This is a genomic window from Nocardioides sp. (genome assembly GCF_036267815.1).
Classification (GTDB): Bacteria; Actinomycetota; Actinomycetes; order Propionibacteriales; family Nocardioidaceae; genus Nocardioides.
The window spans coordinates 1-56,245 of sequence record NZ_DATAVI010000067.1 but is presented as its reverse complement, the minus strand read 5'-3'; the positions used below and the strand labels follow the sequence as shown (position 1 = coordinate 56,245).

51 protein-coding genes and 2 tRNA genes are annotated in these 56,245 nt (G+C 71.6%); 32 read left to right on the top strand and 21 right to left on the bottom strand.

Going from position 1 to position 56,245, the window contains the following annotated elements; translation table 11 throughout:
• The 4 genes from VHW64_RS15820 to VHW64_RS15805 form a co-directional block, all read left to right on the top strand.
• Nucleotides 1-395, top strand: a 395-nt coding sequence (locus tag VHW64_RS15820; RefSeq protein ID WP_329651539.1) for a hypothetical protein, incomplete at its 5' end; no start/stop codon positions are given.
• Nucleotides 396-397: 2 nt separating this feature from the next.
• Entirely contained in the window at nt 398-2,131 is a 1,734-nt protein-coding gene (locus tag VHW64_RS15815) for an ABC transporter ATP-binding protein (RefSeq protein ID WP_329651538.1), read from the top strand.
• The gene (locus tag VHW64_RS15810) at nt 2,128-4,173 is read left to right on the top strand and encodes an ABC transporter ATP-binding protein (RefSeq protein ID WP_329651537.1); all 2,046 of its coding nucleotides are present in this window, start codon (nt 2,128-2,130) and stop codon (nt 4,171-4,173) included. The genes VHW64_RS15815 and VHW64_RS15810 overlap by 4 nt, the downstream gene beginning before the upstream one ends.
• 361 nt (nt 4,174-4,534) lie before the next feature.
• Nucleotides 4,535-4,978 (top strand): MarR family winged helix-turn-helix transcriptional regulator, encoded by a 444-nt coding sequence (locus VHW64_RS15805; protein ID WP_329651536.1) that lies wholly within the window; start codon nt 4,535-4,537, stop codon nt 4,976-4,978.
• A 1-nt stretch (nt 4,979) separates the two neighbouring features.
• On the opposite strand, the gene VHW64_RS15800 is transcribed toward VHW64_RS15805, so the two are convergent.
• Together VHW64_RS15800 and VHW64_RS15795 are read right to left on the bottom strand one after the other, a co-directional pair.
• A complete protein-coding gene (locus VHW64_RS15800; protein ID WP_329651535.1) occupies nt 4,980-6,590 on the bottom strand; it encodes a glycoside hydrolase family 13 protein in 1,611 nt (536 codons plus the stop codon).
• Nucleotides 6,590-7,396 carry a hypothetical protein gene (locus VHW64_RS15795; RefSeq protein WP_329651534.1) on the bottom strand — a complete coding sequence of 269 codons (807 nt, stop codon included), beginning with the start codon at nt 7,394-7,396 and terminating at the stop codon, nt 6,590-6,592. Before VHW64_RS15795 ends, VHW64_RS15800 begins: the two co-directional genes overlap by 1 nt.
• A gap of 90 nt (nt 7,397-7,486) precedes the next feature.
• Between VHW64_RS15795 and VHW64_RS15790 the strand changes: the two genes are divergently transcribed.
• A complete protein-coding gene (locus tag VHW64_RS15790) occupies nt 7,487-8,173 on the top strand; it encodes a metal-dependent transcriptional regulator (protein ID WP_329651533.1) in 687 nt (228 codons plus the stop codon).
• Nucleotides 8,174-8,182: 9 nt separating this feature from the next.
• On the opposite strand, the gene VHW64_RS15785 is transcribed toward VHW64_RS15790, so the two are convergent.
• Nucleotides 8,183-9,043, bottom strand: coding sequence for an NAD-dependent protein deacetylase (locus VHW64_RS15785; protein ID WP_329651532.1), 861 nt, complete (start codon nt 9,041-9,043; stop codon nt 8,183-8,185).
• 23 nt (nt 9,044-9,066) lie between these two features.
• Nucleotides 9,067-9,336, bottom strand: a complete 270-nt coding sequence (locus VHW64_RS15780) for a DUF2277 domain-containing protein (RefSeq protein ID WP_329651531.1) — start codon at nt 9,334-9,336, stop codon at nt 9,067-9,069.
• Nucleotides 9,337-9,396: 60 nt separating this feature from the next.
• Between VHW64_RS15780 and VHW64_RS15775 the strand changes: the two genes are divergently transcribed.
• The gene (locus VHW64_RS15775) at nt 9,397-10,611 is read left to right on the top strand and encodes a saccharopine dehydrogenase family protein (protein WP_329651530.1); all 1,215 of its coding nucleotides are present in this window, start codon (nt 9,397-9,399) and stop codon (nt 10,609-10,611) included.
• Nucleotides 10,612-10,804: 193 nt separating this feature from the next.
• Here VHW64_RS15775 and VHW64_RS15770 read toward each other — a convergent pair whose 3' ends face one another.
• From VHW64_RS15770 to VHW64_RS15760, 3 genes are all read right to left on the bottom strand, one after another.
• Nucleotides 10,805-13,204 carry a CHAP domain-containing protein gene (locus tag VHW64_RS15770; RefSeq protein ID WP_329651529.1) on the bottom strand — a complete coding sequence of 800 codons (2,400 nt, stop codon included), beginning with the start codon at nt 13,202-13,204 and terminating at the stop codon, nt 10,805-10,807.
• 237 nt (nt 13,205-13,441) lie between these two features.
• Nucleotides 13,442-13,514 (bottom strand) — tRNA-Arg (locus VHW64_RS15765).
• A gap of 574 nt (nt 13,515-14,088) precedes the next feature.
• Complete coding sequence (locus VHW64_RS15760; RefSeq protein WP_329651528.1) at nt 14,089-15,486, bottom strand: PQQ-binding-like beta-propeller repeat protein; 1,398 nt, start codon at nt 15,484-15,486, stop codon at nt 14,089-14,091.
• A gap of 164 nt (nt 15,487-15,650) precedes the next feature.
• Here VHW64_RS15760 and VHW64_RS15755 point away from each other — a divergent pair, with 164 nt between their 5' ends.
• Together VHW64_RS15755 and VHW64_RS15750 are read left to right on the top strand one after the other, a co-directional pair.
• On the top strand, nt 15,651-16,841 hold the full coding sequence (locus tag VHW64_RS15755) for an LCP family protein (RefSeq protein WP_329651527.1): 1,191 nt from the start codon (nt 15,651-15,653) through the stop codon (nt 16,839-16,841).
• Between the two features lie 10 nt (nt 16,842-16,851).
• Nucleotides 16,852-17,055, top strand: a complete 204-nt coding sequence (locus VHW64_RS15750) for a hypothetical protein (RefSeq protein ID WP_329651526.1) — start codon at nt 16,852-16,854, stop codon at nt 17,053-17,055.
• A gap of 53 nt (nt 17,056-17,108) precedes the next feature.
• Here VHW64_RS15750 and VHW64_RS15745 read toward each other — a convergent pair whose 3' ends face one another.
• From VHW64_RS15745 to VHW64_RS15730, 4 genes are all read right to left on the bottom strand, one after another.
• The gene (locus tag VHW64_RS15745) at nt 17,109-17,456 is read right to left on the bottom strand and encodes an MscL family protein (RefSeq protein ID WP_329651525.1); all 348 of its coding nucleotides are present in this window, start codon (nt 17,454-17,456) and stop codon (nt 17,109-17,111) included.
• Nucleotides 17,457-17,506: 50 nt separating this feature from the next.
• Nucleotides 17,507-18,157 (bottom strand): SAF domain-containing protein, encoded by a 651-nt coding sequence (locus VHW64_RS15740; protein WP_329651524.1) that lies wholly within the window; start codon nt 18,155-18,157, stop codon nt 17,507-17,509.
• 69 nt (nt 18,158-18,226) lie between these two features.
• A complete protein-coding gene (locus VHW64_RS15735; protein WP_329651523.1) occupies nt 18,227-18,655 on the bottom strand; it encodes an FmdB family zinc ribbon protein in 429 nt (142 codons plus the stop codon).
• Nucleotides 18,656-18,770: 115 nt separating this feature from the next.
• The gene (locus VHW64_RS15730; protein ID WP_329651522.1) at nt 18,771-19,385 is read right to left on the bottom strand and encodes a 5-formyltetrahydrofolate cyclo-ligase; all 615 of its coding nucleotides are present in this window, start codon (nt 19,383-19,385) and stop codon (nt 18,771-18,773) included.
• A 22-nt stretch (nt 19,386-19,407) separates the two neighbouring features.
• Between VHW64_RS15730 and VHW64_RS15725 the strand changes: the two genes are divergently transcribed.
• From VHW64_RS15725 to VHW64_RS15695, 7 genes are all read left to right on the top strand, one after another.
• Complete coding sequence (locus VHW64_RS15725; RefSeq protein ID WP_329651521.1) at nt 19,408-20,793, top strand: UTP--glucose-1-phosphate uridylyltransferase; 1,386 nt, start codon at nt 19,408-19,410, stop codon at nt 20,791-20,793.
• Nucleotides 20,777-22,015 carry a gephyrin-like molybdotransferase Glp gene (gene glp / locus VHW64_RS15720; RefSeq protein ID WP_329651520.1) on the top strand — a complete coding sequence of 413 codons (1,239 nt, stop codon included), beginning with the start codon at nt 20,777-20,779 and terminating at the stop codon, nt 22,013-22,015. The genes VHW64_RS15725 and glp overlap by 17 nt, the downstream gene beginning before the upstream one ends.
• Before the next feature lie 57 nt (nt 22,016-22,072).
• Complete coding sequence (gene moaC, locus VHW64_RS15715) at nt 22,073-22,543, top strand: cyclic pyranopterin monophosphate synthase MoaC (protein ID WP_329651519.1); 471 nt, start codon at nt 22,073-22,075, stop codon at nt 22,541-22,543.
• Complete coding sequence (locus VHW64_RS15710) at nt 22,540-23,019, top strand: MogA/MoaB family molybdenum cofactor biosynthesis protein (RefSeq protein ID WP_329651518.1); 480 nt, start codon at nt 22,540-22,542, stop codon at nt 23,017-23,019. Before moaC ends, VHW64_RS15710 begins: the two co-directional genes overlap by 4 nt.
• Before the next feature lie 67 nt (nt 23,020-23,086).
• Nucleotides 23,087-23,686: a GNAT family protein gene (locus VHW64_RS15705; RefSeq protein ID WP_329651517.1), complete on the top strand. Its 600-nt coding sequence runs from the start codon at nt 23,087-23,089 to the stop codon at nt 23,684-23,686.
• 82 nt (nt 23,687-23,768) lie between these two features.
• Nucleotides 23,769-24,530: a hypothetical protein gene (locus VHW64_RS15700; RefSeq protein ID WP_329651516.1), complete on the top strand. Its 762-nt coding sequence runs from the start codon at nt 23,769-23,771 to the stop codon at nt 24,528-24,530.
• A gap of 115 nt (nt 24,531-24,645) precedes the next feature.
• Nucleotides 24,646-24,718, top strand: a tRNA-Ala gene (locus tag VHW64_RS15695).
• Nucleotides 24,719-24,729: 11 nt separating this feature from the next.
• Here the strand turns inward: VHW64_RS15695 and VHW64_RS15690 are convergent.
• The gene (locus VHW64_RS15690) at nt 24,730-24,972 is read right to left on the bottom strand and encodes a DUF3263 domain-containing protein (RefSeq protein WP_329651515.1); all 243 of its coding nucleotides are present in this window, start codon (nt 24,970-24,972) and stop codon (nt 24,730-24,732) included.
• Between the two features lie 747 nt (nt 24,973-25,719).
• On the opposite strand from VHW64_RS15690, the gene VHW64_RS15685 reads away from it, so the two are divergent.
• Nucleotides 25,720-25,863 (top strand): hypothetical protein, encoded by a 144-nt coding sequence (locus VHW64_RS15685; RefSeq protein WP_329651514.1) that lies wholly within the window; start codon nt 25,720-25,722, stop codon nt 25,861-25,863.
• 42 nt (nt 25,864-25,905) lie between these two features.
• On the opposite strand, the gene VHW64_RS15680 is transcribed toward VHW64_RS15685, so the two are convergent.
• Nucleotides 25,906-27,288 (bottom strand): helix-turn-helix domain-containing protein, encoded by a 1,383-nt coding sequence (locus VHW64_RS15680; RefSeq protein WP_329651513.1) that lies wholly within the window; start codon nt 27,286-27,288, stop codon nt 25,906-25,908.
• Between the two features lie 411 nt (nt 27,289-27,699).
• On the opposite strand from VHW64_RS15680, the gene VHW64_RS15675 reads away from it, so the two are divergent.
• Nucleotides 27,700-28,668, top strand: a complete 969-nt coding sequence (locus VHW64_RS15675) for an aldo/keto reductase (protein WP_329651512.1) — start codon at nt 27,700-27,702, stop codon at nt 28,666-28,668.
• Between the two features lie 43 nt (nt 28,669-28,711).
• Here VHW64_RS15675 and VHW64_RS15670 read toward each other — a convergent pair whose 3' ends face one another.
• Nucleotides 28,712-30,439, bottom strand: coding sequence for a dolichyl-phosphate-mannose--protein mannosyltransferase (locus VHW64_RS15670; RefSeq protein WP_329651511.1), 1,728 nt, complete (start codon nt 30,437-30,439; stop codon nt 28,712-28,714).
• 106 nt (nt 30,440-30,545) lie between these two features.
• Here VHW64_RS15670 and rsmI point away from each other — a divergent pair, with 106 nt between their 5' ends.
• From rsmI to VHW64_RS15640, 6 genes are all read left to right on the top strand, one after another.
• Complete coding sequence (gene rsmI / locus VHW64_RS15665) at nt 30,546-31,415, top strand: 16S rRNA (cytidine(1402)-2'-O)-methyltransferase (RefSeq protein WP_329651510.1); 870 nt, start codon at nt 30,546-30,548, stop codon at nt 31,413-31,415.
• Nucleotides 31,412-32,308 carry a TatD family hydrolase gene (locus VHW64_RS15660; protein ID WP_329651509.1) on the top strand — a complete coding sequence of 299 codons (897 nt, stop codon included), beginning with the start codon at nt 31,412-31,414 and terminating at the stop codon, nt 32,306-32,308. The genes rsmI and VHW64_RS15660 overlap by 4 nt, the downstream gene beginning before the upstream one ends.
• Before the next feature lie 262 nt (nt 32,309-32,570).
• Entirely contained in the window at nt 32,571-33,707 is a 1,137-nt protein-coding gene (locus VHW64_RS15655) for a ubiquitin-like domain-containing protein (protein WP_329651508.1), read from the top strand.
• A gap of 118 nt (nt 33,708-33,825) precedes the next feature.
• Complete coding sequence (gene rsmA / locus VHW64_RS15650) at nt 33,826-34,680, top strand: 16S rRNA (adenine(1518)-N(6)/adenine(1519)-N(6))-dimethyltransferase RsmA (RefSeq protein ID WP_329651507.1); 855 nt, start codon at nt 33,826-33,828, stop codon at nt 34,678-34,680.
• A complete protein-coding gene (locus tag VHW64_RS15645) occupies nt 34,677-35,588 on the top strand; it encodes a 4-(cytidine 5'-diphospho)-2-C-methyl-D-erythritol kinase (RefSeq protein WP_329651506.1) in 912 nt (303 codons plus the stop codon). Before rsmA ends, VHW64_RS15645 begins: the two co-directional genes overlap by 4 nt.
• Entirely contained in the window at nt 35,581-37,404 is a 1,824-nt protein-coding gene (locus VHW64_RS15640; protein WP_329651505.1) for an ABC-F family ATP-binding cassette domain-containing protein, read from the top strand. The genes VHW64_RS15645 and VHW64_RS15640 overlap by 8 nt, the downstream gene beginning before the upstream one ends.
• 55 nt (nt 37,405-37,459) lie before the next feature.
• Here the strand turns inward: VHW64_RS15640 and VHW64_RS15635 are convergent, their stop codons facing one another.
• Together VHW64_RS15635 and VHW64_RS15630 are read right to left on the bottom strand one after the other, a co-directional pair.
• Nucleotides 37,460-38,263: a methyltransferase domain-containing protein gene (locus tag VHW64_RS15635; RefSeq protein WP_329651504.1), complete on the bottom strand. Its 804-nt coding sequence runs from the start codon at nt 38,261-38,263 to the stop codon at nt 37,460-37,462.
• A 30-nt stretch (nt 38,264-38,293) separates the two neighbouring features.
• Nucleotides 38,294-38,785, bottom strand: coding sequence for a MarR family winged helix-turn-helix transcriptional regulator (locus tag VHW64_RS15630; RefSeq protein ID WP_329651503.1), 492 nt, complete (start codon nt 38,783-38,785; stop codon nt 38,294-38,296).
• Nucleotides 38,786-38,887: 102 nt separating this feature from the next.
• On the opposite strand from VHW64_RS15630, the gene VHW64_RS15625 reads away from it, so the two are divergent.
• Together VHW64_RS15625 and VHW64_RS15620 are read left to right on the top strand one after the other, a co-directional pair.
• Complete coding sequence (locus tag VHW64_RS15625) at nt 38,888-39,661, top strand: methyltransferase domain-containing protein (protein ID WP_329651502.1); 774 nt, start codon at nt 38,888-38,890, stop codon at nt 39,659-39,661.
• A gap of 20 nt (nt 39,662-39,681) precedes the next feature.
• The gene (locus VHW64_RS15620) at nt 39,682-40,107 is read left to right on the top strand and encodes a VOC family protein (protein WP_329651501.1); all 426 of its coding nucleotides are present in this window, start codon (nt 39,682-39,684) and stop codon (nt 40,105-40,107) included.
• On the opposite strand, the gene VHW64_RS15615 is transcribed toward VHW64_RS15620, so the two are convergent.
• Nucleotides 40,086-40,520, bottom strand: a complete 435-nt coding sequence (locus VHW64_RS15615; RefSeq protein ID WP_329651500.1) for a VOC family protein — start codon at nt 40,518-40,520, stop codon at nt 40,086-40,088. The two genes, VHW64_RS15620 and VHW64_RS15615, sit on opposite strands and share 22 nt — an antisense overlap.
• A 111-nt stretch (nt 40,521-40,631) precedes the next feature.
• On the opposite strand from VHW64_RS15615, the gene trxA reads away from it, so the two are divergent.
• Together trxA and VHW64_RS15605 are read left to right on the top strand one after the other, a co-directional pair.
• Nucleotides 40,632-41,003 (top strand): thioredoxin, encoded by a 372-nt coding sequence (trxA, locus tag VHW64_RS15610; protein WP_329651499.1) that lies wholly within the window; start codon nt 40,632-40,634, stop codon nt 41,001-41,003.
• A 57-nt stretch (nt 41,004-41,060) separates the two neighbouring features.
• Entirely contained in the window at nt 41,061-42,851 is a 1,791-nt protein-coding gene (locus tag VHW64_RS15605) for a S9 family peptidase (protein ID WP_329651498.1), read from the top strand.
• 70 nt (nt 42,852-42,921) lie between these two features.
• On the opposite strand, the gene VHW64_RS15600 is transcribed toward VHW64_RS15605, so the two are convergent.
• The 3 genes from VHW64_RS15600 to VHW64_RS15590 form a co-directional block, all read right to left on the bottom strand.
• Entirely contained in the window at nt 42,922-45,588 is a 2,667-nt protein-coding gene (locus VHW64_RS15600; protein ID WP_329651497.1) for a choice-of-anchor Q domain-containing protein, read from the bottom strand.
• A gap of 183 nt (nt 45,589-45,771) precedes the next feature.
• The gene (locus tag VHW64_RS15595; protein WP_329651496.1) at nt 45,772-48,414 is read right to left on the bottom strand and encodes a choice-of-anchor Q domain-containing protein; all 2,643 of its coding nucleotides are present in this window, start codon (nt 48,412-48,414) and stop codon (nt 45,772-45,774) included.
• Nucleotides 48,415-48,619: 205 nt separating this feature from the next.
• On the bottom strand, nt 48,620-51,244 hold the full coding sequence (locus VHW64_RS15590; protein WP_329651495.1) for a choice-of-anchor Q domain-containing protein: 2,625 nt from the start codon (nt 51,242-51,244) through the stop codon (nt 48,620-48,622).
• A gap of 257 nt (nt 51,245-51,501) precedes the next feature.
• Here VHW64_RS15590 and VHW64_RS15585 point away from each other — a divergent pair, with 257 nt between their 5' ends.
• From VHW64_RS15585 to VHW64_RS15565, 5 genes are all read left to right on the top strand, one after another.
• On the top strand, nt 51,502-51,993 hold the full coding sequence (locus VHW64_RS15585; RefSeq protein WP_329651494.1) for a PTS sugar transporter subunit IIB: 492 nt from the start codon (nt 51,502-51,504) through the stop codon (nt 51,991-51,993).
• A 3-nt stretch (nt 51,994-51,996) separates the two neighbouring features.
• Nucleotides 51,997-53,199, top strand: a complete 1,203-nt coding sequence (gene nagA / locus VHW64_RS15580; protein WP_329651493.1) for an N-acetylglucosamine-6-phosphate deacetylase — start codon at nt 51,997-51,999, stop codon at nt 53,197-53,199.
• Nucleotides 53,200-53,289: 90 nt separating this feature from the next.
• Nucleotides 53,290-54,066 carry a PTS sugar transporter subunit IIC gene (locus VHW64_RS15575; protein WP_329651492.1) on the top strand — a complete coding sequence of 259 codons (777 nt, stop codon included), beginning with the start codon at nt 53,290-53,292 and terminating at the stop codon, nt 54,064-54,066.
• Complete coding sequence (locus tag VHW64_RS15570) at nt 54,059-54,952, top strand: PTS system mannose/fructose/sorbose family transporter subunit IID (RefSeq protein ID WP_329651491.1); 894 nt, start codon at nt 54,059-54,061, stop codon at nt 54,950-54,952. The genes VHW64_RS15575 and VHW64_RS15570 overlap by 8 nt, the downstream gene beginning before the upstream one ends.
• Before the next feature lie 3 nt (nt 54,953-54,955).
• Nucleotides 54,956-55,378 carry a PTS sugar transporter subunit IIA gene (locus VHW64_RS15565; RefSeq protein WP_329651490.1) on the top strand — a complete coding sequence of 141 codons (423 nt, stop codon included), beginning with the start codon at nt 54,956-54,958 and terminating at the stop codon, nt 55,376-55,378.
• 8 nt (nt 55,379-55,386) lie between these two features.
• Here the strand turns inward: VHW64_RS15565 and VHW64_RS15560 are convergent, their stop codons facing one another.
• The gene (locus VHW64_RS15560; protein ID WP_329651489.1) at nt 55,387-56,166 is read right to left on the bottom strand and encodes a GntR family transcriptional regulator; all 780 of its coding nucleotides are present in this window, start codon (nt 56,164-56,166) and stop codon (nt 55,387-55,389) included.
• Between the last annotated feature and the right edge of the window lie 79 nt (nt 56,167-56,245).

Here is a 56,245-nt window from a genome sequence, read left to right as displayed (position 1 = left end):
CCTTCGACGAGACGATGCAGGGCCTCGACACGTTGCGCGAGATGGTCGTGGCCGCCGCCCAGCGGGTGCTCGACCGGATGCGGATGACGATGTCGGTGATGTTCGCCGTACGCCGGCACCTCGGGGGGCACGAAGCGCTCCATCACCACGACAAGAAGCACTTCGGCCCGCCGCAGTTCGTCCTCGACGCCCAGGCCGAGCTGCACCGCAGGCTGACCAGCATCTTCGAGGCCCACCGCGACGAGCTCGCCGTGGAGCCCGAGGTCGCGGCCGTCGCACTGCGCAGTCTCATCTTCGGGGCGAGCCGCCCCGAGCTCGGCATGGCTCCCGCACTCAGCGCGGAGCAGATCGCAGACCTCCTCCTCTCGGGGGTCGCCATACGGGGAGAGAAGTAGAGATGTTGCTCAAGCTGGTCCGCAGGTTCCTCGCGAAGTACCGCCGCCCCCTCATGATCGTGGTCGGCCTGCAGTTCGTCGGCACGGTGATGGCGCTCTACCTGCCCAGCCTGAACGCCGACATCATCGACAACGGCGTCGTCACCGGCGACACCGGCTACATCGTCCGCACGGGCGGCATCATGCTCGCGGTCGCCGTGGTCCAGATCTGCTGCTCGGTCGGCGCGGTCTGGTTCGGCGCCCGTACGGCGATGAGCTTCGGCCGCGACGTGAGGACGGCGATCTTCCATCGCGTCGGCACCTTCAGCCAGCGCGAGGTGCAGGACTTCGGCGCCCCGAGCCTGATCACTCGCGAGACCAACGACGTCCAGCAGGTGCAGATGCTCGTGCTGATGTCGTGCACGCTGATGGTGATGGCGCCGATCATGATGGTCGGCGGCATCGTGATGGCGATCCGCGAGGACGTCGGGCTGTCCTGGCTGGTCGCGGTCACCGTGCCGGTGCTGGCCGCGTGCCTGGCCCTGATCATCACCCGGATGGTGCCCAGCTTCCGGCTCATGCAGAAGCGCATCGACGAGGTCAACCGGCTGCTGCGCGAGCAGATCACCGGCGTCCGCGTCGTCCGCGCCTTCGTGCGCGAGCCGCTGGAGACCGAGCGCTTCGCCGGTGCGAACGGCGACCTGACCACGGTGGCCACCCGGGCCGGCCGCTACCAGGCCCTGATGTTCCCGACCGTGATGCTCGTGGCGAACGTCGCCTCCGTCGGCGTGCTGTGGTTCGGCGGTCATCGCGTCGACTCCGGCTCGATGCAGGTGGGTGCGCTGACGGCGTACCTCGCCTATCTGATGCAGATCGTGATGTCGGTGATGATGGGCACCTTCATGATGATGATGATCCCGAGGTCGGCGGTGTGCGCCGACCGGGTCATGGAGGTCCTGCACACGACCACCTCGGTGCCGGTGCCGGAGCAGCCGGTCACCGAGCTGGGCGAGCGCGGGACGCTGCGGTTCGACCACGTCGAGTTCAGCTACCCGGGGGCCGACGCCCCGGTGCTGCGCGACCTGTCCTTCGAGGCCGGTCCCGGCCAGACCCTCGCCGTGATCGGGTCGACCGGCGCCGGCAAGAGCACGCTGGTCAACCTGGTCCCCCGACTGTTCGACGTCACCGGCGGCGCGCTGTCGGTGGACGGCGTGGACGTGCGCCGGCTCGATCCGGAGCAGCTGCGGTCGGTGCTCGGCCTGATCCCGCAGAAGGCCTACCTGTTCTCGGGGACCGTGCGGTCCAACCTGCTGCACGGCAAGCCCGACGCCACCGACGAGGAGCTGTGGGCGGCCCTGGAGGTCTCGCAGGGCGCCGACTTCGTCCGCGAGATGCCCGAGGGGCTCGACGCCACGATCGCCCAAGGCGGCACCAACGTCAGCGGTGGGCAGCGTCAGCGCCTCGCCATCGCACGAGCCGTCGTGCGGCGACCCGAGATCTACCTGTTCGACGACTCCTTCTCCGCGCTCGACCTCGCCACCGACTCGCGCCTGCGGGCGGCGTTGCGGCCGGTCACGCGGGACGCGACGGTGCTGATCGTCGCCCAGCGGGTCTCGACCATCCGCGACGCCGACCTGATCCTCGTGCTCGAGGACGGCGTGGTCGTCGGACGCGGCCGACATCACGAGCTGCTCGAGACGTGTCCGACGTACCAGGAGATCGTCGCGTCCCAGCTGAGTGCGGAGGAGGCGGCATGAGCGGCGACAAGCAGGCGCCGGCCGCGTCGTCCGGCTCGACCGGCCCGTCCGACGGCAAGCTCAAGGAGACCGAGCGCATCCAGGCGGGGCCGGGGCCGGGTCGCGGACCCTTCGGCGGCGGCATGGTCGGGCAGAAGGCCAACGACTTCCTGCCGTCGGCAAGGCGCGTCGTCCGCAGGATGGCTCCGCAGCGGGTCCGCGCGACCGCGGTGCTGTGCCTGGCGGTCCTCAGCGTCGGCCTGATGGCGCTCGGCCCGCGGATCCTGGGCCACGCCACCGACCTGATCTTCGCCGGCTACTTCGGCAAGAAGCTCGGCAGCGGTCCGCAGGGTGCCCCGACCGGCACCTCCCAGCAGCAGGTCGTCGAGCACCTGCGTCAGGCCGGCGACGACAAGCAGGCCTCGATCGTCGCCTCGATGCACCACTTCGTGGTCGGCCACGGAGTGGACTTCACCGCGGTCGGGCACGTCCTGCTGCTCGTCCTCGGCGTGTACGTCGTGGCGTCGCTGCTCTCGTGGCTCCAGGGCTACCTGCTGAACGACGTCGTCCAGCGCACGATCTTCCAGATGCGCTCCGAGGTCGAGGACAAGGTCAACCGGCTGCCCCTGCGCTACTTCGACCAGCAGCCGCGCGGCGAGCTCCTGAGCCGGGTCACCAACGACATCGACAACATCAGCCAGACGCTCCAGCAGACGATGAGCCAGCTGCTCAGCTCCCTGCTGACGGTGCTCTTCGTGGTCGCCTTCATGTTCTCGATCTCGTGGGAGCTGGCGCTGGTGGCGTTGGTGACGGTGCCGATCACGATGCTGGTGACCGGCGCGGTGATGAAGCGCAGCCAGGGCATGTTCATCGACCAGTGGCGACGTACCGGGAAGCTCAACGCCCATATCGAGGAGACGTTCTCCGGCAACGCGCTGGTGAAGGTCTTCGGCCGGCAGGAGGAGGTCGAGCGGACCTTCGCCGAGGAGAACGACAAGCTCTACCAGGCGTCGTTCGGCGCTCAGTTCGTCAGCGGGCTGATCATGCCGACGATGATGTTCATCGGGAACCTGAACTACGTCGTGATCGCCGTCCTCGGCGGGATCAAGGTCGCCAACGGCTCGATCACGCTGGGCGACGTGCAGGCGTTCATCCAGTACTCCCGGCAGTTCACCCAGCCGCTGACCCAGGTCGCGTCGATGACCAACCTGCTCCAGTCGGGCGTCGCCAGCGCCGAGCGGGTCTTCGAGCTGCTCGACGCTCCCGAGCAGGCGCCCGACGAGCTCGGGGACCCCGCCCCCGCGGAGCGCCGCCACGGCGAGGTGCGCTTCGAGGACGTGTCCTTCTCCTACAACGTCGCGCAGCCCCTCATCGAGGACCTCTCGCTGGTGGCGCGGCCGGGACAGACGGTGGCCATCGTCGGGCCGACCGGAGCCGGGAAGACGACCCTGGTCAACCTCGTGATGCGGTTCTACGACGTCACCTCGGGCCGGATCACCCTCGACGGCGTCGACATCGCCTCGATGCCCCGGGCCGCGCTGCGCGACCAGATCGGGATGGTGCTCCAGGACACCTGGCTGTTCGAGGGGACGATTCGCGACAACATCGCCTACGGTCGCCCCGGAGCCACCCAGGAGGAGATCCTCGCGGCCGCCCAGGCGACGTACGTCGACCGCTTCGTCCACTCGCTGCCCGACGGGTACGACACGCACCTGGACGAGGACGGCACCAACCTGTCGGCCGGTGAGCGCCAGCTGGTCACGATCGCTCGGGCGTTCCTCTCCGACCCCGAGCTGCTGATCCTCGACGAGGCGACCTCCTCGGTCGACACCCGGACCGAGCTGCTCCTCCAGCATGCGATGGCGGCCCTGCGCACCGACCGGACGTCGTTCGTGATCGCGCACCGGCTCTCCACGATCCGCGACGCCGACCTGATCCTGGTGATGGAGGACGGTGCGATCGTCGAGCAGGGCACCCACGACTCGCTCCTCGAGGCGGACGGCGCCTACGCGCGCCTCTACAACGCGCAGTTCGTCGCCCCCGAGGAGTCCGCCGTCGCCTGAGCTCGTTGAGTGGACCCGGAGGGCCAACTCAACGAGATACGTGTCAGCAAACCGGTTGAGTGGGGGTGGCGCGTAGAGTTAGCGTCGTCGTACACGGGAAAGGAGGTGGTCCAGTTTTGAGTACCTATTGGACGCGTGAGGTGGCTGCGGTCTAGCAGCAACCGGCCAGCCCGTAGTACTGCTGGCATGACAACGCAGACACCCGACCCGCAGGTGATCTGGCCCACGTCCGGCCGGAGGGGGCTCGCGAGAGCGGCCCACACCTGCGGGTCGTCTGCATTTCCGCGCGCCTGGCGAGAGTCCGTCTGTTGACGCGGGCAACCTTGTCAGGGGAGGGGTGCACCGCGTAGGTTGCGGCGCCATGTCGCGCCCTGACGAGCTGGGCCGCCTCGAGCAAGAGGTCGGCGTCCTGATCCGACGGGTGAAGCGCGTCATCGGCGAGCGGGCCCGGGCCGTCCATCCCGACCTCCAGCCCGCGTCGTACCTCATGCTGACCTACCTGGCGGCCGAGGGGCCGCGGCGCTCCTCGGTGCTCTCCGAGCGGTTCAACGTCGACAAGGGCGCCATCAGCCGCCAGGTCCAGCACCTGTGCGACCTGGGTCTCCTCGACCGGGAGCCGGACCCGGTCGACGGCCGGGCGGCACTGGTCTCGGCCAGCGCCGACGCCGTACGCCGGATGGAGGCGGTCGACCGCGACCGCAGGCGCTGGCTGGAGGAGCAGCTCGCGGGGTGGTCCGAGGCCGACCTGCGCGAGTTCGTCGCCAGCCTCTCACGCTACAACGAGGCGCTCGACGAGAACGCCTGAGTCAGCGCAGCCAGACGGCGGTGTCCGGGGGCAGCAGACGATCGTCCACCGGGCCGCTGGCGGCGACGATCTCGCCGGCGGGCAGGCGAGCGGGGCGGGAGCCGCAGTTGCACACCACGGTGAGATCACCTCGCCGCAGGTGCAGCACGGTCGTGCGCCCCTCGACGATCTCGACCGCGTCGCCGGTGCCTCCGACATGGCGGCGTCGCGCGCGCAGAGCTGCGCGATAGAACGACCAGGTGGAGTCGGGGTCCCTCCGCTGCGCGGCGACGGTGAGCGGCGCCCAGTCGTCGGGCATGGGCAGCCACGGCGAGCTGCCCGCGCGACCGAAGCCGTACGGCGGCCGCTGGCCCCGCCACGGGATCGGCACGCGCGCCCCGTCGCGGCCGGGCTTGCCGGTGCGGAACCACGCCGGGTCCTGCCGGGACTCCGGGGGGACGTCGACCTCCTCCAGGCCCAGCTCCTCGCCCTGGTAGAGGTACGCCGACCCGGGCAGCGCGAGCATCGTCAGGGTCGCCGCCCTGGCCCGTGCCAGCCCGCGGGACCCGCCGCCGTACCTCGTCGGGTGGCGGACGACGTCGTGGTTGGACAGCACCCAGGTCGGCGCGGCACCCACGGGCTCGACGGCCGACAGGGTGCCGCGCACGACCCCGGCGAACGCCGCGGCCGACCACGGGGCCAGCAGCCACGCGAAGTTGAAGGCCTGGTGCAGCTCGTCGGGTCGCACATAGCGCGCCATGGACTCCGGCGTCCGGGTCCAGGCCTCGGCTACCGCCATCCGGTCTCCGGCGTACTCGTCGAGGATGCGCCGCCACGCGCGGTAGACCTCGTGCACCTCGGGCTGGTCCCACATCGGCTCGTCGGGCAGGGTGCGCTCGACCATCGCCCGGTCGGTGCGCTCCTCGCGGTCGGCCGGGAGGTCGCGGCCGGCGGGTCCGCCGCGCCGGTCGCGCAGGCTCGCGACCTTGAACAGGCCGTGGGCCACGTCGACCCGGAAGCCGTCGACACCGCGGTCGAGCCAGAACCTCAGCACGTCGGAGAACATCGACGGCACCTCGGGGTGGCGCCAGTCGAGGTCCGGCTGCGTGGTGTCGAACAGGTGGAGGTACCACTCGCCGTCCTCCAGCCGCTCCCACGCGGGCCCGCCGAAGACGGACTCCCAGTTGTTCGGCGGCCGGTCGCCGCCCCGCCCGCGGCCCTGGCGGAAGAGGTACCGCGCTCGTGCCGGGCTGCCGGGTCCCGCGGCCACCGCCTCGCCGAACCACGCGTGCTCGCAGGACGTGTGGTTGGGCACGAGGTCGATGACGACGCGGAGCCCGAGCCCGTGGGCCCGCGCCAGCAGCTCGTCGACGTCGCTCAGCCGGCCGAAGCGCCGGTCGACGTCGCGGTAGTCGGCCACGTCGTACCCCGCGTCGTGCTGGGGCGAGGGGTAGAAGGGCGTGATCCACAGGGCGTCGACGCCGAGCTCGCGCAGGTAGCGGAGCCGGGAGGTGATGCCGGGGACGTCGCCGAGCCCGTCGCCGTCGGAGTCGGCGAAGCTGCGGACATAGACCTGGTAGAACACGGCGTCGCGCCACCACGGGCTGGAGGCCGCGCCGGCAGGAGCAGGCATCAGGAGAACGCCGCGGGGTCGACCGCCACCCAGAGGTGCTCCGCGCTGCCCACCACCGACCCGGAGGAGTCGTACATCGTCGACGCCGTCCAGGTCTTGCGGCCCTCGCGGCGGCGTCCCATCCCGACCACCACGTGCTCCTCGCCGATCCGCGGCAGGGCGTCGAGACGGACCGTCATCCGGGCGAGCACCATGAGCCGCTCCTCGAGGTCGCCGGCCCAGCCTCCGACGCAGTCCAGCGCGGCCCACGTCACCGGCAGGCTGGCCCGGGGATGGGCGTCGGCATAGGCGTGGAAGTCCTCGGCGACCGATCGGTCGGGCAGCCAGCTCGCCGCCACGCGAGCCTGGTCGGGGCCACCCTCGGTGGACACGTCGGCCACCCGTCCGGGGAAGATGCGCAGCCCGTCGCCGGGCTCGCGGCCGGTCCCGCAGGAGAAGCAGGTGGGGAACGGGTGGCTCGTCAGCCCGGCGTACGTCGTCTCCGCGGCCCGCGCCTCCGCGAGCGGGACGCCGGGCACGTCGACCACGTCGTCGGATGTGCAGCGCGCGGACAGCACCGGCTTGCCGGCGTACGTCGCGACGACGCCGCCGTCCTCGCCGGGCGCCAGGTCCATCGAGCTGTCCAGTGGCGGCGCCGCCAGCAGCGAGACCGTGACGGCCGGCCACGGGCGCGAGTGATCGTGCGGGCACTGAGCGCCGGCGTGCGCCGAGACCGCGCCGGCCGACCACCCGCCGTTGCCCGACGACGGTGGACCACGGAAGCGGGACGGCACGACCAGGGGCGGGTGGTCGGGCAGGTCGGACATCGCGCTCCTCGCTCGGGTGCTGTTCCCACACTCTGCCAGTCCTTCGCCGATGGGTCACAATGACCCTGTGAGGACCCCGAGGCCGATCGCGTGAGCGATCTCATCGACACCACGGAGATGTATCTCCGGACCATCTACGAGCTGGTCGAGGAGGGCATCGTGCCGCTGCGCGCGCGGATCGCCGAGCGCCTCCACCAGTCGGGTCCGACGGTGTCCCAGACCGTGGCCCGGATGGAGCGCGACGGGCTGGTCACCGTCGAGGGCGACCGGCACCTCGAGCTCACCGCCGAGGGGAACCGGCTCGCGACCCGGGTCATGCGCAAGCACCGCCTGGCCGAGCGCCTGCTCACCGACGTGATCGGGCTCGACTGGGAGCTGGTCCACGCCGAGGCGTGCCGCTGGGAGCACGTGATGTCGGAGACCGTCGAGAGGCGCCTGGTCGACCTCCTCGGGCACCCCACCGAGTCGCCCTACGGCAACCCGATCCCGGGTCTGCTCGAGCTGGGCGAGGCGGGCTCGGCCCCGGAGTTCCTCGACGGCACCGAGCTGCTGGCCGATCTCGCCGGCGCTCAGCAGGCCAGCGTCCGGGTGCGGCGCATCTCCGAGGAGCTCCAGAAGGACGAGCCTCTGATGGGCACCCTCCGCAGGATCGGTGCGCTGCCCGACAAGGTCGTCGGCGTCACGGCCACGGACGCGGGCGTGCTGGTCGGATCGGGCGGCGAGACCGCCGAGCTCGACCTCGACGCGGCAGCCCACATCTTCGTCTCGCGCGTCTGAGGGGCCCCGCTACGACCGCGCGGCCGCCAGCTCGGCGAGGAACTCCGAGCAGCCCGCGTGCAGCGTGACCGATGCAAGGTCGTCACCGCGGGTGGCGCCGCGGTTGACGATGACGACCGGGACGCCGGCCCTGGCCGCACGCCGTACGAACCGGAAGCCGCTCATCACCGTCAACGACGAGCCGACCACCAGCAGCGCGTCGCGTGCGGTGAGCGCGTCCACGGCGCCGTAGCAGCGCTGGACTCGTGGGGCGGGGACGTTCTCGCCGAAGAAGACGACGTCCGGCTTCAGCACCCCGTCGCAGTCCTCGCAGGCCGGCACGACGAAGCCCGCCGTGTCGTCGAGGTCGACGTCGCCGTCGGGCCGGCTCTCGACCCGGGCATGGGCCTCGGCGTACCCCGGGTTCGCCGCCGCCATCCGGCTCGCGAGCGCCGCCCGGCTCGACGTAAGCCGGCAGGTCAGGCACACGACCTGCGAGATGCGGCCGTGCAAGGCCACGACCCGTCGGCCGCCGGCGGCCTCGTGCAGGCCGTCGACGTTCTGGGTGATCAGCAGCTCGGGATCGATCGCGGCCAGCGCCCGGTGACCGGCGTTCGGCGACGCGGACCGCATCCGGCTCCAGCCCAGGTGGCTGCGCGCCCAGTACCGCTGCCGGGCCGACGTCCCGCTCACGAATTCACCGAACGTCATCGGCGCCCGCGCCGGCGACCCGGGTCCCCGGTAGTCGGGGATGCCCGAGTCGGTCGACAGCCCGGCGCCGGTGAGGACGACGAGCCGGCCGCCGAGGAGCAGGTCCGGTACCTGCGCGTCACCCCGAGCGGCCGGGGCCACGCCGTTCCTCGCGACGGCGCTCGTCGGCAGGGCGCTCATCGGCACGTGTCCTGGATGGGTGCTCAGCCGGCGTAGCGGGCCTGCGCGCGGGCGCGACGCTTGTCGGCCTCGACCTCGCGGTTCTTCGGCGCCGCCGCGGTGACGAGGTCCTCGAGCAGGTGCTGGGTGGTGTGCGCGATCTCGTGCACGGCCCGCTCGAACGCCGCCTGGTTGGCCTCGGAGGGGCGGGTCGCGCCGCTCACCTTGCGGACGAACTGGAGGGCTGCGTCATGCACCTCCTGCGACGTGGCGGGGGGCTCGAAGTTGTTCAGCGGGCGGATGTTGCGGCACATGCGACCAGGCTACGCCGCGCGCCCTGGCTCCAGCATCGTGCGGCTGCGACGATGGAGCGCATGACCGACGTGTCGACCCCGACCGGCCCGCGCGCACGCACTGATCGTGAGCTCGACATCGTGCTGGTCGGTGCCACCGGGTTCACCGGTCGGCTGACCGCGGCGTACCTCGCCCGGCATGCGCCCCCCGACCTGCGCTGGGCGCTGGCCGGACGCGACCACGCGAAGCTCGAGGGGGTGCGCGACCACCTCGCGGGGCTCGACGGCGTGCCGGCCGGATGCGTCGAGGGGCTGCCCCTGCTGGCCGCCGACGTGGGCGACCCGGCCTCGCTGGCCGAGCTGGCTGAGCGCACCGGCGTCGTGATCACGACCGTCGGCCCCTACCAGCTCTACGGCGGGCCGCTGGTGGCGGCGTGTGCCGCGGCCGGCACCGACTACGTCGACCTGACCGGCGAGCCGGAGTTCGTTGACCGTACGTACGTCGCACACCACGCGACCGCGCGGCAGAGCGGGGCCCGGCTGGTCCACGCGTGTGGCTTCGACTCGATCCCCCACGACCTGGGCGCCTACTTCACGGTGGGTCAGCTCCCCGACGACGCGCCCATCAGCCTGCGGGGCGTCGTCCGGGCGAGCGGGATGTTCTCCGGTGGCACCTTCCACTCCGCGATGAACGGCCTGTCGCGAACCCGCCAGACGCGCGACGCGCTCCGGGCGCGCCGTCAGGTCGAGCCGCGACCGGAGGGGCGCAGCTCCCGGGCCGTGGCCGGACGGCCCGGGCGCGACCCGGTGCTCGGCCGCTGGCTGCTGCCACTGCCGACCATCGACCCCATGATCGTGGCGCGCAGCGGCGCCGCGCTCCCGGCGTACGGCCCGGCCTTCCGCTACTCCCACTACGCCGGCACGAAGACCCTGCGCTACGCGGCGGGTGGCGTCTCGACGGTGGCGGCTCTCGGGGTCGCGGCCCAGGTGCCGCCGGTGCGGCGAGCCCTGCTCGGACGCATCAAGCAGGGCGACGGCCCGGACCCCGCACGTCGCGCGCGGTCGTGGTTCACCGTCGACTTCGTGGGGCAGGCTGCCGGCGAGGTCGTCCACACTCGGGTCAGTGGCGGGGACCCCGGGTACGACGAGACCTCGAAGATGCTCGCGGAGTCGGCCCTGTGCCTGGCCTACGACGACAACCCGGTGACCGCCGGGCAGGTCACCACCGCGCAGGCGATGGGCGACGCCCTCACCGCCCGCCTCCGCACCGCCGGCCTCACCTTCGCCACCCTCTAACCTCCCCATAACCCAATCGGTGGCTGGGCGTCTGTCAAATCCCCCGCTTCAGCGGGGGACTTGTTACTTCCTGGCCGCTGCAACCCCCAATAAGTGCCAACTCACCCGCTGAAGCGGGGAATTTGGCAGTTAAGGGTTCCGTAGGCGGGCGGGGGAGGGGGGAGGGGGGAGGAGGGGTGAGGAGGGTTGGGGGTCAGGGGAGGGTGATGGTGACCGACCTGCGCCCGACGGTCTCGAGGGAGCCGCCGCGGAAGACGACGGTGAGCGTGTGGGTTCCGCGCTTCATGGGGGCGAGCAGCCTGCTCCCGTGCCCGGCCGTCACGGCGAACATCCCGACTCGCCGGTGCCCGAGCCAGACCTTCGCCTCGCCGTCGACCGCGTCGAGTCCGGGTGCGTCGATCCCGAGCCGCAGCAGCACGCGTCCCTGGTCCAGGGACGTGTGCGGGTGCAGCCGGGGCTGGGTCGTCACGGCGCCGACGGATGCCGAGTGCCTGGTGCGGGCCACCCAGTTGGTCGCGTGCATCGTGACCACCACGTGGAGCTTGTGCCCGAGGTCGCCGACCTGCACGACGTACGTCGCGTCGCGGGCGCCGTGGATCGGGCTGTTTCCGCGGTACCAGTGGTAGTGCGCCGTCGCGCTCGACGGAGCAACGTCGTCCAGCTGCGCGGTCAGGGTGTGACCGACCACCGCGCTCCCGCGGATCGTCGGCTTGGCGAACGCGACCCGGCCCATGACCACCCGGTCTGTGCGCCCGGAGGTCGCCCCGAGGGAGGTGTAGCCCTGGTGGCGGGCGGTCACGACGACGTGGATCCGCTGGCCGGCCTGTGCCGCGGTCGGGTGGAACGTCGGGTCGGTGGCGCCGGCGATCTTGGTGTGACCGGCGTACCACTGGTAGCGGAACGAGTCGGGCCTGATCGACCACTTCCCGTTGTCCGCCGTCAGCACCCGACCGACCACGGCGCGGCCGGCGACCACCGGGACCTTGAGGTTGCTCATCACGCCCGGCAGCACGGCCGCGGAGTGGTCCGACAGCAGGGTCGAGGTGAGGTAGCCGGGGCGCGAGGCCGTCACCGAGACGGTGACCTGCTCGCCCAGGTCCTCCGGGGCGGGCGTGTACGTCTTGCCGGTCGCGCCCGGCACCGGCTGCCCGTCGACGAGCCACTGGTAGGCGATCGTCGCGCGCGGCGACCAGCTGCCCTTGTCGGCGGTCAGCGGGACGCCGACCTGCGCGGTGCCCGAGATGCTGGGCGCCTCGCTGTTGAGGAACGTGCCGGGGGCAACGGCGTCGGTCGGGACCGACGTCGCCACGGCGTCGTCGTACCCGCGCAGGTGGACGGTGACCTGGATCGCGATCTCTTTGCGGACGTCGTCGGCCGTGGGCGTGTAGCTGCTGCCGGTGGCGCCCGAGATCGGCTTGCCCCCGGCCAGCCACTGGTAGGTCAGCCTGCCCGCGGGGTCCCAGGCGCCGGCGGTGGCGGTGAGCGGCTGGTCGACCTGGGCTACGCCGGACACGACCGGCGGAGACGTCGCGGTGAACTCACCGGGTACGACGTCCGGGGTCACCGCGGAGCGGAGGTGGCCCGTCTTGTAGCCGGGGGCGCTGACTGACACGCGCACCTGGAGGGCGTCGCCGAGCTCGTCGGCGGACGGCGTGAAGGTGGCGGCCGTGGCGCCCGCGACGGGCTCGCCCGCGGCGTACCACTGGTAGGCGAAGGCGCCCTTGCCGGTCCAGGTGCCCTTGCTCGCGGCCAGCGGGATCCCGACCTGGGCCGTGCCGGCGACCGCGGGAGCCGAGCTGTTGACGAACACGCCCTTGGCCACGCCGCTGGTCGCGTGCGACCTCGCGGTCCCCGAGTGGGCACCGGACTTGGTGGCGGTCACCTTCGCCCGGATCTGCTGACCGAGCTGGCCGGCGGTCGGGACGAACGTCTTCGACGTGGCTCCCTTGATCGCCGTGCCGTTGGCCAGCCACTGGAACGAGTAGGTGAGGTGCTTGCCACTCCACGTGCCGCGGGTCGCCTTCAGCTTCTTGCCGACCTGGGCGGTCCCGGTCACCGTCGGCGAGGCCGTGTTGCGGATCTGGGTGTCCTTGATGTGGATGAACCCGCTCGGCCACAGCGAGCTGTCCTTGGAGATGATCCGGGTGTCGTAGTCGCCGGAGTGCAGGTAGTTGTACTCCTCGACCGTGATCGCTGCGTCGCCCACGGTCTCGACCCACGCGACGTGGCCGACCGAGGACCCGGCCGAGCCCGCCGACCACCACGCGACCGCGCCCCGGGTGGGGTTGTCGTCGACCGGGATGCCGAGGGCGTTCGCGGCCGAGGCCCAGTGCGAGGCGTTGCCCCAGTGCTGGCCCTGCCAGAAGTCGTTGAACGCGACCTGGTTCTCCGAGTTCAGCCGCCAGGCGACGAACGACGTGCACTCGCGGTTGTAGAACTGCCACGGGTCGACCAGCGAGTCCTTGGGCGCGTTCTTCAGACGCGAGGGGTAGTCGTCGACCCCCGAGGCGGCGCTGACGGCCTCCGGATGGAGCAACGGCGTCGTCGCCGCCAGCAGTCCGAGAAGCAGGACGGCGCCCGCACGACGTGTCAAGGAGGCACGCCGATTCGAGCGACGTCTGATTCGCATGGGGCAGACGTTAATCGTGGGACTCGCGTGACGGGAGAGGCTTCGAATAACTACAACGGAGTAGTTCGTGAGGGTCCGCGACGAGGCCGATTCTCGTCCTCCGCGGAGCCCCTGTCCTGCAAACGCAGAAGCGGGTCGTGCGCCTCAGCCCACGCGATCGCACGGGCGGAGGCACACGACCCGAAGATCGTGCACGTGAGGTGCCCCAGGTAGGAGTCGAACCTACGACCTTTCGCTTAGGAGGCGGCTGCTCTATCCACTGAGCTACTGGGGCCAGAGATCGCACACCGCCGCCCGGAGACTGCTCGGCTCCGGGTCTCGGCGGAGGCAGGCGCCAGTATGCCCGAGCGAGCCAGGATGTCGGGCGCTCGGCCACGAACGGTGCCGAGGTCTACTCCCCGCAGCAGGCTGCGTCGCACCCTCCGACTGCGCGCGTGCTCGTCGCGATCCTGGCAGCGCCCACGTCTTCGCGCGCCCGGTCGCAACGCATCCAAGGGGTCACCGGTCCCCGCCGGCGCCCGCACGTCGGCGCGGGTGACGTCACCGCGGTGGACGTCAGCCACACGGCCCGGCGCGTCGTCGTCCGCACGACGTACCGGCGCCTGAAGAACGACGGCCACGCCAGGCCGTCGCCGAGGATCAGGGTCCCCGGGGGTGGAGGACGACGTCGTGCGGGCCCTGAAGGGCAACGACACCACGCCCTACGTCGCGGGTCCGCGGACGGGCCCTTGTCGTGTCCGGGCAGGCATGGTCTGGACAGCCCGCCCACGCGTGCCTCCAGGCGTTCGGCAGCGCCGACCAGGGCTCGTCCCGGCGGCTCCGCGCGGCGTAGGCGTCAGGGGTGGGGCTCAGCCCTGGAACGCCGTGATCCCGGTCAACGTCGGAACGAATACGTAGCCGCCGTCGACCACCTCGGACGGGAAGTGGGTCAGGTCGCCGGCGTGGATGCGCTGGAGCTGGTGTCCGTCGGAGAGCCGCAGGACGACCAGGTCGCCCGAGTCGCGATCGGAGACGTAGACCCGCTTGCCGGCGATGATCGGCGAGCCGTAGAGGCTGTCGACCTGCCAGCGCCAGCTCAGTGACTTGCTCCCGACGTGGAGCGCGCGCATCTGTCCCTCGTCCAGGCACGGCTCGATGACCATGCGTCCGGCGACGGCTGGACCGCCGAACGTCGAGCAGCCGTCGATCCGCTTCACCGCCGACCCGACGCCGTGGAAGTGCTCGCGCAGCAGGTAGATCCGGCTGCGCTTGGTGCCGACGACCAGTCGGTGCAACGAGGGGATCGAGACCGGGGACGTCGATCCGAGGCCCTGGTCGTCGAGCGAGTCGTGGCGCCAGGTGTTCGGGGCGAACGCCGAGAACACGTGGAGCGTCTTCGGGTCCATCTCGAAGACCGAGTTCGAGCGGTCCCAGCCGCTGCCGGCCGCGGCGCCGTTCGCGCTCACGACGTACACGTGGCCGTTCCGGCCGAGCACGGGTCCGGCCGGCGACCACATCCCGCCACCACGTTGGGTGGGTACGGCGTAGTGGTGGATGCGGCCGGTGCCGGCGGTCGAGGTGGAGGTGATGTAGCCGACGTAGTTCTTGCAGTCGCCGGCGAGCGCGCCGAAGGAGACCAGGACGCGACCGTCGGCGACGAGCACGGCCGCGCGCTGCTGCTCGGCTCTGCGGTTGCGATGCTTGACGACGTCGAGGGAGCGGTGCCAGCGCCTCTTGCCGGTCGTGGCGTTCAGGGCCCACAGGGTGTGGTGCCCGCCCTTGGTCTCGGCGACCACGAAGACCGAGCCGGTGCCCGCGTCGTACGCCGGGGTGCCGGTGATGCCCAGCGGCTGGATGTCACCGCAGGGCAGCGTCGACGGGGGCTGGGGTGTCCCGAGGGAGGTCGACCACCGGATGTGACCCGAGCGCGGGTTCATCGAGACGACGCGGTTGCCCTCGGTCGCGGCGATCAGCGAGCTGCCGACGACCAGGGGCTCGCCGTACACCGCCTGGCCGAGGTTCTTGGTCCACGCCGGCGCGAGCGTGCCCGGCGGGCTGCCGGTGTGGCCCGAGCGGGACGTGGTGCGGTGGTAGGTCCACCAGGGGGTGAACGCGCTCGCGCGGTTCGTCGACGAGGAGGTCGAGGCGCCCGAGGACACGCCGGACGGCGTCGGCGGAGTCGGCCGAGACGTCGCCGGAGAGGCCGACGAGCAGGCTGCGACGAGGATGCAGGACAGCGGGACGAGGATCGACAGCAGGCGTCGCATCGCCTCAGTCTTGCGCTCTCGGGCGGATCGCGTCACCCCCCTTAGTCGAGGAGTTGGTCCCCGCGCCACGTCCTGGTCACACTTTGGGCACACCCCGTATCTTGGGGTGACCGCGACCAGCGCACGGTTGCCGGTCCGATTCTCGACCTCGAGGTACCCCGCCGATGTCTGCCCTGCCCCCCGACGGTGCCGACGAGACCGGCGACCCGTCGGCCGGAGGCAAGCGCAAGGGCAGGGGCAAGGTCCGGCACACCGTCGCCAAGGTCGTCACCGCCACGCTCGTGGTGATCGCGCTGGTGACCGGCCTGACAGTGGTCTTCCTCTACCGCCACCTCAACCACAACCTCGACGCCGAGGACCTCGGCAACGCCATCGGCCAGGGCGTCGTCGACAAGCACAAGTGGCCCGCGCCGTCCGGTCCGATCAACATCTTGGTGATGGGCTCGGACAACCGCGACGCCCCCGGCGACCACGTCGACAACCTCACCGGCATCGGCCAGCGCTCCGACACCACGATCCTGCTCCACCTGTCCGCCGACCGCACCCGGGCGTACGGCGTGAGCATCCCGCGCGACTCCATCGTCGACCGCCCGGCGTGCCTGGACAACAACGGCAAGCCGATCTCCGCTCCGGCCACCGACATGTGGAACAACGCCTTCAACATCGGTGGCCCGGCCTGCACGATCCGTCAGTTCGAGTCGCTCACCCACATCACGGTGGACCACTGGATCGTGGTCGACTTCGCGGGGTTCAAGTCGATGGTCGACGCGCTCGGCGGCGTGGAGGTCTGCCTCCCGCACGAGGTGAACGACCCGATCGGACACATCACGCTGCCCGCGGGCACCCACAAGTTCACCGGCACCCAGGCCCTCGACTACGTCCGCGAGCGGCACGACCTGGGCAACGGCTCCGACATCGGCCGGATGAAGCGTCAGCAGGCCTTCGTCGCCTCGATGGCCCACCAGGTGCTCAACGCCGACATGCTCGCCAAGCCGTTCAGCCTGCTGCGGTTCCTCGACGCGGCGACGAAGTCGATCCACCTCGACGAGGGCATCGGCAGCCTGAAGAAGCTGGCCGGCCTGGGCTTCAAGTTCCGCCACATCGGCCTGAACCACATCCAGTTCGTCACCACGCCGTGGGGCGAGGACCCGAGCGACCCCAACCGCGTGGTGTGGCAGGAGCCGGCGGCCAACCAGCTGTGGAACGACATCCGCCTCGACAAGCCGCTGCCCAGGTCGCTGCTCTCCGGGTCGCTCAACGCCCACCAGATCCCCGGCGTGTCGAAGAAGCCCAAGAACGGCCAGCAGGAGCAGGCGCAGGCCTCCGAGAACCTCGCCAACGGCCTGTGCGCCTGAGGACCCGACCATGAGCGACCCGGACGACGGCCGGGAGCCGTCCACGGACGAGCCGCAGTGGCGACGCCGTCGCCGGCTCGCCGAGGTGTTCGGTGACGCGCTGCCGGAGACGACCTCCGACGAGCGTGACGAGGCGGAGCCACCAGGAGACGACACCGGCGACTCGGCGCAGGACCGCTGGCTGCGCGGCCAGGTGCCGCCCCACCACGGCTGACTCCGCCGACCCAGGGCCGACGCTCCTCGCCCCGGGGGCTTGTCGTAGGAGCCTCAGGCCTGCGGGTGCTGGCCGGCGAGCAGGTCGCGGATCTCCTGGAGCAGCTTGACGTCCTCCGGGGTGCCCGGCTCGGGGCTGGGGAAGAAGCGCTCCTTGGCCTTGGTGTAGGGCACCACGATCGCGAAGTAGACGATCGCCGCGAGCACGACGAACGCGATCACGGTGTTGCCGAAGTGCCCGCCGAGGGTCTTGTCGTCGAAGGCGCTCTTGACGCCGGGGATGACGCTGGTCAGCCACGCGGTGAAGGCCGTCACGACGGCCGCGAACGACGTGGCGATGATGAAGGCGACCGCAACCTCGATCAGGTTGCCGCGGAGCAGGAAGTTCTTGAACCCGGTCACAACTGTCTCCCGTCTGGATCACCCGGCTGGGTGGGTCGATGTCGAGGACGCTAGCGGGAAATCACCGCGCTGAGGAGGTCGGTCGCCGCCGCGCCCGCGATGGCCACGACATCCGACGGCGGCACCGCCACCACGACCAGCCGGCCCGGCGTCCCCGCCGCCTGCTCACCGGCGCCGGGGGGCGTCAGGGACAGGACCGCGACGTCGACCGCGATGTAGGTCGCGGTGCCCCGCCGGGCGTCGGCCGCGACGAGGTCGACGTGGTCACCGGCACGGAGCAGGCTGGCCGCGTCGGCGTCGGAGAGACGCACCGGCAGGGCGACCAGGCCCGGGTATCCCGAGAGCAACGACGGCGCCACCAGCCGGACGCCCGTGATCGGCTCACCCTGGGTCACCGGCCCCGCCAGGGTGCGACCCAGCGCTCGGAGCGTCGCCCCGCCGGGCGCGACGGCAGCCGGGTAGCGACGAACCGCCAGGTCCCTGGAGGTCAGGGTCGTGCCGGAGGCGAGGTCGCGCGCCGCCACGACGACAGGCACTGTCGCGGTCGGTGGCGGATGCCACGCACGGACGCCGCCGACGGCCGCGAGGCCGGCGCACAGGGCCGCCAGCGGACGACGCCGCGACAGCACCGTCCGTCGCACCGCGCGACGCAGCCGCGCCACCCGGCCGGCCAGCGCACGAGGGTCGAAGGGCTGCGGCATCCCCCGACGGTAGGGGCTTGGCACGTGAGCGCGCCGAGCCTCTCCACAGGGGCGACTCGGCTCCGACGATCAGCTGCCGGCCGACGCCCCGGCGGGCTTGGAGCCGCCCGACCCGCTGCCCGGGCTGCCGGAGCCGGAGGAGCTGCCGGAGCTGCCCGTACCCGAGCTCGAGCCGCCACTGTCCGAGGAGCCTCCCGAGGAGGGCTTGGTCTGGGAGTCGGAGCTCTTCGACGAGCCGGAGTCCGCCCCGGAGTCCGCCCCGGACCCCGAGCCGGACCCCGAACCGGACCCCGAGTCCGAGCCGCCGTCGGTCGCCGAGCTGCCGCGGCTGTCGGTGCGGTAGAAGCCCGAGCCCTTGAACACCACGCCGACGGCGTTGAACACCTTGCGCAGCCGGCCGCCACACACGGGGCAGACGGTCAGGGCGTCGTCGGTGAAGCTCTGGAACTGCTCGAAGGCGTGGTCGCACTCGGTGCAGCGGTACTGGTAGGTGGGCAACGCGCAGGTTCCTCGGGTCGATGGCGACGGTGACGGCGGTGATGGCGGGTCGGTGCCGGTGCAGGGTCGTGCCGCCGACTGGCACTCGCCACCGGCGACTGCCAATCCTACGCGGTCAGCGCAGGCGGGCCCAGCGGGTGGGAGTGGCGGCGTCGGTGACGAACCGGTCGTGCTCGTCGGCGGGTACGTCGCGGCCGACCTCGTCGTCGTACAGCAGGCAGACGACGGGCGTGCCGACCGGCACCCGGGCGAGGGCGCGGTCGTAGCAGCCGCCGCCCTGGCCGAGCCGCGCACCGGTCGGGGAGACCGCCTGTCCGGGGACCAGCACGACGTCGGCCGTGGCGATCGCCTCCAGCCCCAGCCGGTCGACCGGCTCGAGCAGGCCGTAGCGCGCGCGAACCAACGACTCCGAGCCCCGCCAGGTTCCCCAGTCGAGGTCCATGTCCGGTTGCACGACCGGGAGGATGACCCGCTTCCCCAGCTCGGACAGGGCCTCCAGCAGGGCTCCGGTCGGCGGCTCGCTGCCGACCGAGACGTACGCCGTGACCGTGGCCGCCCGGCGGACCTCGGGGGACGACGTGACGACGTCGGCGAGGGCCCGGCCGAGAGCGCCGAGCTCGGCGACCGTGAGCCGGTTGCGAGCCGTGCCGATCTGGTCACGCAGGGCGATCTTCGCCGCGGTCGACGCCGACGTGGAGCCCTCGCCCGATCGGGATTGCGGTGGTGGCACCCGGCAAGCCTACGATCCACCCATGAGCGCCGCCGGACTCGAGCGTGCCAGGGCCAAGATGACCGCGGCCGGGATCGACCCGGTGGCGGTCGAGACCTTCGCCCACTACTACCGCCTCCTCGAGCACGGCGAGACCGGGATGATCGCCGAAGACTCGATCGAGCCGATCGACAGCGAGTCGCTGGCCGACGTCGAGGTCGCCGACGAGCCGGCGTCGAAGGCCCTGCGCACCACCGCGGTGATCAAGCTCAACGGCGGCCTCGGCACCTCGATGGGCATGGAGCGCGCCAAGAGCCTGCTCTGCGTGCGCCGGGGCATGTCGTTCCTCGACGTGATCGCCCGCCAGGTGCTGCACCTGCGCGAGGTCCACGACGCCCCCCTCCCGCTGCTGCTGATGAACAGCTTCCGCACGTCCGCGGACACCATGGACGCGCTCGCTCGCTACGCCGACCTCGCAGTCGACGGGCTGCCGCTGGAGTTCCTCCAGAACCGCGAGCCCAAGCTCCTGGTCGACGGGCTCACGCCGGTCAGCTGGCCGCGCGACCCCGATCTCGAGTGGTGTCCGCCGGGCCACGGCGACCTCTACACCGCCCTGAGCGGGACGGGCCTCCTGCAGGCGCTGCTGGACCGGGGCTTCGAGCGCGCCTTCGTCTCGAACAGCGACAACCTCGGCGCCGTCCCGGACGCGCGGATCGCCGGCTGGTTCGCGGAGTCCGGGGCGCCGTTCGCGATCGAGGCCGTGCGGCGTACTGCCTCAGACCGCAAGGGCGGGCACTTCGCGCGCCGCAAGTCCGACGGCCGCATCGTCCTGCGCGAGACCGCGCAGACCTCCCAGGAGGACCGGGCGGCGCTCGCCGACCTCGACCGGCACCGCTTCTGCTCGACGAACAACCTGTGGTTCGACCTCCGTGCGATGGCCGAGGCGCTGGAGTCGCGACGCGGCATCCTCGGGCTGCCGCTGATCCGCAACGTCAAGCACGTCGACCCGTCCGACTCCTCGACCCCTGAGGTGATCCAGGTCGAGACCGCCATGGGAGCCGCGATCGAGGTCTTCGACGGCGCGCGCACCATCGAGGTCGGTCGCGACCGGTTCGTGCCGGTCAAGACCACCAACGACCTGCTGGTGCTGCGCTCCGACGTGTACGACCTGGGCAGCGACTTCGTCCTCGACCCCGCCTCCGCCCCGCCGTACGTCGACCTCGATCCGGCCTACTACAGGCTCGTGCCGGAGTTCGAGCGCCGATTCCCCGAGGGCGCGCCGAGCCTGCGCGAGGCCACGGCGCTCAAGGTCGCCGGAGACTGGACGTTCGGGGCGAAGGTGCGCGTCGTCGGCGACGTCACCCTCCACACAGGCGCGGCCGAGCGTGTGGAGACCGGTAGCGTCTTGGAGCATGAGCAGCAGCACTGACGCGGTCTCGGTCGAGGAGCATCGACAGCGGGTCCTGGACGCCATCGACCCGCTCCCGGCCTTCGACCAGCCGCTGATGGAGGCCTTCGGGCTCGCTGTCGCCGAGGACGTCCACGCGACCGTCGCCTTGCCCGGCTTCGACAACTCCGCGATGGACGGGTACGCCGTGGCCCGGGCCGACGTCGCCACCGCCAGCGAGGAGTCCCCCGTCCACCTCCCGGTCGTGGGCGAGATCGGAGCCGGTCAGGCTTCGCTGATGGCCGTGTCGCCGGGCACCGCGGTCAAGATCATGACCGGTGCGCCGGTGCCTGCCGGCGCCGACTCCGTGGTGCCCTACGAGTGGACGGACCGCGGGGTCGCCAACGTCGTGATCTCCCGCGCACCGACGCTGGGCCAGCACGTCCGTCGCCGGGGGCAGGACGTCTCCGCCGGCGACCTGCTCGTGGAGGCCGGGAGCGTCCTGGGCGCCCGGCAGATCGGGCTGCTGGCCGCGGTGGGCCGGCCCTCGGTGCGTTCGCGGCCACGGCCACGCGTCGTCGTGATCTCGACCGGGTCCGAGCTGCGCGAGCCGGGTACGGCGCTCGGCCGCGACTCGATCTACGACGGCAACTCCTTCCTGCTGGCGGCCGCGGCCCGGCAGGCCGGGGCGATCGCCTACCGCGTCGGGATCATCCGCGACGAGCCCCAGGCGTTCCTGGCGGCCCTCAACGACCAGCTGGTGCGCGCCGACCTCGTGGTCACCAGCGGAGGCGTCTCGATGGGCGACTACGACGTCGTCAAGGAGGCGCTCGCCCCGCTGGGCACCGTGTGGTTCGGACCGGTGGCGATGCAGCCGGGCAAGCCGCAGGGGTTCGGCACCGTCGGCGAGGACGCCGTCCCGATCGTCACGCTGCCGGGCAACCCGGTGTCGTCCTACATCTCCTTCGAGCAGTTCGTGCTGCCGGCGATCCGCAAGATGATGGGCCGCTCGCCGTACGTCCGGCCGGAGGCCGACGCGGTGCTGACACACCCGATGACCTCACCCGCGGGCCGTCGTCAGTTCGCGCGCGGCACGCTCTCGGTGGTCGACGGCAGGCTGGCGGTGACCCCCGTCGGCGACCAGGGCTCCCACATGATCGGCGACCTGGCGGAGTCCGACGCGCTGATTGTCGTGGCGGAGTCCGTGACCCGGGTCGAGGCCGGTGAGACAGTGACGGTGCTGCCGCTCGACGAGGAGTTCTGACGCGAGGACCACGAGCGCGGCCGACGAGCGGGCCGGCGAGGGTCTGGGAGGTGGGCGATGACTGAACGGCTGACTCACGTCGACGAGTCGGGGGCCGCGCGCATGGTCGACGTGTCCGGCAAGGACGTCACGGCGCGCGAGGCCGTCGCGGCCGGGCGGGTCCTGGTCTCGACCGAGGTCGTGGGGCTGCTCCGCGGCGCCGGTGTCCCCAAGGGCGACACGCTCGCGGTCGCGAGGTTGGCCGGGATCATGGGGGCCAAGCAGACCTCGACCCTGGTCCCGCTGTGCCATCCGCTCGCGCTGTCGTCGGTGACGGTCGAGCTCGAGGTCACCGACGACGCTGTCGAGATCACCTCGACCGTCCGCACCACCGACCGCACGGGAGTCGAGATGGAGGCGCTGACCGCCGTCGCCGTCGCCGGCCTGACGGTCATCGACATGGTCAAGGCGGTCGACAAGAGGGCGTCGATCGCCGACGTCCGGCTGCTGCGCAAGTCCGGTGGCAAGTCCGGAGACTTCGCCCGATGACCTCCCTGCGCGCCGCCGTCGTGGTCGCCTCCAACCGCGCCGCCTCCGGGGTCTACGACGATGCGACCGGGCCCGTGATCAGGGACTTCCTGCTGGCTGCGGGATTCACGTGTGCCGCTCCGGTCGTCGTCCCGGACGGCGCGCCGGTGGGGGTGGCCATCGCCGCCGAGATCGAGGGCGGAGCCCGGGTCGTGCTCACCACCGGGGGGACCGGACTGACGCCGACCGACCTCACCCCCGAGGTGACGCGCCCGCTGCTGGACCGAGAGGTGCCCGGCATCGCCGAGGCGATCCGTGCGTACGGCGTGGGCAACGGCGTTCCGACCGCGTCGCTCTCGCGCGGGCTGGCCGGGGTGGCCGGCGACTGCCTGGTGGTCAACCTGCCTGGCTCGCGGGGCGGGGTGAAGGACGCCATCGCCGTGCTCGAGCCGATCCTGGTGCACGCCGTGGAGCAGATCGTGGGGAGCGACCATTGAGACTCACCGCGCGGAGCCGGCGGGCGGGGGACTCGTCGCTGACCCTGCCCCGCGCAGGGCGACGCCGATGAGTGCCGGCTGGCCGGCGACGCTGCGTCACGGCGAGGTGACCGTCCGGCCGATCCGCTCCCGCGACGGCCGCGCCTGGCGGGCCACCCGCCGGCGCAACTACACCTGGCTGTCGCCCTGGGACGCGACCGTCCCGCCCGGCACCGGCGAGCGCCCGGCGTCGTTCCGCAGCCTGGTGAGCCGACTCCAGCAGCAGGCCCGCCAGGGGCTCGGCATGCCGTTCGTGGTCGAGGTGGACGGCCGGTTCGCCGGCCAGGTCACGGTGAACAACATCGTGCGCGGATCCGCGCAGCTCGCGTCTGTGGGCTACTGGCTCGACCGTGACGTCGCCGGACGCGGGGTGATGCCGACAGCGGTGGCCCTGGTCATCGACCACTGCTTCCGGTCTGCGGGTCTGCACCGGGTCGAGGTCGCGATCCGGCCGGAGAACTCCAACTCCCTGCGGGTCGTGGAGAAGCTCGGGATCCGCGAGGTGGGGTATGCGCCGAGGTTCCTGCACATCGACGGGGCCTGGCGCGACCACCGGATCTTCGCGATCACCGTCGAGGACTGTCCGGAGGGGATGCTGGCTCGTCTGTCACAGCAGACCCAGCAGTGACCACAACAGTCACAGAAGTGATTTCGCGACACACCAGTTGACATCCCCGGCGGTGTGTGACCGCGAATCTAGGGTCGTGGGCGTGAGCGGACTGATCTTCGTGGCCCTGGCTGTCGCGTGGGCCGCCTACCTGATCCCCAAGGCGCTGCGGCACCACGACGAGGCCGAGCGCAGCCGCTCGATCGACCGGTTCTCCCACAGCATGCGGGTGCTCGCTCGGCGCGAGCCCGTCAACCGGCGCACGGCGCGTCTGGTGGAGACGCAGGCCGGCCCGGCCGTGTCGGCGCCGGCCGCTCGGCCGACCGCCGACGAGCAGTACGCCGCCCGCCGCGAGGCGACCCACCGGGCGACACGGCGTCGCCGTCGGGTCCTCACCGTGCTGGTGCTGGCCCTCCTCGGAGTCGTCGCGGCAGCAGGGCTCCGCCGCATCGACCTGGTCTTCGTCGCGGCCCCGGTGGTCCTCCTGCTCGGCTGGCTCGGCGCCTGCCGGGTGATGGTCCGTCGCGAGCGCCGCTGGCGTCCCGCCGAGACGACGACGTCCGAGCACGCAGCCGACGCGCCTGCTCCCACAGCCCCGGCCGAGGCCCCGACCGCCGAGGCGGCCGCGCCGGACCCCGACCTGTGGGACCCCGTCCCGGTGACCCTGCCCACCTACGTCTCGAAGCCTCCGGCGCGGCGCGCCGTGCGCACGATCGACCTCGACGCGACCGGGGTGTGGACCTCCGGGCGCTCGGAGTCCGACACCGCGCTGGCCCGCGAGGCAGACGCGGCCCAGGCCGCCGAGAGGGGCCTCAGACGCACCACGCGCACCGACCCGCAGAACGGTGAGGCGGTCGGTTCCTGACCCGCCGATCCGGCGCCGAGCCGGGCCCGGCCTGGATTCGGCCTGGATTCGGGGGGCCCTCAACCCGGTGCTAGCCTTGCGTCTCGCGTCGTCCGAGCACCGGGGACGACGCCTTGGGGCTGTGGCGCAGCTGGTAGCGCATCTCGTTCGCAATGAGAGGGTCAGGGGTTCGAGTCCCCTCAGCTCCACCCATCGATCCTCACCCGGCCAGGCGGCGCCCTGACCGCGAGCCGAGGCGCTGTGCGCGCTGGCGGCGCAGCCGGCGGACCAGCACCGGCGCGTGGGACAACGCAGCCGGCTCGTCCAGCAGCCGACCGAGCCGGCCGTAGTACGCCTCCGGGGCCTCGTCGAAGGCTCCGCGGATCGCCGCCTCCTTGGTGCCGGCGTACCGCCACCAGCCGGCCTCGAGATCCAGCGTCTGCCGGTCGGTCGCGTCGAGCACGCCGCGAGCCTGCCACACGCGGGGGGACCACCCCAACCCTGGTCGCGCGTCGAGCACCCGGGGGTCTACGACCGGTCCGCCGTCGCGCAGCAGCGGTGGACTGAGGCCCTTCGACCTGTCCAGGGGCAGGGCGGAGGGCGGTGCCCGGCCGGGCCCAAGGTCTCCCGCGCCCCGGGCAGAAGGGCTGCCCGGCGAGGTGTCGTCCGACCTCAGATCGAGGTACTGGTCTAGTCCAGTGTTGAGCGCGGTAATTGCCCCGTCATTACCTAGTTTTTATGGCGCCTCTTGTCAGGCGGTAAAAGAGGGAGAAATGTAAGGACCCCCCGCACGGATGCGGGGGGCCGGTCGCGATCGGCAGAGAGCCGCTCGCGGTCTCGCATTCGGCCTGGGGGGCTGGCGCCTGCGAGCTCTGCACCCGATGACTGGGGGGTTTGCCATCCGGTGACTGGCATCTGATGGCTGGGGGGTTGCCATCTGATGTTGACTCAAGTTTACACGTCGCGCTTGTTCCTGCGGCGGTTTCATCGAAAAGCCGGCGATTTTACTAAAGCCCGTCGATAACCCGCTCAACCCCCGTCCGAGAAGACGTAACAGGACAACTTTCGAGTGCGAGGGCGGTTGTCACAGGCGTCACTCACGGCACGTGGGCGGCTGTCAAGACTTCCAAATTTGCCTCGTCATGCAGCATGCTTCACTCAGATCTCGGGCCATACCACACCGCAGCACCACACAGGGAGAAACGCAGAAATGGCACGTCACACACGCATCAAGCTCGCAGCTCTGGCCACCTCGTTCGTCGCCGCGCTCGGCATCGTCGCCATCTCACCGGCAACGGCCAGCCACGCCGGCGGTACCCACACCAGCCTTCGCGACCGCCAGCTCTGCTGCTGACCTGGGTCAGCTCACCTTGATCGACGATCTCGGTTGAGCTGACTAGCTCACAGCGAGGCCGACCGGCACTGTCACCGGAAGGCCGACGCGGGTACTCGTACGGGACCGGAGTCCAGCCGTCGCCGCCGCACTGCGGTAGGCGTCGCGGGCTGCGTCGAGGTCGCCCACGTCCTGGAGCAGGTCGGCTAGCTCGAACCACAGCTGTGCCGCATCGCGGTCAGCGCCGGCTGCGGAGAGGAAGAACACCGCCTGTCGGTAGGCGCTCTTCGCCGACTCGGCGTTGCCGCGAGCGGCCGCGATCTGGCCCATGAGCGAGCGAGCCTCGCCAGCCAGCACCGGCGCGTCGGCGTTCGCCACCTCGAAGGTGGACAGGATCATGTCCTCGGACGCGTCGAGGTCGCCCTCGAGGAACATCACGCGGGCACGGGCCAGGTCGTTGCCGGCGATCTCGGCCGGGCTGGCGCTGCACCAGGGCAGCTCTTCGGCGGCCTGGTCGAGGTACTTGTGTGCCTCGGCAAGCGCCGGCGGGTCGAGCTCGAGCTGCATCATCCCGACTTGGGTGCGCAGGCGGGCGAGGTTGCGCGAGTCCTGGCCCTCGGCCATCAGCGCGAGAGCGCGCTCGGCCATCGCCACGGCGTTGGAGACCGAACCGTGCTCGGACTCGAAGACGCTGGCGTTCCAGTAGGCCGCCGCGCGAGCGGAGTTCGACTCGATGGTCTCGGCCTTCGCGATCGCCTTGCGGCAGATCCGCACCGCCTGACCGGTGTCGCCGCGCACGAAGTACGCACCGGCCAGGGTCACCGCCATCCGGACGCTCTCGTCGGAGGCGTCCAGCGGTGACTGCTGGAGCTGGGCGAGCACTCGCTCGCCCACCTCGATCGCCTGGCTGTAGTCACCGGAGGTGCGGTAGCAGCGGCACAGGGCGATCGCGCAGTTGATCCGGAGGACGCCGCCCTGTCGCGAGCGCACCAGGGGCTCGAGCTCGAGGATCGCGTCGTCGATGCTGCCCTGACCCTCCAGAGCCCGGGCGATGAGGTAGCGGCCACGGAAGGCGAGGTCGTCTTGGGACGCGCCCTCGGCACGCTCGACCGCCTCGCGCGCCTGGGTCTCGGCCTCGACGTGCTGGCCGGTCTCCAGCGACAGCTCGGCGAAGTCGAGTGTCAGCTTGATCTCGTCGTACTCACGCTCGGTCACCCCACGCAGCAGGCGCTCGGTCGGGACGCCGAGGCGCGTGGCGAGGTCGACGAGGGTCTGGCTGTTGGGCCGTCGCTGGCCGGACTCGATCCTCGACACGTAGCCGACGGAGATGTCATCTCCGGCCAGCTGGGTCTGGGTCCACCCCTTGGCGACCCGGGCAGCGCGGATGCGCTGCCCGAGCTCCGTGGGGTCTATCTCCTTGAGAAGGTCTGCGTCCCGGGCATCCATAGCGCGATTGTGACCGACGCGGAGGCCTTCGGGGCAACAAATCTGCCAAGACACGCGAGTTTGGAGGCAAATTTGGTCGATCTGACCCCAAAGGACTAGTCCTGGCCAACCGAAAGACTAGATTTTCCCCCGTCGGCACTCGAACCGCTCGCGGATAGACTGCCGGTGTTTGGCCGGGGGGCTAGGCGTCACGCGTGCGTCGTTGCGACGCACGCGTGACGTGTCTCCGGCCCCCGCGCGTCGCTGTCCGGTGCATCTGTGACGGCCCCTCCGGTGCCCCTCTGACGGTCCGGTCACGACCCCGTGACGACCCCGTGATCTCGCCAGGGGTCCCTCCGGGACGACCCGCGCCGCCCACCTCGCCACCGGCGTGGCAGGGTGGCAGAAGAGGTCCATCCGAAGGAGAGATGCATGGAGTACACCAGGCTCGGCGACAGCGGACTCCAGGTTTCGCGAATCACGGTCGGCTGCATGAGCTGGGGCGACGGCGGTCAGACCCGCCCCTGGAGCAAGGACGAGGCCTTCGCCGAGCAGACCATCCGCGCCGCCCTGGAGGCGGGAGTCACCTTCTTCGACACGGCCAACGTGTACTCCGCCGGCACCAGCGAGGAGTACACCGGCCGGTCGCTGTGGAAGCACGCCGACCGCGCGGACGTCGTCCTGGCGACCAAGGTGTTCAGCCGGATGCGGCCCGGACCCTACGGCGCGGGCCTGTCACGCAAGGCGATCCTGCACGAGATCGACGCCAGCCTGACGCGGCTCGGCACCGACTACGTCGACCTCTACCAGATCCACCGCTTCGACCCGGACACGCCGGTCGAGGAGACCATGGAGGCACTCCACGACGTGGTCCGGGCCGGCAAGGCCCGCTACCTCGGCGCCTCCTCGATGTTCGCCTGGCAGTTCGCCAAGATGCAGCACGCGGCCCAGCGACACGGCTGGACGCCGTTCGTCTCCATGCAGAACCACTACAACCTCGTCTACCGCGAGGAGGAGCGGGAGATGCTGCCCCTGTGTCAGGACCAGGGAGTCGGCGTCATCCCGTGGAGCCCGCTGGCCCGCGGCCGGCTGACCCGGCCCTGGGACACCGAGACGGCGCGATCCGAGAGCGACGGCTTCGGTCAGACCCTCTACCGCGACGAGGACCGCATGGTCGTCGAGAAGGTGCTGGCGGTCGCTGAGCGCCGCGACGTCTCACCGGCTCAGGTGGCGCTGGCCTGGCTGTTGGCACAACCCGCCGTGACCTCCCCGATCGTCGGGATCACCCGTCCCGAGCACCTCGACGACGCCCTCGCCGCCCTCGAGCTCGAGCTGACCCCGGACGAGGTCCTCGACCTCGGCGCCGACTACGTCCCGCACGCCGTCGCCGGGCACCGCTAGCTGGCTGCGGCACCCGACCGGTTGAGTGGCCACACTCAACGGCTCAGATCCAGCGGGCGAACCAGATGCGCTCCAGCCATTGGGCGTGGGTCAGCAGTGCGTCGGTGTAGATCGGCCAGAACCACGCGAAGTTCAGGAGGACCAGGACGACGTAGGAGCCCCCGACGACGACGCCGAACGTACGCCGCGCGGTGGGGGCTCTCGTCGAGCCGAAGATCTTGCCGAGGGCCAAGGTGATGGCCAGGACGACGAACGGCAGCGTGATGATGGAGTAGAAGCTGAAGATCGGCCGGTCGTCGTACATGAACCACGGCAGCCAGCTGGAAGCCGCGCCGACGACGGCGATCCCGAACCTCCAGTCGCGGGCGCCGATCCACATCAGCAGGGCATACAGCAACGCGAGTACGCCGGCCCACCACACCGCGGGCGTGCCCAGCAGGAGGACCTGGCGCAGGCAGTCGCTGTTCTTCGGTGCGGCGCAGCCGTCCTGGCCGGGCTGGATGCCGGTCTGGGCATCGACACCGACCGGCCGGTTCAGCAGCAGCCAGCCGCGCGGCTGGGAGGCATAGGTGTGGGTGCATCCGGTCAGGAAGTGGGTGTGGAACACGTAGACGTCGCGGTGGTAGTACCACAGCGACTCCAGCCCCTGGGCCAAGCCGGGCAGGCCGTGCTTGACCGGCTGGTCGGCGGTGGGCCAGTGCTTGGAGTTGTCGTAGGTGATGTTCTTCCCGCAGTCGGAGCCGCCCGAGACGTAGTGGGTGTACTGGGTGTTGGAGAGGTACTCGACGTACTGCGAGGAGTGCATCAGCCAGCCGGTCCAGGTCGCGACGTAGACCACGAGCGCCACCAGGACGAGGTGGAAGAACGCCGGGATGCCGTCGACGATCAGCGCCTTGGGGGCGGCCAGGCCGACGCCGAACGAGCGCCGGGCGCCGGCGCACCAGGCGACGACCAGCACTCCGAACGCCGCGAGCGGGTAGACCGCCTCCCACTTGCTGCCGCACGACAGCCCCCAGCACACGCCCGACGCCAGCAGCCACGGCCGGAAGAGCAGCGCCCGGACCGGGCCCCAGCTGCGCTCGCCGAGCTGGCCCGGCACCAGCCCCGCCATCCGCGCGCGGTACCAGTCGCGGTCGATGACCAGGCAGTGCACGGCGCACAGCAGCCAGAACGCCACGAAGATGTCGAGCAGCGCGAGCCGCGAGAGGACGAACTCCAGGCCGTCACAGCTCACGATCACCCCTGCGACACAGCCGAGCAGGGTCGAGCCGGTCAGCCGGCGGACGAACCTGATCATGACCAGGATGAGCAGCGACCCGACGAACGCCGGGACGATCCGCCAGCCGAGCGGGTCGAAGCCGAAGAGCCTCTCGCCCGTGCCGATCATCCACTTGCCCACCTCGGGGTGGACGACCATCGACGCACTCTTCTCCCACAGGTGGGTCGTCTGGCCCGCCAGGATGTGCTTGTTCGCCACGCCGCCGTCGTTGTCGATGTAGTTGTGGGCGTAGCCGAAGTGCCACAAGGACCAGGCGTCCTTGGCGTAGTAGGTCTCGTCGAACTCGAAGGAGTGCGGAGACCCCAGCTTCCAGAGCCGCAGGAACAGCGAGACCAGGGTGATCGCGATCGAGGCGGTCCAGCCGACGAACGGGTCCTCGATCCCTCGCCGGGAGGAGGCGCGCTCCTGGGCCAGGGGGACCGGCGTGCCGTCGGCGTCGTGGGCCAGCCCGGCCAGCCGGCGCGAGGCGGGCGCGGCTGGTCCGTTCGTCACGAGCACACCCTAGGCGCCGCGCCCAGCCGCCGACGTCGTCCACCCGTCGTGGCGGGCCGCCGAACCTGAGGCCGACGAACCCGGCGGCTCCTGGGATGATCGAGGGGTGAACGACGAGCCCGTGACGACGCCCGCGGAGGGGGTGCTGGTGCTGGCGGCGACGCCGATCGGCCAGGCGGACGACGCGCCGCCGCGGCTGGTCGCCGAGCTCGCGGGAGCCGACCTGATCGCTGCCGAGGACACCCGCCGGCTCGCCCGTCTGGCCGCCCAGCTGGGCGTGGACGTCAGGGGCCGCGTCACGTCGTACTTCGAGGGCAACGAGGCGGCACGCACGCCGGGACTGGTCGAGCGGCTGGTTGCGGGCGGCCGGGTCGTCCTGGTGACCGACGCGGGCATGCCCAGCGTCTCCGACCCCGGCTACCGCCTGGTGGCCGCCGCGGTGGAGGCCGGCGTGCGCGTGACCTCGGTCCCGGGGCCCTCGGCGGTGCTGGCCGCCCTGGCGGTCAGCGGCCTGCCGGTCGACCGGTTCTGCTTCGAGGGGTTCCTGCCGCGCAAGGCGGGGGAGCGGTCCCGCCGGCTCCAGGCGCTGGCCGGGGAGGAGCGGACCCTGGTCTTCTTCGAGGCCCCTCATCGCACCGCCGCCGCCCTCGCGGCCATGGCCGAGGCCTTCGGGCCCGAGCGGCGGGGAGCGGTCTGCCGCGAGCTGACCAAGACCCACGAGGAGGTCCGCCGTGGCGGGCTCGCCGACCTGGCCGCGTGGGCGTCGGCCGGCGTGCGCGGTGAGGTGACCCTCGTCGTCACCGGAGCGGACGAGCGGTCGCCGGTCACCGACGCCGCCGCGCTGCGAGCGGCGGTCGAGGCCGAGGAGGCGGGTGGTAGGACGCGCAAGGAGGCCATCCGCACCGTCGCGACCGGTCTCGGCGTGCCCAAGCGGACGGTGTACGACGCCGTGCACGGCGTGGGCGCGGGCCGATGAGCACGCCGTCAGACGGTCCGCTCCGCAGCCGAGCGGCATCCGACGAGCAGGGGAAGGCCCGAGATCGCGAGCGCCCACCCGCGCCCGAGCCGCTGCCGCACCCGGTCGTCGACAACCACTGCCACCTCGACATCGGCGACGGCGGGTGGCTCGAGACCGGTGACGCGATCGCCCGCGCGGCGGCCGTCGGCGTGGCCCGCATCGTCCAGATCGGGTGCGACCTGCCGGGCGCCGCCTGGGCCGTGCAGGCCGCCACGGAGCACGCCGCCCTGGTCGCGGGCGTCGCCCTGCACCCCAACGAGGCACCCCGGCTGGCCGCCGAGGGCCGGCTCGAGGATGCGCTCGCGGAGATCGAGCGACTCGCCTCGGCCCACCCCAAGGTGCGCGCCGTCGGGGAGACCGGGCTCGACTTCTTCCGGACCGGCCCGGACGGCCGCGACGCCCAGGTCGAGTCGTTCGCCCGGCACATCGACATCGCCAAGCGCCTCGACCGCACCCTGGTGATCCACGACCGCGACGCCCACGACGCCGTCCTGGAGGTCCTCGACGCCGAGGGCGCCCCGCCGCGGTGGGTGATGCACTGCTTCTCCGGCAACGCGAGGTTCGCGCGGGCCTGCCTCGACCGCGGTGCCCACCTGTCCTTCGCAGGCACCGTCACGTTCAAGAACGCCCAGCCGCTGCGTGACGCCTTGGTGCTCGCCCCGCTGGACCGGGTCCTGGTGGAGACCGACGCGCCGTTCCTGACGCCGAGCCCCTACCGCGGGCGGCCCAACGCGTCGTACCTCGTGCCGCTGACGGTGCGCGCCATGGCCGAGGTCCGCGACGAGGACCTCGAGACCCTCTGCCGGGCCGTCGACGCCAACACCGAGGCGGCGTTCGGCGGCGCCTGGTAGCCCGGGAAGAGACGGTAACCAGCGGGTTTCGGACAACGAGAGCCTGGTCACAACCGGGGTCGAGGGTTTGGCCGGCGGAGGCCGACCTCCGTACCGTCTTGTGGCTGTTGGCCGGGATCGGGTGGTTCACCACGAGAGCTCGGCGTCGGGGCTGCGTGCCGGATGCGAGTCAGGTGCGTGGCCTCCTCCTGCGAGTGCCTTCGGGCACGTGCCGGAGGGACGACGCCACCCGAGGCCCGGGAGGTACGACGTCTGGAGAGCTGTGCGCCAGAAGCTCGCACGAGTCAGCAGGATCAGCAGGAGCAGAACCGCCCTGGCGGTCGCCGGAGCGATAGCCCTGGCGGCGGTCGTGGGCACCACCGTCGGCTACGCGTCGATGGGCAAGGACATCACCTTGGACGTCGACGGTCAGGTGCGGCACGTGACGTCCAGCGACAGCACGGTCGGCCAGGTCCTGGCGGACCAGGGGATCTCCCTGCGGTCGCACGACGAGGTGGCCCCCTCGCTCGGCAGCGCCGTGCACGACGGGAGCAGCATCGCGGTCCGCTACGGCAAGCCGCTGAACCTCGACGTCGACGGCAGCAGTACGACGTACTGGGTGACGGCCACGAACGTCCGCGGCGCGCTCCAGGAGATCGACCGCAGCTTCGACCGGGCACACCTGTCGGTCAGCCGCGGCGCGGACATCACCCGCAACGGGCTCCGGATCGCGATCGCCACGCCGAAGCGGCTGACGTTCGTCATCGGCGGGCACCAGGCGGTGCGGCGCACGATCCCGGCGATGACCGTGGCCCAGGCCCTGAAGGCCCTCGACGTCAGGCTCGGCCGGCACGACGTGGTCCGGCCCGGGCTCCACCACGAGCTCGAGCCCGGCGACAAGGTGGTGCTCGACCGGGTCCGGTTCGTCCGTCGGCACATCGCCGCCGAGGCGGTGCCGTACTCGACCGTCACCCACGACGACCCGGCCCTGGAGCAGGGTCGGAGCACGGTCGTGCGCGGCGGCCGCGACGGTCTTCGCGACGTGACCTACCGCGTCGTCCTCCGCAACGGCCGGCTGGTCGCGCGACGAGTGCTCGCCCAGGACGTCCTGCGGGCGCCGGTGGCGCAGATCGAGCGCGTCGGCACCAAGCCGGTGGCGACCGTCGACGCCGGCGGCACCAGCGTCTGGGACCGGCTCGCGGGCTGCGAGGCCGGGGGCAACTGGGCCACCAACACCGGCAACGGCTACTACGGCGGGCTCCAGTTCTCGCTGGGCACCTGGCGGGCCTACGGCGGCGCCGGACTCCCCAGCAGCGCCTCCCGACTGACCCAGATCGCGATCGCGACCAAGATCCGCGACGCCAGCGGCGGGTACGGCGCCTGGCCCGCCTGTGCGGCGTCCTTGGGGCTGCCCCGCTGACCGGCCGCACCGGCGGCGACGAGCTCGGTGACCGGGCGCCGGGGTCCCCTCCCCCAGGGGCTCCGATCTGGCTCCCCGTCACCGTGGGTCGGCCTGACACCCCCCTAGGCTGACCGTCATGACGTCCGTCGGCCCGACACTTCTCGGGCCGGCGGACGTTCGTGCTCTGGCGGCCCGGCTCGGCGTGCGTCCGACCAAGCAGCGTGGGCAGAGCTTCGTCATCGACGCCAACACCGTCCGGCGTATCGTCCGCGAGGCACGGCTGACCGACGACGACGTCGTGGTCGAGGTCGGCCCCGGGCTCGGCTCCCTGACCCTGGCCCTGCTCGCGGCGGTGCGGCGGGTGGTCGCGGTCGAGGTCGACCCCGTGCTGGCGGCCGCGCTGCCCGAGACCTTGGCGACGTACGCTCCCGAGCAGGCGGCGCACTGCGAGGTGCTCGCCGCGGACGCCCTCCGCATCGAGCAGGTGCCCGGGCCGCCTCCCACCGCGCTGGTGGCGAACCTGCCCTACAACGTCTCGGTGCCGGTCCTGCTGCACCTCCTGGCCCTGTTGCCCAGCCTCCGAAGCGGCCTGGTGATGGTGCAGGCGGAGGTCGCCGACCGGCTCGCCGCCGGGCCAGGCTCCAAGGTGTACGGCGTGCCCAGCGTCAAGGCGGCGTGGTACGCCGACGTGCGCCGCGCCGGCGCCGTCGGGCGCAACGTCTTCTGGCCGGCGCCCAACGTCGACTCGGGACTGGTGGCCTGGACGCGTCGGGCGGCGCCTTCCACGTCGGCCACGCGCGAGGAGGTGTTCGCCGTGGTCGACGCGGCGTTCGCCCAGCGCCGCAAGGCGCTGCGCGGCGCCCTGCGAGCCCTGGCGGGCTCGGGCGAGGCCGCCGAGGCCGCGCTGCGCCGCGCCGGCATCGACCCGCTCGCTAGGGGCGAGTCGCTCACGGTCGGCGACTTCGCGCGGCTCACCGAGGCGCTGCGATGAGTCTCACGGTCCGCGCTGCGGCCAAGATCAACCTGCTGCTCGGCGTCGGGGCGCCGCGGCCGGACGGCTTCCACACCCTGGTCACGGTCTACCAGGCGGTGAGCCTGTACGACGACCTCACCGTGAGCCCAGGCGACGACGGCCTCGACATCGCGACCGACGTCGCGTCGTACATCGACGCGAGCCACGTGCCCGGGCCAGGCCTCAACATCGTCGACCGCGCGGCAGCCGCCCTCGCGGCACACCACGGCCGCCCCGTCACCGGCAGCATCCGCGTGGACAAGACGATCCCCATCGCCGGAGGCCTGGCCGGCGGCTCGGCGGACGGCGCTGCGGCGCTGCTGGCCCTCGACCGGCTCCATGTCCTCGGCACCCATGACGACGACCTGCTGGCGCTGGCCGCCGGGCTCGGCAGCGATGTGCCGTTCGCCCTGGTCGGGGGCACTGCTCTGGGCGAGGGCCATGGCGAGGTCGTGACGGCCCTGGACGACCGCGGGTCGTGGTGGTGGGTCGTCGTGCCCCACCCCGAGGGGATGTCGACACCGGCCGTCTATCGGCGCTTCGACGAGCTGCGTCCCGATGCCCCCGAGGTGCCCGGGCCGCCCGAGGACGTCGTCGCGGCCCTGACCAGCGGCGACGTGCCCCGCCTGGCCGCCGCACTCCACAACGACCTGGAGCAGGCCGCCTGCGACCTGCGGCCGGATCTCGCCCAGCTCATCGTCGAAGGGGTCGACGCGGGAGCGCTGCGCGGCCTGGTCTCGGGGTCGGGCCCGACCTGCGTCTTCCTGTGCGAGAGCGGCGAGCACGCTCGTCGCGTGGCCGGCGTGCTCCGGGGGGCGTCTCCCGAGCGGGTGGTGCTGGTCGCCCACGGCCCGGTCGCGGGGGCTCACGTGGTGGCCGATGGCTAACCTGCTCAACCTCGAGCGCGTCTCGAAGGCGTACGGCGTGCGCCCGCTGCTGGCCGAGGTCTCGCTGGGCGTGGCCGCGGGCGAGCGGGTCGGCATCGTCGGACGCAACGGCGACGGCAAGACGACCCTTCTCCAGGTGATGACCGGCCGCGAGCCTCCCGACGACGGACGGGTCTCGGCCGCGCGCGGCCTCCACGTCGGCTACCTCCATCAGGGCGACACCCTCGACGACACGCACTCGGTGCGCGACGCCGTGCTCGCCGGACGGCCAGACCACGTCTGGGCCGCGGAGCCGCAGACCCGCGAGGTCGTCGCCGAGCTCCTCGCCGGGATCGCGCTCGACCGCGCGGTCGTCGGGCTCTCCGGCGGTGAACGCCGGCGCTGCGCCCTGGCCGAGCTGCTGTTGCGCGAGCACGACCTGCTGGTGCTCGACGAGCCGACCAACCACCTGGACGTCGAGGCGGTGGCCTGGCTCGCCGTACATCTGGCCGGGCTGGCCTCCGCGCTGGTCGTGGTGACCCACGACCGGTGGTTCCTCGACGCGGTTTGCGAGCGCACCTGGGAGGTCCACGACGGCGTCGTGGACTCCTACGACGGTGGCTACGCGGCGTTCGTCCTGGCCAAGGCCGAGCGGCAGCGGCAGGCCGCGACCTCGGAGGGACGCCGGCGCAACCTGGCGCGCAAGGAGCTGGCCTGGCTGCGGCGCGGCCCCCCGGCGCGCACCTCCAAGCCGAAGTTCCGGATCGACGCGGCCGAGGCGCTGATCGCCGACGAGCCGCCGCCGCGCGACCGGCTCGCGCTGGAGCGGTTCGCGACCCAGCGCCTGGGCAAGGACGTGATCGACGTCGAGGACGTCGACCTCGTGCGCGGGGAGCGGGTGCTGCTGTCTGGCGCCACGTGGCGGCTCGGGCCTGGCGACCGGGTCGGCCTGGTCGGGGTCAACGGCGCTGGCAAGTCCTCGGTGCTCGGCCTCCTCGACGGCACCGTGGCGCCGGTGGCCGGCCGGGTCAAGCACGGCCGGACCGTGTCGCTGGCACACCTGACCCAGGCGCTCGACGTCCTCGATCCGGAGTCCCGGGTGCTGCCCACCATCGAGTCGGTACGACGGGTCACTCGCACCGCGACCGGTGAGGTCACGGCCTCGGCGATGCTGGAGCGCTTCGGCTTCACCGGGGACAAGCTGACCGCCCGCATCGGTGACCTGTCCGGCGGTGAGCGTCGTCGCCTCCAGCTGTTGCGGCTGCTCCTCGGCGAGCCCAACGTCCTGCTCCTCGACGAGCCCACGAACGACCTCGACATCGAGACCCTGACCGTGGTCGAGGACTTCCTCGACGACTGGCCGGGCACCCTGGTCGTGGTCTCCCACGACCGCTACTTCCTCGAGCGCACCACCGACGTGGTCTACGGCCTGCTCGACGACGGCCAGATCTCGATGCTCCCGCGAGGGGTCGAGGAGTACCTCGAGCGCCGAGGTGGGAGCGTCCCGGGGTCGAGGTGGGACCTTCCCGCCTCCCAGACGGGGGGACCCCCGCCTCGACCGGGGGAGACTCCCACCTCGGCGCGGGCGGGGCCGCGCGCGGGTACGGCGGCGCGGGCGGGGAGTGCGCAGGAGCGCGCGGCGCGCAAGACGCTCGCCCGGGTCGAGAAGCGGCTGGAGGAGGTCTCGGTCCGGGAGCAGGAGCTGAACGACGAGGTGCTGGCCCATGCCTCCGACCACGAGCGCCTCGTCGGGATCGGCGCCCGGCTGACCGAGCTGGCGCAGGAGCGGTCGCGGCTCGAGACCGAGTGGCTCGAGGCCGCCGAGCTGCTCGACTAGCACGAGGTGGGGCGCCATTCCTCCCACCTCGCGGGGAAATTCGTCCCACCTCGTGCTAGGGGCGCTCGGCGATGACCTGGACCATCCGGGGGTTGCCGACGAAGGTCGCCGGGTCGCGAGCGACGGCGTAGAGGTCGTCGACCAGGCGGTCGACCTCCTCGCCCGTCGAGACGCCGTGCCGCAGCGCGGTGGCCCGGATGTTCTCCAGCGTCAGTGCCGGGAGGAGCTTCACCTCACCCGTCAGCCCCGCCGGCTGTACGACGGTCGGCTGGACGTCCGCGAAGCCGGCGGCGACGAGCATGGACGGCAGCCGCAGGGCGATCCAGGGGTCGCCGCCGTTGCGCCTCGCGGACTCCTCGTAGATCTCCTCGTAGCGCTCGAAGCTCGGGTGCTCGGGATCGCAGAACGAGCCCCGGAAGTCGATGTCCTCCACCACCAGCCTGCCGCCGGGCCGGAGCGCGCGACGCATCGCCTCGAGCGCGCTCGCGGGGTCGGCAAGGTGGGTGAGCACGAAGCGCGCGTAGACGACGTCGTACTCCTCCTGTCCCAGGCCCGCGGCGAGGTCGCCCACCCGGAACTCGACGTTGGTCACCGCGCCCTGCACGGCGTCGGCCCGGGCGAGCTCGACCTTGGTGGCATCGACGTCCAGGCCCACGGCGTGCCCGGTGAGGCCGACCAGGGAGGCCAGGTCGACGGTGACGTCACCGCCGCCGCAGCCGACGTCCAGACAGCGCATCCCCGCGGCAACGGCGGCGCGCTCGAGCAGGGCCAGGGTGGTGGGGCGCATCACCCGGCCGAGCACGCGCAGCCGCTCGCGTCCCCCGACGCCGCCGCGGATCAGGTAGTGGTGGTCGTCCATCGTCGCCTCCTGCGGCTCGCTGCTCGGCGGTCAGTGCTCGGCGACGCGCGCCAGGAGGGTGCGGAGCAGGGAGGCCAGGCGGGTGCGGTCGGCCGGGGGGAGGTCCTCCAGCAGCGTGCGCTCGGCGTCGAGCAGCGCGGTGAACGCCGCGTCCACGGCGTCCTTGCCCTCGACGGTCAAGCGGACGATCACGCCACGTCGGTCGTCGGGGTCCGGGTGGCGTTCGACGAGGCCGCGCGCGCTCAGCCGGTCGACGCGGTTGGTCATCGTGCCGCTGGTGACCAGGGTCTCGCGCAGCAGGCGTCCCGGTGAGAGCTCGTACGGCGCGCCCGCACGCCGGAGCGCCGCGAGCACGTCGAACTCCCACTCCTCGATGCCGTGCGCCCCGAAGGCGTCACGCCGGGCGAGCTCGAGGCGACGGGCCAGGCGGCCGACGCGGCTGAAGACCGCCACCGGCGCCAGGTCGAGGTCCCCGCGCTCGCGCGCCCAGGCCTCGATCAGCTCGTCCACCTCGTCCCGCACGGTCGGCAGTCTAGGCCCGGTCGAGAATCTTGACATCGAGAGGGTTCGGGTTGACGATGAGGATATCTTGATGTCAAGAGACTAGCTGGAGCAGGAGACACCGTGACGCACACCTGGGACCCCGATCGCTACCTCACCTACGCCGACGAGCGCGGCCGCCCGTTCGTGGAGCTCCTCGCGCGGGTCGGGGCCATCGCCCCGGAGACCGTCGTGGACCTCGGCTGCGGCCCGGGCAACCTGACCTCGCTGCTGGGGGAGCGCTGGCCCGAAGCGCACGTGACCGGCATCGACTCGAGCCGGGAGATGATCGAGCGCGCGAGGGTCGCCGACTCCGGCATCGCCTTCGAGGTGGCCGACCTCCGCACCTGGGTGACCACGGCCGGCCAGGTCGACGTGCTGGTCTCCAATGCCACGCTCCAGTGGGTGCCGGACCATCTCGACCTGCTCCCCGGCCTGGTGAGCCGGGTGAGTGACGGTGGCTGGCTGGCGTTCCAGGTGCCGGCGAACTTCGCCGAGCCGAGCCACGTCATCCGCACCGAGCTGGCAGCGGAGGCGCGGTACGCCGAGCACACGCGCGACGTCGCGGTGCCGAGCAGTCACGACCCCGCGGTCTACCTCGAAGCGCTCGCCTCCCTCGGCTGCGAGGTCGACGTCTGGGAGACCACATACCTCCACGTGCTGACCGGGCCCGACCCGGTCTTCACCTGGGTGTCCGGCACCGGCGCCCGGCCCACGTTGCAGGCTCTGCCCGGCGACCTGCGCGGGGCCTTCGAGGAGGAGTTCAGGCAGCGCCTGCGCGCGGCGTACCCCGAGCGCGGCGGCCGCGTCGTGCTGCCGTTCCGCCGGATCTTCGCCGTCGCCCGGGTCACCCCGTGACTGCCCCTGTGACTGCCCCCGTGATCGCCCCCGTGATCGCCCCGGCGATCGCCCCGGTGATCGCGCTGCACCACGTGCAGGTCTGCTGCCCACCGGACGGTGAGGACCAGGCGAGGCGCTTCTACGGCGACGGCCTGGGTCTCACCGAGGTCGAGAAGCCGGGCGACCTGCGCGACCGCGGCGGTGCATGGTTTCGTGCGTACGACGAGCGCGGCGCAGTGGTGGCCGAGCTCCACGTGGGCGTGGAGGAGGGCTTCGTCGCCGCGCGCCGGGCGCACCCGGCCTTCGTCGTCGCCGACCTCGACGCCGGCGCCGCGTCGGTGCGGGCCGCGGGGTTCGAGGTCGACCAGTCCGAGCGCGAGACGCTCCCCGGCTATCTTCGCTTCCACACCCGCGACGCCGCCGGCAACCGGGTCGAGGTGCTTCAGCGGTCGCCGGAGTCGTAGGCGACCTCCCACAGGTGACCGTCAGGGTCGCCGAAGTAGCCGGAGTAGACGCCGAACGGCCGTAGATGCGCCGGCGCCGGGATCCTCGCCCCCGCAGCCGCGGCCCGCTCGAGCAGGGCGTCGGCCTCGTCGCGAGAACCGACCATGACCCCGATGCTGTGCCGCCCGGTGGTGGCCGGGACCGGCGCGACCTGGGCGTCCCTGGCGAGGTCGCCGGCGCCGTAGAGGCCGATCATCAGCCCGCCCTCCCCCAGCGTGACGAACGCGATCGTGCCGTCGGCGCCGGTCACCTCGTCGTGGAACTCCGCGCCGACGATGCCGTTGGAGGCCCACCCCAGACCGTCGCGGTAGAAGGTGAGCGAGCGCTCGAGGTCGTCGACGGCGAGGGTGACGAAGCCGATCCGGGGTTCCATGCGCCCAGGCTGCCACCGGGCACCGACAGGGCACCGACAGGGCAGGGAATAGCGCCACGTCGCAGGCTGCTGTCCCCACTAGCCCGACTTCCGACCAGACCAGAGAGAGCCATGTCCGCCATCACCTTGTCCGAGCAGAACTTCGAGTCGACCGTCACCGCAGACGGCATCGTCCTGGTGGACTTCTGGGCGTCGTGGTGCGGGCCCTGTCGGATGTTCGCCCCGGTCTACGAGGCGGCCTCGGAGGTGAACACCGACATCACGTTCGGCAGCGTCGACACCGAGGAGGAGCAGGGGATCGCCGGGGCTCTCCAGATCAGCTCCATCCCGACGCTGATGGCGTTCCGCGACGGGATCCTGGTCTTCCGGCAGGCCGGCGCCCTGCCCGCGCCCGCCCTCGACGAGCTGATCGGCGCCGTCCGCGGTCTCGACATGGACGACGTGCGCCGACAGGTCGCCGACCAGCAGGCCGCCCAGGGCTGAACCGTCCACCGGCGGTGCCGACCAGCCAAGACCTCGGGTCGGCACTAGCCTCGCCCCGTGACCTCCTCGGAACTCTTCGGCCAGCTGCTCGACACCCGCAGCTGGGTGGCGCTTGACGTCGACCTCGAGGGCCGGGTGCTGGCCGGCCACGACGACCTCGGCAGCATGCAGCTGGTCGAGATCGCCCCGGACGGCACGACCACGGCACTGACCGACCTGTCGTCGAAGTGCCGTGGCCGCTACGTGCGCGGTCACCGCCAGGTCGTCGTCGAGCACGACCAGGGCGGTGACGAGAACTTCCAGCTCTCGCTGCTCGATCTCACCGAGCTGCCGTCGTCCCCGGTCGGGCTGGACGGCCTGACGCCCTTGGTCGCCGACGCCGGACACCTGAACATCCTGCTCGACGTCACCGAGTCGTCGGTGATCTTCTGCACCAATCGGCGCAACGACGTCGACATGGACGTCGTGGTCCGCGACCTCGCCTCCGACGAGGAGCGCGTGGTGTACGACGCGGGTGGCTACGTCGGCTCCACCGAGGTCTCCCACGACGAGAAGTCCGTCGCGGTGACGATGATCAGCCTCCAGCCGAGCTCGACGACGGTGGTGCTGGCCGACGGCACCGGTGTCGTCACCCTCACCGACCCCGACGAGCGTGGCGCTCACCACGTGGCGGGCTGGACCGCCGACGACTCCGCCCTCGTCCTCGCCTCGGAGCACGATCGCGAGTTCCACGCCGTCCTCCGGCTCGACCGCGACGGCGGCTGGACGACCCTGGTCGAGGCCCACGACCACGATGTGACGGCGCGCCTGTCACCCGACGGCCGGCTGATGCTCGTCGCGCACCACGTCGACGGGCTCGACCGGCTCGCCGTCCATCGCGCGGATGGGGGGCATGTCGCGGACGTCGACCTCGAGCCCGTCGTGCCGGTGAGCGTGGTCTGGGCGCCGGACTCCTCGGCGTTCGCGGTCACCGCGATGACCCCGACCGACCCCGGCTCGATCGTGCGCGTGGACCCGACGACCGGGGCCACGACGGTGCTCGTCGACGGCCGGGACGGCGTGCCGGACGGCGTCCGCGCCGAGCTGGTCACGCCGAGCGTCCACCGGGTCCCCACGCCCGACGGGGAGCAGGTCCCCTGCTTCCGCTACGCCTCACCGCGGGCCACCGGTGCCTCGGTGGTCCACATCCACGGCGGACCGGAGGCCGAGGCCACGCGGCTGTTCAGCCCGGTGATCCAGGCGCTGGCGCTGGCCGGCTTCGACGTGCTCGTCCCCAACGTGCGCGGCTCGGCCGGCTACGGCCGGCGCTGGGTCTCGCTGGACGACGTCCGGCTGCGCCTCGACTCCGTCGCCGACCTCGCCGCGATCCACGCCTGGCTGCCGACCGTCGGTCTCGACCCGGGTCGCGCGGCCCTGTGGGGTGGGTCCTACGGCGGCTACATGGTGCTGTGCGGCGTCTCCATGCAGCCGGACCTCTGGGCAGCCGGTGTCGACATCGTGGGCATGTCGTCGCTGGTGACGTTCTTGGAGAACACCTCGGAGTACCGCCGGGCCGTCCGCGAGCGGGAGTACGGCACCCTCGCCGACGACCGCGACTTCCTGGTCGCGGCGTCGCCGATCACCTACCTCGACGACATCGCGACCCCGCTGTTCGTCATCCACGGTGCGAACGACCCGCGCGTGCCGCTCTCCGAGGCCGAGCAGATCAAGGCCGCCCTCGATGGCAGGGGCGTGCCGTGCGAGCAGCGCGTCTACGCCGACGAGGGGCACGGCCTGGCCAAGCGAGCCAACCGACTGGACGCCTACCCGGCGGCCTTGGAGTTCCTGGAGGAGCACCTCCGAGCCTGACCCTGGCGAGTCGTCCGCGCGGTGCCGGGCTAGGGCCCGGCCTCAGGCGGACGACCCGAGGTCGGGGCGGTCAGGGCAGCTCGAAGGCGCCGGCGTCGCAGTGGCTGGGCGGCCGGTGACGTCCGCGCTGGTCGGTGGCGGGGCAGAGAACACCGCGGCCGATCGCCGGGCTGGTCCTGGCCAGGGCCAAGGTCTTGGTCGGGCCGCCGTTGTCGGCGAGCGCACTCAGCCGAGGGTGCCTGGTGACCCTGTCGGTGCCCTGCACCCCGGCCACGCACCCGGCCCGACCCAGGACGCTGCCGCCCACGGAGTTCGCGCGGTCGACCGGCACGGCGTAGGAGCAGTCGCTCTCGCCGCCGGTCGCCGTGTGGTTGGCCGAGACGATGCTGCCCAGGAAGGCCCCGCCGGAGGCGGATGAGTAGAGGCCGCCGCCCTGGGGGGCGACGTTGCCCGCCACGGTGCTGTAGCGCAGGCCGAGCGAGCCGTCGGCGACGAGGATGCCACCGCCGGCGGCTGGGTCGCCCGGGTTGTCGCTCTGGGCGGCCCTGTTGCCCGTCACCGTGGAGCTCTCGATGCTGAGCACCCCGTCGCCGACGTAGATGCCGCCGCCGGCACCGCTGGTCGTGCCGTTGCCGGCGACGTTGTTCGAGAGCGTCGAGCCGACCAGGGAGACGCGAGCGTTGTCGAAGCTCGTGTCGATGCCACCGCCGTACTCCCCGGACCGGTTGCGGTTCATCGTGACGTTGGTGAACGTCGCGCCCGCGTCGTTGCTGTACACCGCGCCGCCGTGCCCGATGCGGCTCGCGCTCGCGGAGTTCGCGGTGAACGCCGAGCCGGTGAAGCGTGAGGCCTCGAAGCCCTCGCTGTAGACGGCGCCGCCCCAGGACTCGGGCCCGCGGGAGCGGTTCTTGGCGAAGGTCGAGCTGCGGTCGAAGAACATGGTGACGGACTCGAGGCCGATCGCTCCGCCGCGGCCGGTCGTGCTGGGTGTGCCGGCCTGGTTGGCCACGAACGTGTTGGACTGCGAGCGGATCGAGGCACGCGAGCCGTTGATGTCGGTGTGGACGCCGACCGCGCCGCCGAACCCGTCCGCGCCGGTGCTGTCGAGGTGGAACAACGAGTGCAGGAGGTGCACCCGCGCCAGCGACTCGCCAGTGACCCACACGGTCACGCCGCCGGAGCCGCCGTCGCCGGTCGAGGTGTTCGCTGCCACCGTGTTCCCGCTCATGGTCAGGTTGAGCGCCGAGTAGCCGTCCACGAGGGCGCAGACGGCGCCGCCGCAGCCCGCGTCGCCGGCGCCGTTGCCGGAGGCCTCGGCGTTGCCGGTGAGGCGTGAGCTGTCGATCTCGACGTCGGCATGGCCGCCGAGGGCATAGGCGTAGACCGCGCCGGCGTTCGCGCCGGCGATGCTCGATCCCCTGTCGATGGTCAGCTGGGTGATGTTGCCGTTGGCGTAGACGTAGATCGCGCCGCCCCCGCTGCCCGCGCTCACCGAGGGGTCGACGGTGTCGCCGGCCATCGTCACGTGGTGCAGACTGGCCTGCGCCTCGTAGAGGGCGAGCCCGCCGCCGCTCGCGGTCGGGCCTGCGAGCGCGTGGTTGTGGGAGATGGTGCCCCCGGTCACGTCGAGCTGGTCGGACTCGGCGTCGATCCCCGCCCCCCTGCCATCGATGTCGGCAGAGTGACTGGTGTTGTGGTCGACGTGCACACCGCTCAGGGTGACGCTGCCGAACCTGTCCTCGAGACCGCCGCCGTCACCGTAGTGACTGTCGTCTCCGGCGACGTTGCCCGAGATCGACCCGCCGTGCATGGCGACGACCCCGTAGGAGTTGTCCCACCCGCCGCCGTCGCCGGCGGAGGAGGCCGGGCTGTGGTTCCCGGTGATGTCGACGTCGGTCAGGTCGACGTCGGACCAGGTGGTGGAGAGCCCGCCTCCGCTGCGAGCGACGTTGCCGATGATCGTGGTGTCCTGGGCATACAGGTGTGCGTTCTCCTGGGTGGCGATGCCTCCCCCGCCGGAGGACGAGCCGGCGCTGTTGCCGCTGATCGCGACGCCGTCGAGGACGAGGGTCCCGCCGCTGTTGCCCTCCTCGACCCAGACCCCGCCGCCGGAGCCGGGGGTGGATCCGGCGGTGACGGTCAGGTCGGTGAGGTAGAGCATGGGGCCGGCGGTGCCGGGGCCGTTCGTGGTCTCGTGGAAGACCCGCGACCCGGCCCCCTCGACGACGCTGCGAGCGGAGCCGACCCCGACGATCGACGTGCCAGCGGGGTTGGTGACCAGGAGCTCGGTGCCGCTGCTCAGGGAGTACGTCGCCTTGGCGAGGACGATCCGGACCGGGACGGCTCGGTTGTTGGCGGTCTGCACGGCCGCGCGCAGCGAGCAGGCGCCGGTGGCCGCGTCGAGGCAGCGGGTGCCGGTGGGATCGGCCAGGCCCGAGTCGTCGGTCGTGGTCACGGTCAGGCGCTGGACCCTCGCCGAGCTCGCCGCACCGAACTTCGGCGCCGGCGTGTGCTCGGCGCTGATCCGGCGCTGCCGGTCCCGCACCTGGGCGAGGCGAGAGGCCGACAGGCGGGGCGCGGCGGACGGTGCGCGCGGCGGCGGCGATCCCTGCGAAGAGCCCGGGCCCGGCAACGGGGTCGCGGCGGTCGCGGTGGAGGTGAACGTGGTCAGGGCCAGGCCGGCGGCCACCAGCGCGCTGGCGACAGCGGCGGCCACTCCCGAGGTGTGGATGCTCATGAGTCCGTTCTTGTCGGAGGTGATCCCAGGTGAGGGCGCACGAAGGGCCCACGGGATGCGGGTCGACCCTAGATCCGCACGCGCGGCATGTCTGTTCGCTACCGAACACAACGGCCCATGAGGTGAGAAAGCACTGGGCCCCGCTCCTGAGGAGACGGGGCCCAGTGCCGTGACCGGACCTGGCTACTTGTGCTTGGCGAGCTCGTAGGCACCCGAGTCGGCGTGCTTGGCCGGCCGCTCGTGCCCGCGCTGGTCGGTGCCGGGCACGAGGTACGACGCGCGGCCGACGGCCGGGCTCTTCTTGGAGATGGCCATGGTCTTGGTCGGGCCGCCGTTGTCCTTCAGCTTGCCGAGCCTGGCCTTCTTCGCGACCTTGTCGCTCTTCCGGAGCCCCACCACGCAGCCGCTCTGGCCCACGACGTTGCCGCCGTAGGAGACCGCCTGGTAGCCGTGGAGGTCGACGCCGCAGTCCTTCTCGGAGCCGTGACGGGCGGTCCTGTTGCCCGACACGATGCTGCCGAGGAGGGTGCCGTAGGTCTCGCCGTAGATGCCGGCGCCTCGCTTGGCGTAGTTGGCGGAGACCGTGCTGTATCGCAGCGCCAGCCGCGAGCCCTCGTAGAAGATGCCGCCGCCGTAGCCGGACGACCCCTGCGCGCGGTTGCCGGTGAGCGTGGAGTTCTCGATGCTCGTCACGGCGTCCTCGGCGAAGATGCCGCCGCCGTACCCGGTCTCGGCGTTCGACCCGGCGGTGTTGCCGGAGATCGTCGAGGAGGTGATCCTCAGCTGGTAGGCGTCGTCGTCGGCGAAGATTCCGCCCCCCTCACCGGCCGCCTTGTTGCCAGACATGCTGACCTGGTCGAACACGGTTCCGTTGTACGTCGAGAGGTAGGCCGCTCCGCCGGCCCCGTCGTTGCCGGCGTCGTTCGTGCCGGCGGAGTTGCCGGTGAACACACTGCGGGAGAATCTCGCACTGCCGTAGGTCGACTCGTCCACGACGGCCCCGCCCCCGGCCCCGTCGCCGACCGCGCGGTTCTTGCTGAAGTGCGAGCCCTTGTCGACGAGGTTCACCGCGTATCCCGCCGACACCGCCCCGCCGAACCCGTGCGACCCCTGCGAGCCGGCGCGGTTGCCGGTGAACGTGTTCGCCGACATCCGCACCGAGATCGGGCTGTACTCGCTGGCGTCGGTGTAGAAGCCCAGGGCTCCGCCGTACCCACCGGCGCCGCTGTGGTTGTTGGCGAAGGTGTTGTGGCTGAACGTCGAGGTGGACGGCGAGTAGTAGTAGGCGTACTGCGTGACCGCGCCGGACCCGCCGTCACCCACTCCGCCGTTGCCGGTCACCTTGTTGTGCTCCATGTCCAGGTGGACGTCTCCGTACTCGTAGCCGTAGGCGCACACCGCACCGCCGCAGCCCAGGTCGGTGTAGCCGTTGTTGAAGGCGTTGAGGTTCTTGGAGAGCGTGGAGTTGGTGATGCTGGCGTCGACGACCCCGTAGTAGCCGACGAGGTAGAGCGCGCTGGCGTTCGACCCGGTGATCGTGCTGCGGTCGATGCTGATCTGCTCGGGGTACTCGTAGCCGTAGGCGTAGATGGTGCCACCCCCGTAGAAGTCGGCGTTGCCGCTGGCGTGGTTGCCCGCCATGGTGGCGTGGTCCACGGTGAGCTGGGAGTTGTAGTAGGTGTAGATCCCGCCGCCCGCGCCGTCCGGCCCGGTCACCTTGTTGTGCGACATCGTGCCGTGGTCGAGGGTGAGGGTGTCCTCGTAGGCGTAGATGGCGCCTCCCGCACCCCCACTGGTGGCGGCGTTGTGGTCGACGTGCACGCCGGTGAGCGTGGTGATCCCGCCCTCGTCCCACAGAGCGCCGCCCTCACCGTTGCCCGTCGCGTCGCCGGCCTGGTTGCCGGTCATCGAGCCACCGGCCATGTCCAGGACGCCGTAGTAGCTGAGGATGGCTCCGCCGAAGCCGTCCGTGCCGGCGGGCGAGGAGTTGGTCGTGAACGTGCTGTCGTGGATCTCGACGTCGGACCAGTACTGGTAGATCGCGCCGCCCGAGACCGCGTGGTTGCCCCTGAACGTCGAGTGGTCGATGTACACCGTGGTGCTGCCGTAGGCGTAGATCGCGCCACCGTCGCTGCTGGCGGTGTTGTTGCGGGCGGTGACGTGGTCGAGGTTGAGCGCGATGCCCTCGTCCTGCGCCGTCTGGATCGCGCCGCCATCGGTCGTCGTGCCGTTCTTCAGGGTCAGCGAGCTCAGGAAGAGCGAAGCGGGACCGGTGCTGCTGTAGGAGACGTAGAAGATCCCGGACCCGTCTGCGGCGACCGAGGTCTTGCCGGCACCCTGCCCCTCGATCGAGGTGCCGTGGTGGTTCGAGACGATGATCTGGGTGCCCAGGCCCAGGGTGTAGGTGTGCCTGCCGAGCACGATGCGCACCGGCTTGTCCAGGTTGTTGGCGGCGTCGACCGCCGCACGCAAGGAGCACTCACCCGTCGAGGCGTCGTGGCAGGTGGTGCCGGTCGGGTTCGCGAGGTCGGAGTCCTCGGTGGTGTTGACGGTGAACGTCTTGGCAGCCGCCTTGGCGAACGCCGGCCGACTGGAGCTGGCGGCCATCTGCCGCTGCTTGGCCCGGGCCTGAGCGAGCCGCGACCCTGTGAGCCGCTTGCCGACGGAGCCCGTCGGTACGGCGTGCGCGGCGGGCCTTGCGATCGCTGGAGCCGGCGAATGGCCGGTCCCGGCGGCCTGCGCCGGCGGAGCGGTCAGGGCCAGACCCGAGGCGGCGATCGCGGCCGACACGACGGCGAGGGCGGAGGTGCGTGTGGTGGTGGTCATGCGATGTCCCCAACTCGTCATGGATCGCGAGAGACGGCCGGCAGGAGCGGCCGCTTGGAGGCTAGTCCCGACGACCGGGTGGCGCTGGGACATCGGAGGAGACGTCCACCCGATGTCGCAGACACCTCTGACAGGGGTGGAAAGCCGTCAGGCCCCAGCTCCGGGAGGAGATGGGGCCTGACGCGGTTCTGCGGTGAGCTGTCGGTCAGCCCTTCTGGTGCTGGTAGGCGCCGGCGTCAGCGTGCTTGCTGGGCCGCTTGTGCCCCCGCTGGTCGGTCGACGGGATCTGCAACGTCCCGCGACCCATGGCCGGGCTCGTCTTCTTCAGCGCCATCGTCTCGGTGGGACCACCGTTGTGCGCGAGCTTCTTCAGGCCCGCGTGCTTGGTGACCTTGTCCGAGCCCTGGCGAGCGACCACGCATCCGCCCTGGCCGAGGACGTTTCCGCCCAGGGAATGGAGCTTCGCGGCGGCGCTGGTACTGGTGCAGTCGTTCTCCGAGCCGTGCTTGGAGGACTTGTTGCCGACCACGATGCTGCTCACCAGGTTGCCGCCTTCCTCACCGGCGTAGATCCCGCCGCCCTTCTTGGCGACGTTGCCCGACACCGTGCTGTAGCGCACGTCGGTCGGGCTCTCGTCCTGGTAGATGCCGCCGCCGTAGCCCGGCGTGCCCGAGATGGACAGCGCCTGGTTGTTGGCGATGGTGGAGTTGTCGATCGTCATCGGCGAGTCGCCGTCGTAGATGCCGCCGCCGTACCCCGCGCTGTTCGACGTGCCGGCGGTGTTGCCGGAGATCGTCGACTGCTGGATGGACAGGCCGTAGTCGTCGGAGTAGTAGCCACCGCCGTACGACGCGGCCCTGTTGCCCGACATCGTGACCTTGCTCAGCGTCGCGCCGGCCTCGTTGTAGCCGAACATCGCGCCGCCGTAGCCCTCGCCGCCATTCTTGTTGCCGGCCCGGTTGCCGGTGAACTTGGTGCCGGTGAAGCGTGCGGACTGGTAGGCGTAGTTGTCGACGGCACCGCCGTAGGCGCCGTCACCGGCGGCGACGTTCTTGGAGAACGTGGAGCCCTTGTCGGTGATCGTGGCGTAGTAGTAGAGAGACAGCGCGCCGCCCACCCCGTAGCCGCCGCTGGTGCCCGCGGTGTTGGCGACGAACTTGTTGGACTGCGAGCGCACCGAGATCGGGGCGTATTCGCCGTCGTTGAAGATGCCGACGGCGCCGCCGTAGCCGCCCGGTCCGGACGTGTTCTTCTGGAAGAGGTTGTGCGCGAGGTTGACCGAGCTGCCGCCGTACTCGTAGCCGAAGATGCCGACGGCACCCGCCCCGTAGTCGCCGACCCCGGAGTTGTTCGTGACCTTGTCGTGGCTCATGACCAGGTTCACGCCGGCGTAGTAGTTGTAGGTGCAGATGGCACCGCCACAGCCGTAGCCGGACATGCCGTTGTGGGCGTTGTTGTGGTTGTCCGACAGGGTGGAGTGGGTGATGCTCAGGTCGACCTGGCCGTACTCGGCGTAGCCGTAGATGGCGCTGGCGTTGGAGCCGGTGATCTTGGCGTGGTCGATGTTGGTCTGGTTGCCGTAGTCCTCGCCGTACAGGTAGATCGCGCCGCCGCCGTCACCGGAGGTGGGACCGGCGCCGACCTTGTTGCCGGCCATCGTGACGTCGGTCAGGTCGAGCTGCGACCCGTACTCCACGTAGATGGCGCCGCCGCTGCTGTCCGCCCCGACCGCTTGGTTGTGGGAGATGGTCCCGCCGTTGACCTGGACCGAGGAGTAGTCGGTGTAGATCGCTCCGGCGTACCCCTGGTCGTCCGCGGTGTTGTGGTCGACGTGGACCCCGGTCAGCGAGACGGTGCCGTACTCGGAGTAGATGGCGCCGGCGGCACCCTCGTGGGCGCTGTCACCGGCGGTGTTGTCGGAGATGGAGCCGCCCTTCATCTGGAGCACGCCGTAGTAGCTGTAGATGCCCGCGCCGTAGCCGTCCGCGCCCGCAGTCGTGTGGTTCCCCGAGATGGTGACGTTGCGGAAGCTCACGTCTCCCCAGTAGTCGTACAACCCGGCTCCGTCAGGCGCCACGTTGTTGGTGAACCTGGTGTCGGTGGCGTAGATCGAGTTGTAGGAGGATGCGTACAAGCCGCCGCCGTCGCTGGTGGCGGTGTTGCCGGACACCACCGCGTTGTCCAGGACCAGCTCCGCGGCGCTGGAGTCGTAGAGGTAGAAGCCCCCGCCGTAGGTGGTGCTGCCACCGGTGACCTTGGCGTCGCTGAGGAAGAGGACCCCGCCGGGCGCGCTGGCGGCGGAGGCGATGTAGAAGACCCCCGAGCCGTCGCCCTTGATGGAGGTCTTGTTGGCTCCCTTGCCGACGATCGAGGTGCCGGCCGGGTTGGTCACGGTCAGCGCCGTCGCCAGGGTCAGCGTGTAGGTGCGCTTGCCCAGCACGATCTTGACCGGCGCCTTCAGGTTGTTCGCCGCGTCGACCGCCGCGCGCAGGGAGCAGTCGCCCGTCGAGGCGTCGTGGCAGCCGGTGCCGGTCGGGTTGGCCAGGTCGGAGTCCGTGGTGGTGTTGACGGTGAACGTCTTGACGCCGGCCTTCGCGAACGACGGAGCCTGGCGTGCGGCCAGCTGGCGCTGGCGGGCGCGCACCTGGGAGAGCGCGGCCTTGCCGAGGTGCTTGGTGGCCGCGCCCCTGGGGGCCTGCACGGCGTCCGCGTGGTGGGATGCCGGCGCGAGCGCCGGGCGATGGGGTGCTGTCGCTGCTTGCGACGGCACGGCGGTGAGGGCGACGCCCGCCGCCGCAGCCCCGGCTGCCACGAATGCGAGCGCGGGCATGAGCTTTGCGTGTGTCATGCGATGTCCAATTCTCGAAAGGGGTTCCCGAGCGCGGCCGTCGATTGGAGGGGAGTGGCCGTTTGGGAGGCTAGTACCGAGAGATAGGTGGCGGTGGGACATCGGCCAGATACGTCGCCCGAATGTCGGAGTGCTCCTGTGCCGGCGATCCGCCGAGAGTGGGGAGCCCTCGACATCGCTGGGGCCCGGGCGTAGCGTGTGGTCTAGCCCACAGTGGTATAGACCTTTCGGGAGGTGCCGTGACCGTCCGCCATCTGCGCATCGACAACCGGCTGATCCACGGCCAGGTGACGGTCGCCTGGGCCGGCAACCTCGGCGCCACCCGCCTGATCGTGAGCAACGACGACGTCGCGGCCGACGACATGCAGCGGATGATCCTGCCGCAGGCGGCCCGCGGCGTTCCGACGTCCGTCCTCGGGATCCAGGAGACGCTGGACTACTGCGCCGGCGACCAGGCGCAGGGCGAGTCGATCTTCGTCATCGCCAAGCTCCCGGCCGACGCCCTGGCCCTGGTGCGTGGGGGGCTGAGGCCGGAGGAGGTCAACGTCGGCAACCAGGCGCCGCGTCCGGGCACCAAGTTCACGATGGTCACCCGCAGCATCGCGGTCACGGCCGAGGACGCGGAGACCTACCGCGCGATCGCCGACGAGGGGTTCACCCTCCAGCAGCGGATGATGCCCACCGACAAGAAGGCCGACTTCCTGCACGTCCTCGCCGGAAAGAAGCTCTGACCGGTGGTCCACGACCTCGTCCTGCATGGCGCACGCCTGCTCACCGGGGACGCGCCGTATCCCGGCACCGCCGACGGGTGGGTGTCGGTTCGCAGCGGCCGGGTCGCGGCGCTCGGTCACGGCACGCCGCCGGACGGGCGGGATCGGGTCGACCTGGCGGGTGACTGGCTGGCGCCCGGGTATGTCGACGTCCACGTGCACGGCGGCGCCGGGGGTGACGTGATGTCGCCCGACCCCTCCGCGCGGGCCGCCGTACGCCGGCTGCACGCGCGCCACGGCACGACCGCGATGCTCGCCTCGACGGTGAGCCGGCCCGCCGACGAGCTGCGCGAGGCGGTGTCCCGCCTCGCCGGCGACGCGGCGCAGGAGCCGGGCGAGGACGCGGAGCCGATCGCCCGGCTGGTCGGCATCCACCTCGAGGGACCCTTCCTGTCGCGCGTACGTCGTGGCGCCCACCAGGAGACCGCGCTCCGGCCGCCCGACCAGGCCGAGGTCGAGGCGCTCCTGGCGGCCGGGCGCGGCCAGGTGCGCACGATCACGATCGCCCCCGAGCTCCCGGGTGCCATCGACCTCGTGGGCCGGCTGTCCGCGGCGGGCGTGACGGTGGCGGTCGGGCACACCGATGCCGATGCCGGCACCGTCCGCGCGGCAGTCGAGGCGGGCGCGCGGGCGGTGACCCACACGTTCAACGGGATGCAGCCGCTGCACCACCGGCGCCCGGGTCCGGTCGGGATGGCGATGGATCTGGCGCAGCTGACGTGTGAGCTGATCCTCGACCTCGTGCACGTGGACCCGGTCGCTGCTCGTGCCCTGGTGCACGCGGCCGGGGCGGACCGGATCTGCCTGGTCACCGACGCGATGCCCGCGACCGGGGTCAGCGACGGCACCTACGAGCTGGGCGGCCAGGTCGTCGAGGTCGTGGACGGACAGGCCCGGGTCAGCGGCACGAGCACCCTGGCCGGCAGCACCCTGACCATGGCCGTCGCGGTGGAGAACGCCGTCTCCCAGCTTCGGGTCGACGTCCCCACCGCGGTGGCGATGGCGACCGTAGTCCCCGCGCGGCTCCTACCGGGCGTGGACGTGGGCCGCCTGCACGCCGACGGGCCGGCCGACCTGGTCCGGCTCGACGGCGATGCGCGTCTGCGCGACGTCTGGATCTCGGGACAGCAGGTCGACCGGACCCCGAAGGAGGTGACCGCCTCCTGAGCACCGGCCGGGACCCTGCTCATCGCCGCGCTCCCGGCCCCCAATCACCTTCGTGATCCCCCAACCACACTTCGCGACCGGGAGGTAGCCGTGTTCCAGGCTCTCATCCTGGCCCTGTGGGCGACGTTCTGCATCTACGACACCCTCGGGCCAACCTTCATCTACGCCGGCAGGCCCCTCATTGCCGGCACCGTCGCCGGCATGATCGTCGGGGACCCGACCCTCGGCCTCGCCGTCGGCGGCACCCTCGAGCTCACCGCGCTCGGCGTCTACACCTACGGCGGCGCGACGATCCCGGACTACCCGACCGGCGCGATCGTCGGTACGGCGCTTGCCGCGGCGACGTCCGGTGACCTGTCCAGCAAGCTGGCGATCGGCCTGACGATCGGCATCCCGGCCGCGGTCCTGCTGGCCGCCCTGGACCCGATCGGCCGCTTCCTGCCGACGTTCTGGATCCACGCCGCCGACCGAGCGGCGGCCGAGGGCGACTCCAGACGGCTGACCCTGCTTCACTGGACGGCGTTCGCCCCCTGGGGGCTGGTGCGGTTCGTGCCGACGTTCGTGGCGGTCCAGGCCGGGCGTAGCGCGGTCCAGAACATCCAGGACGCCATCCCGGCCGGCTTCACCCAGGGCATGACCCTGGTCGGCGGGATGCTGCCGGCCGTCGGCTTCGCGATGCTGCTGCGGATCATGCCGGTCAACCGCTACTGGTACATGCTCACGCTCGGCTTCGTCCTCTTCGCCTACCTTCAGGTGCCGCTCCAGGGGATCGCCATCTTCGGCGTCGGCATCGCCGCGATCTTCATGGCCCTCAAGTACGGCAGCCGACCAGGCCAGCCCGGATCGCAGGAGGCGGCTCATGTCTGAGACCCGGACCCGGCCGGAGGGCGAGAAGCCCGCGGAGCCCGAGATCGCCCTGACCAAGGGTGACCTGAACAAGTCGTTCTGGCGGATGTTCTTCTCGCTCCAGATCTCGTGGAACTACGAGCGCATGCAGGCACTGGGCTTCGCCTGGGCGATCGAGCCCGTGCTGCGTCGGGTCTACCCCGACAAGGAGGAGTACGCCGAGGGGTTGCAGCGACACCTCACGTTCTTCAACACCAGCCCGATCATCGGGGCGCCGTTGATCGTGGGCTCGGCGGCGGCCATGGAGGAGGCGCGGGCCAAGTCCAGCGCCGAGGGCGTCAAGGTCGGCCTGATGGGCCCGATGGCCGGCGTCGGCGACTCGCTGACGTTCGCGCTCTACAACAGCATCATCTTCACGATCGCCGCGAACTGGGCGATCCAGGGGAAGATGCTCGGCTTCTGGTTCGCCTGCGTGATGGTGCTGGTCCCCTACTTCCTGGTGCGGCGCTGGCAGTTCTTCTTCGCCTACCGGCAGGGGAAGAACCTCGCCTCGCAGATGGCCGGAGGCGCCCTGGAGAGGCTCAGCGAAGCGGCCACCATCCTCGGTCTGATCGTCCTCGGCGGCTTCATCCCGTCGATCGTGAAGATCTGGACGACCCTGACCTACCACCAACACGTCACCGTGCAGGGCAAGGGTGTCGAGCAGCAGGTGCCGGTCCAGACGCAGCTCGACCAGGTCGTGCCGTATCTGATGCCGGTGGTGCTCACCGGGCTGATCTACTGGTTGATGAAGAAGTTCAACCTGCACCCGCTGTGGGCGATCGTGGTCGTCTTCGTCCTCGGGCTGGCGCTGGGCTGGCACGGCTGGTTCACCAACGTCGCGCCGGCTCCGGCGTCCGGGTCGTGAGGCGTGCCTGACAGCGAGCTGGCCCTCGTGGTCCTGGTCGGCCACGGCGGCTTCCCGCAGGGTGTCCTCGACGGGGCCGAGCTGATCCTCGGCCCCCAGGAGGGCATGCACGCGGTGGGTCTCACGCCCGACCAGGACCCGTCGGCCGTCGTCGACCAGGTGCGCGAGCTGCGTGGCGCCGGACCGGAGCCGGGGCCCATGCTGCTGCTCGTGGACCTCTTCGGCGGCAGTCCCGGAAACGCGGTGGCGTCGGCCTTCCTGCGCGAGGACGACGTCGAGATGGTGACGGGGCTCAACCTGCCGATGGTGCTCGAGGTGGGCAACCGGCGTCGTAAGGCCGGTCGTGACGTCGCGGCGCTCAAGGGCCACGCCATGGCAGCCGGCAGTGCGGGCGTCGTCGACGTCGGGGAGAAGCTGGGGCTGTGAACGACGTGCTAGTGGCGGCCGGGGTCGCGCTTGGCGTGCATCAGCACCTCGTAGCGGTCGCCGCGGTAGACCGAGGAGGCGAACTCGACCACCGTGCCGTCGGCGTCCCGCGTCGTGCGCTCGATCCGGAACGCCGGCCGGCCCGCCTCGGTCTCGAGCAGGGCCGCCTCGTCGGCGGTGAGGTCGGTGACGGTGACCCGCTGGTCGGCCTCCGCGACCCGCACGGCGTACCGGTGCTCGAAGAGGTCGTAGAGGCTGCCGTGGTCGAGATCCTGGTCGAGCAGGCCCGGGAAGCGCCGTGCGGGGACGTGGGTCTGCTCGGCGGCCATCGGCTCGGCGTCGGCGGTACGGACCCGGCGGATCCGGATCACCCGCGAGCTGGCCGAGATCTCCAGGCGCGCCGCCAGCTGGGCCCCGGCGCGGATCTCCTCGATGCCGAGCAGCCGCGACCCGGGCTCGAGGCCGCGGGCCCGCATGTCCTCGGTGAACGACGTGAGGTGCTCGGTGTGGGCCACGCGGCGCTCGGCCACGAACGTCCCACGGCCGCGATGACGATAGAGCAGACCGCGCTGGGCCAGCCGGTCGAGCTGGAGCCGCACGGTCATCCGCGCGACGCCGAAGTGCTCGGCCAGGTCGCGCTCACTGGGGATCGGGCTGCCGGTCGGCAGCTCGGCGACCCAGGCCTCGAAGATCTCCTGGAGCCGCGCACCCTTGGCGCCGGTGGGAGGCATCTCCACGACGGGGGCGAGGTCGCCCGGCTCCCGGGAGGAAGACGGTCGGCTGGCCACCTTGGGAGCCTATCCGCCGTCGCGTCGCGCGGGGGTGGTGTGCCTGAGCCCGCGCCAGGGCGCGGGCTCAGGCACACCA

What these genes read in the sequence shown, in the direction of transcription:
- VHW64_RS15815 (WP_329651538.1), top strand. Translation starts at nt 398, where the DNA reads ATGTTGCTCAAGCTGGTCCGCAGGTTCCTCGCGAAGTACCGCCGCCCC.
- VHW64_RS15795 (WP_329651534.1), bottom strand. Translation starts at nt 7,396, where the DNA reads ATGTCCGACCTGCCCGACCACCCGCCCCTGGTCGTGCCGTCCCGCTTC.
- VHW64_RS15570 (WP_329651491.1), top strand. Translation starts at nt 54,059, where the DNA reads ATGTCTGAGACCCGGACCCGGCCGGAGGGCGAGAAGCCCGCGGAGCCC.
- VHW64_RS15685 (WP_329651514.1), top strand. Translation starts at nt 25,720, where the DNA reads ATGGCACGTCACACACGCATCAAGCTCGCAGCTCTGGCCACCTCGTTC.
- VHW64_RS15640 (WP_329651505.1), top strand. Translation starts at nt 35,581, where the DNA reads ATGGCTAACCTGCTCAACCTCGAGCGCGTCTCGAAGGCGTACGGCGTG.
- trxA (WP_329651499.1), top strand. Translation starts at nt 40,632, where the DNA reads ATGTCCGCCATCACCTTGTCCGAGCAGAACTTCGAGTCGACCGTCACC.
- VHW64_RS15660 (WP_329651509.1), top strand. Translation starts at nt 31,412, where the DNA reads ATGAGCACGCCGTCAGACGGTCCGCTCCGCAGCCGAGCGGCATCCGAC.
- VHW64_RS15595 (WP_329651496.1), bottom strand. Translation starts at nt 48,414, where the DNA reads ATGACCACCACCACACGCACCTCCGCCCTCGCCGTCGTGTCGGCCGCG.
- VHW64_RS15785 (WP_329651532.1), bottom strand. Translation starts at nt 9,043, where the DNA reads ATGAGCGCCCTGCCGACGAGCGCCGTCGCGAGGAACGGCGTGGCCCCG.
- rsmA (WP_329651507.1), top strand. Translation starts at nt 33,826, where the DNA reads ATGACGTCCGTCGGCCCGACACTTCTCGGGCCGGCGGACGTTCGTGCT.
- VHW64_RS15740 (WP_329651524.1), bottom strand. Translation starts at nt 18,157, where the DNA reads ATGCCGCAGCCCTTCGACCCTCGTGCGCTGGCCGGCCGGGTGGCGCGG.
- VHW64_RS15705 (WP_329651517.1), top strand. Translation starts at nt 23,087, where the DNA reads ATGAGTGCCGGCTGGCCGGCGACGCTGCGTCACGGCGAGGTGACCGTC.
- moaC (WP_329651519.1), top strand. Translation starts at nt 22,073, where the DNA reads ATGACTGAACGGCTGACTCACGTCGACGAGTCGGGGGCCGCGCGCATG.
- VHW64_RS15645 (WP_329651506.1), top strand. Translation starts at nt 34,677, where the DNA reads ATGAGTCTCACGGTCCGCGCTGCGGCCAAGATCAACCTGCTGCTCGGC.
- VHW64_RS15755 (WP_329651527.1), top strand. Translation starts at nt 15,651, where the DNA reads ATGTCTGCCCTGCCCCCCGACGGTGCCGACGAGACCGGCGACCCGTCG.
- VHW64_RS15590 (WP_329651495.1), bottom strand. Translation starts at nt 51,244, where the DNA reads ATGCCCGCGCTCGCATTCGTGGCAGCCGGGGCTGCGGCGGCGGGCGTC.
- glp (WP_329651520.1), top strand. Translation starts at nt 20,777, where the DNA reads ATGAGCAGCAGCACTGACGCGGTCTCGGTCGAGGAGCATCGACAGCGG.
- VHW64_RS15710 (WP_329651518.1), top strand. Translation starts at nt 22,540, where the DNA reads ATGACCTCCCTGCGCGCCGCCGTCGTGGTCGCCTCCAACCGCGCCGCC.
- VHW64_RS15675 (WP_329651512.1), top strand. Translation starts at nt 27,700, where the DNA reads ATGGAGTACACCAGGCTCGGCGACAGCGGACTCCAGGTTTCGCGAATC.
- VHW64_RS15780 (WP_329651531.1), bottom strand. Translation starts at nt 9,336, where the DNA reads ATGTGCCGCAACATCCGCCCGCTGAACAACTTCGAGCCCCCCGCCACG.
- VHW64_RS15615 (WP_329651500.1), bottom strand. Translation starts at nt 40,520, where the DNA reads ATGGAACCCCGGATCGGCTTCGTCACCCTCGCCGTCGACGACCTCGAG.
- VHW64_RS15760 (WP_329651528.1), bottom strand. Translation starts at nt 15,486, where the DNA reads ATGCGACGCCTGCTGTCGATCCTCGTCCCGCTGTCCTGCATCCTCGTC.
- VHW64_RS15680 (WP_329651513.1), bottom strand. Translation starts at nt 27,288, where the DNA reads ATGGATGCCCGGGACGCAGACCTTCTCAAGGAGATAGACCCCACGGAG.
- VHW64_RS15600 (WP_329651497.1), bottom strand. Translation starts at nt 45,588, where the DNA reads ATGAGCATCCACACCTCGGGAGTGGCCGCCGCTGTCGCCAGCGCGCTG.
- VHW64_RS15775 (WP_329651530.1), top strand. Translation starts at nt 9,397, where the DNA reads ATGACCGACGTGTCGACCCCGACCGGCCCGCGCGCACGCACTGATCGT.
- VHW64_RS15750 (WP_329651526.1), top strand. Translation starts at nt 16,852, where the DNA reads ATGAGCGACCCGGACGACGGCCGGGAGCCGTCCACGGACGAGCCGCAG.
- VHW64_RS15810 (WP_329651537.1), top strand. Translation starts at nt 2,128, where the DNA reads ATGAGCGGCGACAAGCAGGCGCCGGCCGCGTCGTCCGGCTCGACCGGC.
- VHW64_RS15800 (WP_329651535.1), bottom strand. Translation starts at nt 6,590, where the DNA reads ATGCCTGCTCCTGCCGGCGCGGCCTCCAGCCCGTGGTGGCGCGACGCC.
- VHW64_RS15635 (WP_329651504.1), bottom strand. Translation starts at nt 38,263, where the DNA reads ATGGACGACCACCACTACCTGATCCGCGGCGGCGTCGGGGGACGCGAG.
- VHW64_RS15725 (WP_329651521.1), top strand. Translation starts at nt 19,408, where the DNA reads ATGAGCGCCGCCGGACTCGAGCGTGCCAGGGCCAAGATGACCGCGGCC.
- VHW64_RS15805 (WP_329651536.1), top strand. Translation starts at nt 4,535, where the DNA reads ATGTCGCGCCCTGACGAGCTGGGCCGCCTCGAGCAAGAGGTCGGCGTC.